The following is a 56,905-nucleotide window of genomic DNA, read 5'->3' as shown; positions in this document are numbered from 1 at the left end:
AGCAGCACGGTGCCGATCACCACCTGCAGCAGGAACAGGAATACGAACGGGTTGGCGATGCCGCCGGACAGATACAGCTGGATGGTCAGCGAGACCACGTCCACCAGCAGACCCACCAGAAGAGCGGCATGCGAGACCTGCGCACGGCGCCGGCACCAGGCCAGGCTGGCCAGGTTGAACAGCACCAGCGCAACCAGGACGGCGAACATGGGTGCCAAGGGAAGCGCGATGCCGATCCCGTACTGCACCACGAGGATCGTCGCCACCTGCCCCACCACCGCGATCCAGCGCAGCTGGATCAGCTGCTGCAGGTTGCGCAGGCCGGCGCGGTCGCGGGAGCCGTCCAGACGCGCGGCGGCGCGGTCGGCGTCTTCTGCAGGATCAGCCTGGCGGAAGTACATGCGGGGTCGAAGGGCGGCCGGGGCGCCGATCATGGCGCAATCGACGCTCCGACGCGACCAGATAGCCGCCCGCCACCAGCGTCAGCAGCGCCATGCCGAACCAGGTCAGCGCATACGAGAGGTGCGAATCGCGGAACTTGACCACCGTCATGCCGCCGCGCGGCCACTCCTGCGATGCGCGATCGCGGTCGGCATCGATGAAGAACGGCGCGACCTGCGCTGCCTGCAGGCCTTGCGCCCGTGCGATGGCGGCGACGTCGCGCGAGTACCAGCGCCCGGCGGCAGGATCGTTGCGGCGCAGGAAGCCGCCTTCCGGTTCGGTCATGCGCAACAGGCCTTGCACGACCACCCTGCCCTCCGGCGCGGGCGATGCCGTGCCGCCGATAGGCACGAAACCACGGTTCACCAGCACCTGGTCGCCGTCATCGGCCTGCAAGGGTTGCAGCAGCCAGAATCCGCCGCCGAGTTCGGTGACGGCCTGCGTGCGCGTGTCCTCGCCCACGAAACGACCGGCGACGGTCACCCGGCGGTAGCTGTCGTTCGCGTCGGTCACGGAAGCCCAGTGCGCGCGCGATGGCGCGGTCACCGGCACCGCATGGATGCGCGCCTCGACGCGGGCGATCAGCTCGTGTTTCCACGCCATCCGCTGCAGTTGCCAGACGCCGAGCGCGATGAAGCCTGCAAAGGCGACGACCAGCAAGCCGGCGAACGCGACCAGCCACCGCCTGCGCGATGCGCGTGGCGGAGCCGTTGCCGCGGGTGCCGATCCAGTCACGGCAGGCTCTGTACCGCTTCCTGCATCCGGTGCATGTCGTGCGTGCCCGGCATCATGTTGGTATTCATGTTGTGCATGACCCACAAGGTACCGCTCAGCACGATCACCAGCAGCACCGCGGTGAAGATCAGCGCGAACAGGTTCCAGCCGCCTTCCGACTTCGGGTTCATGTGCAGGAAGTAGACCATGTGCACGACGACCTGGACCATGGCGAACGCCAGGATCACCAGCGTGGTGATGGTGGGCGTGGGCAACACCTTGGCCATGACCAGCCAGAACGGGATCGCGGTCAGGATGACCGACAGCACGAAGCCCGTCGCGTACTCCCTGAGGTTGGCGTGCGGAATGCCGTCCTCGAGGAAATCGTCGTCGTGGTGCGAATCTGAGGAAGGATTGCTCATCACTGCACGCCCATCAGGTAGACGAAGGTGAAGACGCCGATCCAGACGACGTCCAGGAAGTGCCAGAACATCGACAGGCAGGCGATGCGGCGTGTGGTCGTCCGATTCAGGCCCCACTTGCGCACCTGGAAACACAGCACGACCAGCCAGACCACGCCGAACAGCACGTGCAGGCCGTGCGTGCCGACCAGCGTGAAGAACGCCGACAGGAACGCGCTGCGCTGCGGGCCCGCACCGAGATGGATCAGGTGGTGGAACTCGTAGATCTCGATCGACAGGAACGCCAGGCCCAGTGCACCGGTCACCAGCAGCCAGCCGATGGTCGCGCGGGTGTTGCGCTTGAACATCGCCAGCATGGCGAAGCCGTAGGTGATCGACGACACCAGCAGGATCGCGGTATTGATCGCGATCAGGTGCAGGTTGGGGAAGAACAGGTCGCGGCCGGACGGGCCGGCGGCGTAGCTGCCGGAGAACACGCCGAACGTGGCGAACAGGCTGCCGAAGATCATCAGGTCGCTGAGCAGGTAGATCCAGAAGCCCAGCAGCGTGCCGTTCTCTGGATGGTGCCTGCCCTCGGTGTCCAGGAACACCGGCGAGCCGTCGGGTCGATTGAGGGCGATGGACTCAGACATGGGCGTGATCCGCGAGGCCTTGGTTCAACAGGGCGCGCTCCAGCTGTGCGGTACGCGCCGTTTCGGTGCGGGCGATCTCGTCGGCCGGGATGTAGTAATCGCGGTCGCGGTCAAAGCTGTGCCAGATGGCATAGACGATCGTCGCCAGCAGCGCCACGCCCGCCAGCCACCAGACATGCCAGATCAGCGCGAAGCCGCAGACCGTGCTCAGTGCCGACAGGATGACGCCGGCGCCGGTGTTGCGCGGCATGTGGATCGCCTTGAATCCGTCGCGCGGACGCTGGAAACCGCGTTGCTTCATGTCCGTCCACGCATCCGTGTCGTGCACGACCGGCGTGAACGCGAAATTGTAGTCCGGCGGCGGCGACGACGTGGACCATTCCAGCGTGCGGCCACCCCACGGGTCGCCGGTGTGGTCGCGCATTTGCTCGCGGCGGCGGAAGCTGATGTAGATGCAGTAGAGGAACGCGGCGATGCCGATGGCCACCAGCACCGCGCCGAAGGCGGCGATCTGGAACCAGATCTGCAGCGACGGATCGTCGAAGTGGCTCATGCGGCGCGTCACGCCCATCAGGCCCAGCACGTACAGCGGCGTGAACGCGAACCAGTAGCCGGCCAGCCAGAACCAGAACGAGACCTTGCCCCAGAAGTCGTCGAGCTTGAAGCCGAAGGCCTTCGGGAACCAGTGCGTCATCGCCGCGAACAGGCCGAACACCACGCCGCCGATGATGACGTTGTGGAAGTGGGCGACCAGGAACAGCGAGTTGTGCAGCACGAAGTCCGCCGGCGGCACCGCCAGCAGCACGCCGGTCATGCCGCCGATCACGAAGGTGACCATGAAGCCCATCGTCCACAGCATCGGCACCTCGAAGCGGATGCGGCCGCGGTACATGGTGAACAGCCAGTTGAAGATCTTCGCGCCCGTCGGGATCGAGATGATCATGGTGGTGATGCCGAAGAACGAGTTGACGCTGGCGCCCGAGCCCATGGTGAAGAAGTGGTGCAGCCACACCAGGTAGGACAGCACGGTGATGCAGACCGTCGCATAGACCATTGACGAGTAGCCGAACAGGCGCTTGCCGGAATACGTGGACACGATCTCGGAGAACACGCCGAACAGCGGCAGGATCAGGATGTAGACCTCCGGATGGCCCCAGATCCAGATCAGGTTGACGTACAGCATGGCGTTGCCGCCAAGGTCGGTGGTGAAGAAGTTGGTGCCGACGTAGCGGTCCAGCGTCATCAGCACCAGCACCGCCGTCAGCACGGGGAACGACACCACGATCAGCACGTTGGTGCACAGCGCCGTCCAGGTGAACACCGGCATCTTCATCAGGCCCATGCCGGGCGCGCGCATCTTGAGGATGGTCACCAGCAGGTTGACGCCTGATAACAGTGTTCCGACGCCGGCGATCTGCAGCGCCCAGATGTAGTAGTCCAGTCCCACCCCGGGATCCTGGTTGCCCAGGTTGGACAGCGCCAGCCACCCCGACGTCGAGAACTCGCCGAGGAACAGCGACAGCATGACCAGCACCGCGCCGGCGGTCGTCATCCAGAAGCTGAAGTTGTTGAGGAACGGGAATGCCACGTCGCGCGCGCCGATCTGCAGCGGCACCAGGTAGTTCATCAGGCCGGTGACCAGCGGCATGGCCACGAAGAAGATCATGATCACGCCGTGGGCGGTGAAGATCTGGTCGTAGTGGTGCGGCGGCAGGTAGCCCATGTTGTCGCCGAAGGCCATCGCCTGGTGCAGGCGCATCATGATGGCGTCGGCGAAGCCGCGCAGCAGCATCACCAGGCCCAGCACCATGTACATGATGCCGATCTTCTTGTGGTCGATGCTGGTGAACCATTCGCGCCACAGCCAGCCCCACAGCTTGTACTTGGTGATCACCGCGACCAGCGCGAGGCCACCGAGGCAGGTGCCTATGAAGGTCGCAGCGATGATCGGGTCGTGCAGCATGGGAATCGCATCCCAGGCCAGGCGACCGGTGATCGGGGAATGCGTGACGGTGCTGGTATCAAAAGCCATCGGGCGAATCCGGTGTATCCAGGGGTGTGGCGGCGAAGCGCGTCAGGGCGCTTTCAGGCCGCCAGCGGTGGGAATGGGCGAGATGCGGGCGGCGGCCTGCGCGGTCTCGACCGTACACAGGTCGGCGCGAACGAACGGGCCGCTGGCGAGGTTGCCGCGACGCGGACGCTGCAGCGGATCGGTGCTGTCCAGCCCGCGGCCGCCCATCGCGTCGTAGGCCATCATCTGGTCCATGCACAGGCGGTCGGTGTCGACGCAGCGATTGACCACGGCATCGAACAGCCCCGCGTCGACGGACGCGTAAAGGCGCGATGGCTCGCGCGAACTGGGCACTTCGAGCTGCAGGTACTCGGCGCGGGTCAGCGCCTGGCCACCGGCGCGAGCTTCGGCGATCCAGCGCTCGAAGCCTTCATCGGACAGCGCGTGAAAACGGAAGCGCATGTGCGAGAAGCCTTCGCCGCTGTAGTGCGACGAGAAGCCCTCGTAGTCGCCTGCATTGTTCATCACCGCGTGGAGCTTGGTCTCCATCGCCGGCATCGTGTAGATCATGCCCGCCAGCGCCGGCACGTAGAACGCGTTCATCGTCGACGACGAGGTCAGGCGGAAGGTGATCGGGCGATCCACCGGCGCGGCCATCTGGTTGACCGAGGCGACACCATATTCGGGATAGACGAACAGCCACTTCCAGTCCAGCGCGACGACCTGCACTTCCAGCGGCTTGACCTCGGCCGGCACCGGACGTCCCGCGTCGATGCGGCCCAGCGGACGGTACGGATCCAGCAGGTGCGTGCCGATCCAGGTGACCGCGCCCAGCGCGATGATGATCAGCAGCGGCACGCCCCAGATGACCAGTTCCAGCTGCGTGGAATGGTCCCAGTCGGGCTTGTAGGTGGCCTGCGTGTTCGAGGCGCGGTAACGCCAGGCGAACCAGAACGTCAGCGCGATCACCGGGATGATCACGATCAGCATCAGCGCCGTCGCCACCAGGATCAGGTTGCCCTGGCGGGCGGCGATGTCGCCGGCGGGATTGAGGACCTGCAGGTTGCACCCCGACAGCACGGCGGCGGCGGACATCGCCACGGCGGCCTGCAGGGCTCTGCGCATGAGGGACATGGGCGTGGGGCTTACGGATTGATCCGGATCAATGTAGTCGGCCGGCCCGGCGCGGAGTATTGGACGTTTTGTCCTATCGCGACGGCGGGTGCGGTCTGCGACCCTATGGGCGTACCTTTCCCCTGGTCCGACCCGGCAGCCCCGTTCCCATGGCGTCCATCAGCCCCACGACTTCCACCCACGACCACGGCACCAAGGCGCATGCCGATGTCGCCCCGGGCGAGATCGCCGTCGGCGTGGTGATCGGGCGCGCGTCCGAATACTTCGACTTCTTCGTCTTCGGCATCGCCTCGGCGCTGATCTTCCCGTCGGTGTTCTTCCCGTTCGTGGATCGCCTGGAAGGCACGCTGTGGTCGTTCGCGCTGTTCGCGCTGGCGTTCGTCGCGCGGCCGTTCGGCACCATGCTGTTCATGAAGATCCAGTCGCGCTGGGGCCGCGGCCTCAAGCTGACCGTGTCGCTGTTCCTGCTGGGCACCGCCACCGCCGGCATCGCCTTCCTGCCGGGCTACGGCTCGCTGGGCGCCGCCTCGATCGGATTGCTGGCGTTCCTGCGCGTGCTGCAGGGTCTGGCGCTGGGCGGGTCGTGGGACGGCCTGCCGTCGCTGCTCGCACTCAATGCGCCGAAAGAACGTCGCGGCTGGTACGCGATGCTGGGCCAGCTGGGCGCGCCGGTCGGGTTCATCGTCGCCGCCGGCGTGTTCGCCTTCCTCTACGCCAACCTGGAAGAAGCCGACCTGCTGACCTGGGGCTGGCGCTATCCGTTCTTCGTCGCCTTCGCCATCAACGTGGTGGCGCTGTTCGCGCGCCTGCGCATCGTGGTGGCGGACGAGTACCAGGACAAGATGGGCGAGCTGGAACTGGAACCCACGCCGATCCGCGAGCTGTTCCAGGCCAAGGGCCGCCACGTGGTGATCGGCGCGTTCGCTGCGCTCGCCAGCTATGCGCTCTTCCACATCGTCACCATCTTCCCGCTGTCGTGGATCCTGCTGTACTCGCAGCAGTCCGTGGTCGGCTTCCTGCTGGTGCAGATCCTCGGTGCGTTCATCGCCGCCGGTGCGATCGTGGTCTCGGGCCTGATCGCCGACCGCGTGGGCCGTGCACGCACGCTGGGCGGTCTGGCGGTGGGCATCGCGATGTTCAGCGGCTTCGCGCCGACGCTGATGGAAGGCGGCCCGGTTGGCCAGGGCGCCTTCATCCTGATCGGCTTCGCCCTGCTCGGCCTGTCGTACGGCCAGGCCGCAGGCGCGGTCACCGCCAACTTCGGCCGCCGCTACCGCTACACGGGCGCGGCGCTGACCTCCGATTTGGCCTGGCTGATCGGCGCCGGCTTCGCCCCGCTGGTCGCGTTGGGCCTGTGCGCCAACTTCGGCCTGGCCTGGCTGGGCGCCTACTTGCTGTCCGGTGCGCTGGGCACACTGATCGCGCTCGGCATCAACCGCGCGAAGAACTACAAGACCTGATTTCCAGGCTCCGTCTCCAGGGAGGCGGATACATGCAGGCCGGGCGCACTACAATCGGGGCATCCCGTGCCCTGGAATGCCCATGCGCCGTCTGCCGTTGCTGCTCGCCTGCCTGCTCGTCCTGCCCGCGCTCCACGCGGCCGAACCGCCGAAGCCGCTGACGTCGAAGGAGATCCTCGACGCCTCGCCCGATGCCGACTGGCGCACGCTGGATCCGGCCAACACGCTGTACATGGACGTGCCCGGCGGCCGCGTGGTGATCGAACTGGCGCCCGCGTTCGCGCCCGAACACGTGGCCAACATCCGCACGCTGGCGCACGAAGGCTTCTGGAACGGACTCGGCATCTACCGCTCGCACGACAACTTCGTCGTGCAGTTCGGCGATGCCGACGCGGAAGACACCGCCAAGGCGAAATCGCTGGGCACGGCGAAGACCAAGCTGCCGGCCGAATTCGCGCGCACGTCCGCCGGACTGACATTCACCCGCCTGCCGGACGTGGACGGCTGGGCGCCGCAGGTGGGTTTCGTCGACGGCTTCCCCGCCGCGCGCGACCCGAAAGCAGGCGAAGCCTGGCTGACGCACTGCTACGGCGCGCTCGGCGCCGGTCGCGGCGGTCCGCCCGACAGCAGCAACGGCAGCGAGCTGTATGTCGTCACCGGGCAGTCGCCGCGCCAGCTCGACCGCAACATCACCCTGGTGGGACGCGTGGTAAAGGGCATGGAGCTGCTCAGCGCGATCCCGCGCGGCCCGGAGCCGATGGGCTTCTACGAGAAGGCCGAACAGCGCACGCCGATCGCCGCTGTGCGCCTGGCCCGCGACGTGCCGGAGAACGAACGCGTGCCGCTGCAGGTACTGCGCACGGACTCGAAGACCTTCGCCGCCGCAACCGAAGCCCGCCGCAACCGCCGCGACGACTGGTACGTGCGCACCGCCGGCCACATCGACCTGTGCAACGTGCCGCTGCCGGTGCGCGAGGCCAAGCGCTGAGGCATTGACTGCTTTCTGTAGGAGCGACGTGAGTCGCGACCGCACGATCTCCGCCCGATCCAGTGCACGGTGATTCTGACGGATGATCGAGGCGCGTCTGATCGACGTTGCCTGACTGCGAAGCCGTGCGGTCGCGACTCACGTCGCTCCTACAGGTGGGCAATTCCCACGCTCACGCCGCGCGCTGGCTCACCGCCACGCTGCCCAGGATCAGCGCGCCGGCCGGCGGCGCTTGACACGGACGGCCTGCACTTAGATATTTAGCAAATACGTTAATTATCTAATTGCACATGACGGTCGACCGCATCTTCGACGCCCTCGCGTCCCGCCCGCGGCGCGAAATCCTCGCCTACCTGTCCGCACAGGAACTCACCGCCGGCGAGATCGCCGCACGTTTCGACATGAGCGCACCCGCGATCTCGCGGCATCTGTCGGTGCTGGAGGTGGCCGGCCTGGTCACCAGCGACAAGCGCGGGCAGTTCGTCTTCTACCGGCTGGCGCCCGACAACCTGGTCAACACGCTGACCGGGTTCGCCTTCGAGGTCTGCCCGACCGCCGGTCCGTTGAAGCGCGAAGCCAAGGCACGCGCGCTGGCCAAAACACCCAAGACCCGCTGAGTGCCTTCAGGAGAGCATCCGATGCCTGGCCATGCCGATGTCGTCCCCGGTTTTCCGACCGCCCGCATCCAGTCGTACTCCGGCGGGCTCCCCGTGGAAGTGGTGCTGCTCGCGCAACTGGGACCGGGATCGGGCGATCGCCTCCATGCCGGCGCAGGCGTCCTGCAGCGCGAGCATCCGGGCTTCGTGGATGCGCTGGATGAACCGTCGGTCCGCATTGCCGCACCGGATTTCGACGCCGGCGAACGCAGCGCGCTGTACACCTTCACGGTCGGTCCGAACGGCCATCCCTTCCATCGTCATGCGGGACACCGCGCTTTCACGGCGGTGACCGGCAGTGGCGGCGCGCGCCTGCGCTTCTCGACCGCATCGGACGAACAACTCGCGCGCGATCCGGCGCATTTCGCCGCCGCCCTCCACCACGTCGACCTGCCGGCAGACGCGCTTTTCAGCGTGCGCTTCGGCAGTGGCACCTGGCACCAGTTCGCGCCGTTGCAGGCGGGCAGCCCGCATCCGGTCCTGTTCGCCCTGTCCTGCCACACCGATGAACTCGGCGGCCTGTCGGAGGGTGTCGTGCGCGATCAGGTGCTCGCGGGCGACGCGAACATCCCCACCCTGACCGAAACGCTGCCGGACGACGTGCGCACATGGATGACCGATCATCCGGCACACCTGCAGCGGGTCCCCACCGTGCGCCTGGCCCTGCATGCACCACCGGGCAGTTGGCAGCAGCGCGCCTGTACCACGCTGCGGGCGACCGCCGGGCGTCTGCGCGCGCGCCTGGCCGGCTGGTGCGGCGAGGTCGGCTTCGTCCAGGGCCGCGCCTCGTCGGTGGCGTCATTGCCTTCGCCTCCGGAAGGCTCACTGCTGCTCGAACAGTTGCCCGGCTTCCATCACCAGGACACCTTCAGCCTGCGCCTGCAGGGCATGGCGACCGCGACCGCGCAGGACCTGCTGGCCGATGTGCTGGAGGGATTCCTGCAGTACCGCCCGGCCGGTGTGACCCAGCTCATGCGGCTACGCAACGTGCTGGTCCGCCCGCTGCGGCTGCGCACCTCGCCGCTCGGCTGCCCGGTGTCGTCGCTGCTGTCGACAGCCGAGGGCCCGCTGTTCCTCGGGCGGTATCCGGTCATCGCGCAGAAGATCGATGCGGACGGCAAGCGGGCGCAGGTGATCCTGGGGGCCGATGATCGCCACCTGACCTTCCGTTCCTGTGTCGGCGTCCACGTCACCGAAACAGGTGTCGAGGTGACGCTGGGGACGCGCGTGCAGTGCCGCAACACCTTCGGGCGCGCTTACATGGCCGCGATCAATGGCGTGCACCACGCCTACGTCGCACCCGCCATGCTGCGCAACGCCGTGGAGAGCGTGGCGCAACGGCATGCGCCGCTGTCGCTGACGCAGGGCCTGTTCGCCTGAAGGCGGCTCAGGCCGCGCGCTGGCTCACCGCCACGCTGCCCAGGATCAGCGCGCCGGCCGCCAGCATCGCGGGTGTCACCGGTTCGTTGAGGAATAGCCAGGCGAAGCCCGCACCGAACAGCGGCACCAGGTAGGTCACCGTCGCTGCGCGCGCGGGTCCGATGCGGTGGATCAGGCGGTAATACAGCAGGAAGGCGTAGCCGGTGCAGAGCACGCCGATGGTGATGGCGGCGGCCCACGGCCCCGCGCCGATCGCATGCGCGGGCCAATGCGTCGCCGCGAACGGCAGCACCAGCAGCGCGGCGCAGCTCAACGTGGCGGCGGCAGCGGCGGCCGGCGGAATGCCGGCCAGATGCTTGCGCACCAGATTCACGCCGACACCGTAGAGCAGCGCCGCGGTCGAGCCCGCGATGACGGCACCGCCGACACTCAGGCCGCCGGCCTTGCTGGTCGCCAGCACCACCACGCCGATGAAGCCGACGAGCAGGGCAAGCGAGCGGCGCAGGCCGATCTTCTGGCCGAAGAACAGAAAGCCGACCATCGCGGCGAACAACACCGTCATCGCATTGCAGATCGCGCCGATCGCCGCGGGTGAGCGCTGTGCGGCCCAGGCGAACAGCAGGAAGGGAATCGCCGAATTGATCGCGCCGATGATCGCGAGCTTCGGCCACATGGAGGCGCGGAAATGCGCGCGCTCGCGCCACAGGAACGGCAGCAGGACCAGCGCACCCAATGCGAGCCGCACCTCCACCAGGGCGAACGGACCGAACGGATTGGCCGCGATGCGCATGAAGAGGAACGAGCTGCCCCAGATCGCGCCTAGCACCAGCAGCTCCAGCGGGGTGCGCCAGTCGCGCTCGACCGCCTGCGGTGGGGTCATGGCCATGCTGTCTCCCTGTGCCATCGCGGCAGCCCTCGTTCGTGCCTGTGGCCATTCTGGATCACCCGTGGGCGCCCACAAGCGCGTAGCATGCGGGCAAGCCACAAATCTCGCTTGTGCCTGGAGCGACCATGAGCCTGCGCCCTGCCCTGTTGCCCGCCCTCGGTGTGTTCGCCGCCGCCGCGCGCCACCAGAACTTCGCCCATGCGGCCGACGAACTGCACCTCACCGCCAGCGCGGTCAGCCACCACGTGCGCAAACTGGAAGGTCTGCTCGGTGTGGTGCTGTTCCAGCGCCATGCGCGCGGGGTGAAACTCACTGCCGAAGGCCGGCAACTCGCCGATGCGGCCAACGCGGCGCTCGGCGACATCGATGCGGTCGCCTCGCACCTGCGGCTGGCCGGCAAGACGGCGACCCTGCGCATCACCACGTTGCACTCGCTGGCGTACTGCTGGCTGCTGCCGCGCTTCTGCGCGCGCCATCCGCACGTGCGCCTGCACGTGGACACCGGCATCGCGCTGACGCGCTTCGACGACGACGGCCCCGAGCTCGGCATCCGCCATGGCCCCGGGCAATGGACCGGGCTGACCGCCCATCACCTGATGGACGACGAACTGTTCCCGGTCGCCTCGCCCGCCCTGCCCGGACTCGATGGCGTGCAGGAGCCGCGCGAGATCGCGCAGTTGCCGCTGGTCACCGACCTGGCGCTGCAGGGCTGGCGCGACTGGTTCCGCGCAGCCGGCGTACGCGGCCTGCGGCTGCCGCCGATGCACAGCTTCAACGACAGCACCGATGCGATGCGTGCTGCGGTCTACGGGGTGGGAGCGGCGCTGGCGCGTCGCCATGTGGCGCAGCCCTACCTGCAACGCTACGAACTGGTGCGGCTGCCCGGCCCCGCGCTGAAAGCCCGCTTCGCCTACTACGCCGTGCATCCGGCGCATCGGCCGCCGAGTGCCGCCGCGCAGGTGTTCATCGACTGGCTGAAGGAAGAGGCGCGCGACGAACGCACGCCGCTGCCACCGATGCCGGACGATTTCCTCGGCCGCGCGACAACGCCGACGCAGGCCGCGACCGGTTAGAGGCTCGCGCCGTCGAAGGGCGCCACCTTCAGCGTCGACAGGTCCACGTCCGGCAGGCAACGCACGTTGACCGCGGCCATCTGCACGCCGGTCTTCGGATGCGCCGCTTCACCGAATGGCGCGATGCCGCAGACGGCGCAGAAGTGGTGGCGGATGTGATGCTGGTTGAACGTGTAGGTGGACAGGTCGCCGTCCGGCGTCTTCAGCGTCAGCGCGTCGCGGGGACCGAACCACAGCAGGGCGCCGCGTCGGCGGCACATCGAGCAGTTGCAGTCCACGACCTCCGTGATGTCACCCTCGACATCGAAGGCGATGCGTCCGCAATGACAACTGCCTGCATGCGACATGTTCCGTGCTCCCCGGATGGAGTCGGGAGGATAAGCCAACGGCACGGGCCCGGATGTGCAGGAGCCGCTATCCTTGTCGCCTTCTCCTGCCGCAGTCCGAGGCTCCCATGCGTACCACCCTGCTCGCCGCCGCCCTGCTGGCCTCGCTGTCCGCCTGCCAGAAGAGCGAAGCCCCCACCGTCGCCGCCGATGCCGCCACCCCGGCCGCGGCCACCGATACCGCCCAGGCCGATGCGGCCTTCGCCGACCTGTCCAAGCGCGCCCTGGAAGGCTGGCTGCAGCTGTCGCCGGTCAGCGCCACCCAGATCGGCGAACACAAGTACGACGGCGAACTGGACGACCTGAGCGCCGCCGGCCGCCAGAAGAGCCTCGAGTTCAGCAAGAAGATCCTCGGCGAACTGGATGCGACCGACGTCGCCGCGCTGTCGCGCGAGAACCAGGTGGACGCCGCGATCCTGCGCAACCAGCTGCAGTACGACATCTGGACCGCGGACACGCTGCAGAGCTGGGCCTGGGATCCGCAGGTCTACAACAACGTCGCCGGCGGCGCGATCTACGGGCTGATGGCGCGCGAGTTCGCGCCCCTGCCGGAACGCCTGAAGTCCGCGACCGCGCGCATGCAGAAGATCCCCGCGCTGCTGGCGCAGGCGCGCGAAAACCTCGACCCCGCGCGCGTGCCGAAGGTGCACGCCGAGACCGTCGCCAAGCAGAACGCCGGCATCCTCAGCATCGTCGACACCTTCATCACCCCGAACCTCAAGGACCTGCCGGACGCCCACCGCCAGCAGGCGCAGGCCGCCATCGACGGCCTGAAGAACGCCGTCGCCGAACACCAGGCGTGGCTGGACAAGACGCTGGTGCCGAACGCGAAGGGCGACTTCCGCATCGGCCAGACGCTGTACGACCAGAAGCTGCAGTTCGCCCTGCTGTCGTCGTTGTCGCGCGCCGACATCAAGCAGCGCGCCGAAGGCGAACTCAAGCGCGTGCGCGAGGAGATGTACGGGATCGCACGCACGGTGCTCAAGGACAAGCCGGGCGCGCCGGCGCTGCCGGAAACGCCGACCGCCGACGAGCAGCAGAAGGCGATCGAAGCCGCGCTGGAGCTGGCCTACGCCGAGCGTCCGGCGCGCGACAAGGTGGTGCCGGATGCGGAAGCGGCGCTGGCGCAGGCGACGGAGTTCGTGCGCAAGCACGACCTGGTCACCCTGCCCGACGCGCCGGTGGAAATCATCGAGATGCCGGAATTCCAGCGTGGCGTGGCGGTGGCGTACTGCGATTCGCCGGGCCCGCTCGACAAGCACCTGAAGACGTTCTACGCCGTGTCGCCGATCCCGGAAGGCTGGGACCAGACGCAGGTCGATTCCTTCCTGCGCGAATACAACAGCCGGATGATCCACCTGTTGAGCATCCACGAGGGCACGCCGGGCCACTACCTGGAAGGCTGGCACTCGGCCAAGTTCCCGTCGACGCTGCGCGCCGTGCTGCGCTCGGGCATGTTCGCCGAAGGCTGGGCGGTCTACACCGAGAAGATGATGTCCGACGCCGGTTACCTGGACAACGATCCGCTGTTCCACCTGGTGCAGATGAAGTTCTACCTGCGCACGATCGCCAACGCGATCCTCGACCAGGGCGTGCAGGTGGACGGCTGGACGCGCGAACAGGCGATGGACCTGATGGTGCGCCAGACCTTCCAGCAGGAGCGCGAAGCCGCCGGCAAGTGGACCCGCGCGCAGCTGACCTCGGCGCAGCTGCCCACCTACTTCGTCGGCGTGCAGGAGCACTTCGACCTGCGCAAAGCCGCCGAGGCCAAGCAAGGCGCGCAGTTCAACCTGAAGGCCTACCACGACCAGGTACTGTCCTACGGCGCGCCGCCGGTGCGCTTCGTGCGCCAGCTGATGCTGGACGAACCGATTAAATAAGGTCAGCGGTAAGACCACTTTGTAGGAGCGGGCCATGCCCGCGATGCTCTTGCTTCATCGATCCAAAAGCATCGCGGGCATGGCCCGCTCCTACAAAAGCCGGGCTTTCGCCACGAGCACCCCATTCGCGTCGGCATAGATCCAGTCGCCCGGCGTGACCGCCACGCCGGCGAACGCCACCGGCACATCGATCTCGCCCAGGTCGCGGCGGTCCGTCTTCATCGGATGCGCGGCCAGCGCCAGCACGCCCAGCGGCAGCGTCGCCAGGATCTCCACGTCGCGCACGCAGCCGAAGATCAGGAAGCCGGCCCAGCCGTGCTTCACCGCATTCGCCGCGATCATGTCGCCGAGCAGCGCGCGCCGCAGCGAGCCGCCGCCATCGACCACGATCACCCGGCCCTCGCCCGGCGTCGCCGCCAGTTCGCGCACGCGCGAGTTGTCGTCGAGGCAGTTCACCGTCACCGCCGGTCCGGCGAAGCGCGCCTGTCCGCCGAAGCTGCGGAACACCGGCTCGGCCACGTGCACGTCGGGGAACTGGTCGCAGAGGTCAGGCGTGGTCCAGGTCATGCGGAGTCTCCGGCGTGGGATGGTCCGATGGTAACGCGGGCGCGACACGCGCCGGGCTATGCTGGCACGCATGGCCGACCTCTTCGCTTCCGCACCACCCACCGCGACCGACGGCATCCGCGTCGGCATCGGCGGCTGGACCTTCGCGCCTTGGCGCAGCAACTTCTACCCGGCCGGCCTGGTGCAGCGGCGCGAGCTGGAATTCGCCAGCCGCCAGCTGACCGCCATCGAGATCAACGGCACCTACTACGGCACGCAGAAGCCGGCGACCTACGCCAGCTGGCGCGAACAGACCCCGGACGGTTTCGTGTTCTCGGCCAAGGCGCCCAAGCGCATCATGCAGTCGCGCTCGCTGGCATCGACGCAGGCGCAGGTGGAGGACTTCGTCGGCGGCATCGCCGAACTCGGCGCGCGACTCGGGCCGCTGGTCTGGCAGTTCGAAGCGGGCCGTCGCGTCGACGCCGAGGAACTCGATGCCTTCCTCACCCTGCTGCCGCGCGAGGTCGAGGGACGGCCGCTGCGGCACGCATTGGAAGTCCGCGATCCGGCTGCCGTCGATGCGGACCTCATCGAGATGGCACGCCGCCACCAGGTCGCCACGGTCTTCACCGACTCGACGGACTATCCGTCCTTCGCCGACCTCACCGCCGACTTCGTCTACGCGCGCTTGATGCGGTCGCAGCCGATCGAGACCGGCTATCCGCCGAAGGAACTGGACCTGTGGACCGAGCGTGCCCGCGCCTGGTCGCGCGGCGAGGACATCGCCGCGCTGCCGCACGTGGGTGAAGCCGCACCGGTGTTGCCGCGGCGCGACGTGTTCGTCTACTTCATCAGCAGCGCCAAGGAACGCAATCCGGCCGCGGCGATGGAACTGATCCGCCGCCTGGGCGGCTGACCTCGCCGGTCAGTACCGCAGCGGCCGCTTCAACAGCACGAAGACCGCCACGCCCACCCCCACCAGGCAGGTGAAGGCCACATAGTGCGCGGGCGCCATCGCGCCCCACGACGTCGACAGCCACGCGATCATCGGCGGCGTCAGTCCGCCGAACACCGCGTACGCGACGTTGTACGAGAACGAGAGGCCCGAGAAGCGTACCTCCGGCGGGAACACCGCCACCATCAACGACGGCGTCACCCCGGTCACGCCGCAGCAGAAGCCGGCCAGTGCGTACCACGCGACGAACTGGTCGTGGTGGCCCGACACCAGCGCGCCGTACAGCGCGTACGCAGACACGCCCAGCCCCAGCGAACCGGCCAACAGCGCGCGGCCTACGCCGACGCGGTCCACCGCCCAGCCTGCGACCAAACAGCCGGCGATCAGCGCCAGCGTCGCCACGCTGTTGCCGTGGAATGCAGTGGCGGCGTCGATGCCAAAGCTGGTCTGCACCAGCGTCGGCGTCAGCAGCACGATCACCACGATGGCCGCCGTCAGCTGCCACGACGCCAGCATCGACAGCAGCACGGCCGGACGGTGCGCGGCCAGCACCTGCTTCACCGGGAGCTGGCGCGCCAGCTGCTTGCGCTCGCGCATCTCCACGAACACCGGCGTCTCCTCCAGCCAGCGACGCAGCCACACGGCGATGAAGCCGAACACGCCGCCGAGCACGAACGGCACGCGCCAGACCCAGGCCTGCACCTCGGCGGGCGTGTAGGTCGTGTTGATCCACGCCGCCAGCAGCGAGCCGATCAGGATGCCGGCCGTCAGCCCCGCGGTCAGCGTGGCGCAGGCGATGCCGACGCGTCGACGCGGCACGTGCTCGGCAACGAACACCCACGCGCCCGGCACCTCGCCGCCCACGGCGATGCCCTGCACCAGCCGCATCGCCAGCAACAGCAGCGGCGCCAGCACGCCTACCTGCGCATGCGTCGGCAGCAAACCGATCAGCAGTGTGGGCACGGACATCATGAAGACGCTGAGGGTGAACATGCGCTTGCGCCCCAGCCGGTCGCCGAAGTGCGCCATCACGATGCCGCCCAGCGGGCGCGCCACGTAGCCCGCGGCGAAGATGCCGTACACCTGCAGCTGCGCCAGCCACGGCGCGGTGCCCGGCGGAAAGAACAGCGCGCCCAGCGTCTTGGCGAAAAACACGAACACGACGAAGTCGTAGAACTCCAGCGCCCCGCCGAGCGCCGACAGGCCCAGGGTCTTGGCATCGCGCCGCGCGAACGGGCGTTGCGGCGGATGCGGCGGTTCGACAGCGCTCATTCGGTGGTCCTGAGGATGGATACGACCGTGGCGCGCGACCATCGCATGGCCGGCGACAGGCGTCCAGCGCCGCCCTGTTTTCTGTAGGAGCGACGTAAGTCGCGACCGTAGACCTGCCATCGCCGGTAACGCAGAGCACGCCCAGTGCCACTGGCGATAGGCTCCATCGCCCGGCAAGGGAACAGTCGCGACTCACGTTGCTCCTACAGGGGGAAGCATGGTCGCGATGACCTGATCGCCAGTCCCGGGTGCTTCAGCGACAATACGCGCCATGCCGATGACACCGACCGCCAAGGCCCAGCTGCAGATCCACCTGTGCGTGCTGCTGTGGGGCTTCACTCCGATCCTGGGCAAGCTGATCAGCCTGTCCGCCCTGCCGCTGGTGTGGTGGCGCATGCTGCTCGTGGTGGTCGCCCTCGCCTTCCTGCCGCGCGTGTGGCGCGGACTGCGCGCGATGTCGCCGAAGCTGGTGCTGGCCTACTGCGGCATCGGCGTGATCGTCGCGCTGCACTGGCTGACCTTCTACGGCGCCATCAAACTCTCCAACGCGTCGGTGGCGGTGACCTGCATCGCGCTGGCGCCCGCCTTCACCTCGGTGATCGAGCCGTGGCTGACCCGGCGGCCGTTCTCCTGGCGCGAGCTGCTGTTCGGCGTCGCGGTACTGCCCGGCGTGGCGCTGGTGGTCGGCGGCATTCCCGACGGCATGCGGCTGGGCGTGCTGGTCGGCGCGCTGTCGGCGCTGCTGGTGGCGGTGTTCGGCCCGCTCAACAAGCGCCTGATCGACCATGGCGAACCGCTGACCATCACCGGGCTGGAACTGGGCGCGGGCACGATCCTGCTGACCCTGCTCGCGCCGCTGATGCCGATGCTGTTCCCCGCCTTCGCCGGTGACCTGTTCGTGTTGCCGGGCCTGGAAGACGCGGTGCTGCTGGTGGTGCTGTCGCTGGCCTGCACGCTGCTGCCGTTCGCGCTGTCGCTGGTGGCGCTGAAGCATCTGAGCGCATACGGCGTGCAGCTGGTGACCAACCTGGAGCCGGTCTACGCCATCGTGCTGGCCATCGTGCTGCTGGGCGAACAGCGCGAACTGACGCCGCTGTTCTACCTGGGCGTCGGCATCATCCTCGCCGCCGTGTTCCTGCATCCGCTGGTGCAGCGTCCGAAGCGCATCGAGCATCCGGAGATGCTGGGCACCTCCGAGGCGAAGAACGTCGTCGAATGAAACCACGCCGCTGCCTGTTCCCGACCGCTCTCCTCCTGCTCGCGCTGCCACTGGCGTGCGCCGCGGCCACGCCGGTGTACCGCACGTTCGGCGACTGGGTGGTGGCGTGCGACAACGGTGCGCGGTGCGAGGCGATAGGCATGCAGGACGCCTATCCGCAGCTGGTGCTTCGATTGGTGCTGGAAGGCGGGCCGACGGCCGAACCCGTCCTGACGCTGGAATCCGACGCGCCGGTGGATCCGCTCGACCTGCGCCTGGACGGTGCGCGGTTCGCGGCCGCCGCGCTGGTGCAGCCCGGCGGGGGCACCTGGACGATAGGCCGCGATGGCGCCCAGGTCCGCGCCTTCCTCGATGCCATCCGCAACGGGGCGCACCTGCAGGCCGGCACCGGCGACGACGCGCCCACCGCCTCGCTGTCCGGCCTGTCGGCGGCGTTGCTGCTGATCGACGAAACCCAGGAACGGCTGGACACGGTCACCGCGCTGCGCCGGCGCGGTTCGCTGCCGGCCGCACGCGTGCCTGCGGCGCCCCTGTTGCCGGCACCGGTGCCGCCGGTGCCCGCTCCGCCGCTGGGCGAGGACCAGGCGCAGGCGCTGATCGCGCGCGTCCGCCTGCAGGCGGCGCCCGAGGTGACGCGCGAGGACTGCTTCATCGATCCGGCGGAGGCGTTCGATGCCGCAGGCGCGCTCGACGGTGACGAGGCGCTGGTGATGCTGGAGTGCTGGCGCGGCGCCTACCAGTCGTCCAGCCTGCTGTTCCGTGCGCGCCGCGACGGCAGCGGCACGCCGGTTCGACTGCGCCTGCCGTTGCCCGTGCGGATCGAGGGCGAGCGCCGGATGGTGGACGCCTTCACCAACGTCGATTTCAGTGCCGGCCACCTCTCGCACATGGCGAAGGGGCGCGGCATCGCCGACTGCGGCGAGAGCGCCTCGTGGACGTACGACGGCCGCGATTTCCGGTTGCAGCGCTACCACCTGCTCGACCGCTGCCGAGGCGGCGCGCCCGGCGAATGGCCGGCGCTGTGGCGCACGCGCGGCGATTGAGCCGCATCCGCTTCAGCGCGCGACCAGCACCGGCACCGGGCTCAGTGCGATGACCTTCAAGGCGACCGAGCCAACGAACAGCTGCTTGAGCGCGCCACGGCCATGCGTACCGACGACGATCATGTCGGCCTTCGACGCCTTCGCCTGCTTGACGATGCTCTCGGCGGGTTCGCCGACCACGATCTTCTGCACGAACGGCAGCTGCGCGCGTTTGAGCGCGCTGCGCGCCTTCTTCATCGCATAGGCGCCGTTTTCATCGTGGTAGCGATCCACGCCGTCGCTGCCCAGCTCCAGCGCCACCGAGCGCAGCAATGGGGGATCGACATAGAGCAGGATCACGTCGGGCATCTCCGCCAACGCCTTGCAGAATTCGACCACGTGCCGGACGGCGGCCAAGCCGACCTCGCTTCCATCCACGGCCAACAGGATCTTCATCATCGTGCTCCGCGTGAAGGGCGGCGCACCGTGCGCCGCCGACCCCGTGACGATGCGTCGGCCGGTCGCGGTCCGCATTGATCCCGATCAAATCAGGCGGCGGCGGACACCACGCGGTCGCGGCCGCCACGCTTGGCCTCGTACAGGGCCTGGTCGGCGCGGCGGAACAGGGTCTCCGCGGTGTCCTCCCGCCCGCGCGCCGCCAGCCCGATGCTGACCGATACCGGCAGGCCGATCGGCAGCAGCCCGACGGCCTGGCGCATGAATTCGCACTGCAGCCGCGCCTCTTCCAGCGTGACGCCCGGCATCAGGATGACGAACTCCTCGCCGCCATGGCGTGCCGCCAGGCCACGGCCGGCCGCCTGCGACTTCAGCATGTCCGCCAGCGCGACCAGCACGCGGTCGCCCTCGTCGTGCCCGTGGAGATCGTTGACGGTCTTGAAGTGGTCCACGTCGAGCACCGCCACCGCGAGCGGCTCGCCGCCGTGGGCCGCTTTTTTCAGGGCCGCGTCGAGCGCGGCGGTGAAGGCGCGGCGATTGGGCAGTCCGGTCAGCGGATCGGTCTTCGTCTGTTCGGACAGGTCGGCGTTCTGCAATTCCAACTGGTCCTGGTACCGCTGCATCTGCTGCTCGTACCACGCGCGCTCGTGCAACTGGTGGCGCAGCTGCTTGCTCACGCGGCGCAGTTCCAGCAGCTGCACGATCTGCCGCGACAGCGCATCCAGCGCTTCCCGCTGGAACGGCGCGAGTTCATGCGGCTGGTCGTCCACCACGCACAGCGCGCCCAGGGCGAAGCCGTCCTGCGTCACCAGCGGCGCACCGGCGTAGAAGCGGATGCCGTTGGCGGTGGCCACCAGCGGATTGGTCGCGAAACGATGGTCGAGGGTGGCGTCGGGCACCACGGTGGCGGCAGACGGATCCAGCACCGTATGCGCGCAGAACGAGGTCTCGAGCGACGGGTCCGGACTTTCGATGCCGACCTGCGCCTTGAACCACTGGCGGTCGCGGTCGATCAGGGTGACCGCGGCCATCGGGACGCCGCAGATGCCGGCGGCGATGCGCACCAGGTCGTCGAACGCGCGCTCGGGCTCGCTGTCGAGGATGTCGAAGCTGCGCAGCGCTGCCAGGCGGGCTTCTTCGTTGTCCGGCTTGGGCGGTCGGCTCATGCCATGGTTCTGGAGTCGGGACGGCGGCAGTATGCCCGCGTTCCTCCGGCAGCAAATCCGCGCAACCGCGAACGCCGTCACGCTATCGCGTCACCAGCTTTCCTGCTGCGGCAGCAGGCCGCGCAGTTCCGGGTCGGTCAGGTTGCGCCAGCGCCCTGCCTTCAGGTCGCCGAGCTTGACGTTGTCGATGCGCACGCGCCGCAGCTGGGTGACGCGGTAGTCGAACGCGGCGGCCATCAGGCGGATCTGCCGGTTCAGGCCCTGGGTCAGGGTGATGCGGAAACCGAACTTGGCGATGCGGCTGGTGCGGCACGGCAGCGTCATCTGCCCGTGCACGCGCACGCCGCGCGCCATGCCACGCAGGAACTCGTCGGTCACCGGCTTGTTCACCGCCACCAGGTATTCCTTCTCGTGGCGGTTCTCCGCGCGCAGGATCTGGTTGACGATGTCGCCGTTGCTGGTCAGCAGGATCAACCCTTCCGAATCCTTGTCGAGGCGGCCGATCGGAAAGATGCGCTGCTCGTGGCCGATGAAGTCGACGATGTTGTCCTTCACCGACGACTCGGTGGTGCAGGTCACGCCGACCGGCTTGTTCAGCACGATGTACACGTGCTTGCGCTTGCCGGCCTTGGCGGCGCGCTGCCTGATCGACTGGCCGTCGACGCGCACGTCGTCGCCCTCGCCCACCACCGCGCCCATGCCGGCGGCGATGCCGTTGACGGTGACGCGGCGCTCGGCGATCAGCCGATCGGCCTCGCGGCGGGAACAGAAGCCGGTCTCGGCGATGTGCTTGTTGAGGCGGATGGTCATGCCGCCATTATCCGGGATCGGCCGCCCGGCGTGGGCGTCAGGCAGGCTCGGCGCACGCTGCGCCGGTGCCGGCCCAGGCCTCGGTCAGCTCGGGCAGCGGACAGGGCACGTGCACCGCATAGCCCTGCACGTAGCCGATGCCGACCTCGCGCAGCTGCGCCATCACCGATTCGCACTCCACCCATTCGGCGATGGTGACCTTGCCCAGCGCCTGGCCCATCTGGCTCATCGAACGCACCAGCGCCAGGTCGGCGTCGCCCTGCGACAGGTCGCGGATGAAGGCGCCGTCGATCTTGAGGATGTCCACCGCCAGCCGCTTGAGGTAAGCGAACGAGGAGAGTCCACTGCCGAAGTCGTCCAGCGCGATGCGGCAGCCACGAGCGCGCACCGCTTCTATGAAGCGGCAGGCATCGTCCAGATTGGCGATCACCGCAGTTTCGGTGATCTCGAAGCACAGGCTGCGCGCGGCCTGCGGATGCCGGTCCAGCAGCGCGGTGACGTGGTCCAGGAAGGCCGGCTCGGCGATCGACTGCGCCGACACGTTCACATGGCACAGCTCCAGGCTGGCCAGGTGGTCCGGATGCCGGGCGAAGTGGCGGAACAGCGCGTCCACCACGTAGGCGTCCACCGCCATGCCCTGCCCATAGCGCTCCATCGCCGGCAGGAATGCGCCGGGCGCGTGCACCCGGCCGTCGCGGTCGCGCAGGCGCACCAGCACTTCGTACTGCAGGCGGTCGCTGCCGTCCAGCGCGACGATCCGCTGCGCGTACAGCAGCAGGCGCTGTTCGGCGAGGGCCAGCTGCGTATGCGCCACCCACTCCAGTTCGTGGCGTCGCCGCGACAGGCTGGGATCAGAGTCGCGGTAGCAGCGGATGCGGTTGCGGCCTTCTTCCTTCGCCACGTAGCACGCCGCGTCCGCCGCCCGCAGCAGCCAGTCCACGTCCACCGCCTCGTCGTTGATCTCGGCCACGCCGATGCTGCAGTTCAGGCCGAAGCTTCGCCCCGCCCACACGAAGCTGGTGTCCGCGAGCGCGGCGTGGATGCGCGCCATCGCCGCTTCGGCCTCGTCCAGCGTGGTGTCGTGCAGCAGGATGGCGAACTCGTCGCCGCCCAGCCGCCCCAGCCAGTCGTCGCGGCGCAGCTGAGAGGACACGGTGCCGGCGAACTGGCAAAGGAAGCGGTCGCCCGCTTCGTGGCCGCAGGTGTCGTTGACCAGCTTGAACTGGTCCAGGTCGATGTAGCACAGCGTGTGCCGGCCCTTCGCCTGGCCGAGCGCGCAGCCCAGCCGGCGCGCGATTTCGCGCCGGTTGATCAGCCCGGTCAGTTCGTCGTGGCTGGCCTGGTGCGCGATCTCGCAGGCCAGCTCGTGCGCGTCCGACACGTCCTCCGCCAGCACGAATACGTGGGCGCCGCGACCTGCTCGCGCGTCGACCGGCGAAGCGGTCCAGCGCACCCAGCGCGCCTCACCGTCGGGACGCACGAACCGGCGCTCGCCCGCGTCGCACAGGCGCTCCCAGTCGATACCGCCGTCCGCATCGCGTGGCAGGTCGTCCGCGTGCAGCACGTCCGCCAGGCGCAGCGTGCGCAGCTCCTGCAACGGCCGCGCCAGGATCTGCGCCAAGGCTTCGTTGGCCTGGGTGAACCGGCCCTCGCGGTCCAGCTTGAGCATGCCGACCACCGACTGGTGGAAGGCCATGCGGAATTCGCTTTCGGTCTCGCGCACGCGGCGCAGCGTGCTGCGCACCACGTACAGCGCGTAGGCGCACAGCACGACGAACACCAGCGCACTGAGCCCCAGCAGCACGCGCCGCATGAAGTTGGCGCCGTCGGCCAGCGAGCGCGAGAACGCCAGCTCTTTCGGGCGCACGCGGGCATCGATCGCCATCAGCTGGCGCTGGTAGGCCTCGATGCTGTCGGAGTCGAGCGCGCCGCGCGCCTGCCCCGCTTCCAGGTCGTCGGCGAGCACGACGAGCTGTTGCAGTTCGACCTCGGCTTCGCGCCACAGGCGCACCGAGTCGCGGAAGTAGGGCGCGTCGGCCAGCACGCGGTACATCCAGATCAGCCGCCCGATGTCGTCCGGTGCGTTGTCGCCCTGCAGGAAGCCGGCGCGCGCCGCCGCGAGGTCGACCGGATCGCGCTCCAGCGCACGCCGGCCGTCGCGGTCGCCGAGGGGAATGCGCAGCGCGGCGCGGGCGTCGGCCAGGTCGGCGGGCTGCGCGTGGCTCGCGTAGCGGTACAGGCTGTGCACGGCGCGTTGCTGCGCCTTGGACCAGTGGCTCTCGCCGATGATGTAGGCGGTCGCGCCCGCCTGCGTCTCCAGCACGGCGGCGGTCAGCAGCGCGCCCAGCGCGGACAGCAGGATCAGCGCCGCCACGCGCGCAGGCAGCCGGTGCAGCCCGCGGTCGTCGTCCCGACGGCCGGGTCCGCCCCCTGCGCTGGTCACCCCGTTGTGCACATGCCGCTCCTGTCGATTCGACTGCAGGCCGGCGTCCACGCCTTCCCGCTGTCGTTCATCGGCCCGGCCGCCTCCGGCTTGAGGGGACAGCGCGGGTACGGACGCCGTCCGCCGACCAGTGGTCGTGCCGTGTCAGGGTTCGACGTCGACGGCGGCCTCGGCGTCGACCACGCGGTCGCGCCCGGCGTGCTTGGCGCGGTACATGGCACCGTCCGCCCGCCGCAGCAGCGAGGCGGGATCGGCGTCCTCCGGTGCCAGCGTGGCCAGGCCGATGCTGGCGGTGACGGCCAGGCCGTCGATGCCGAGCCCGGCGCCCGCCGCGCTCACCTGGTGGCGCATGGCCTCCAGCCGCGCACGCGCGGTCGCACCGCCGATACCCGGCAGCAGCACCAGGAATTCCTCGCCGCCCATGCGGATCACGTCCGCCGGATCGCGCACCGCCGCGGTCAGCGTGGCGGCGACCGCGACCAGCACCTGGTCGCCGACCTCGTGCCCGTGCAGGTCGTTGATGCGCTTGAACAGGTCGATGTCCAGGAAGCCCACCGCCAGCGCACCCTCACCGGTGCGCGCATCGCGCATGTGCTGCTCCAGTCGCTTCAGGCCGGCACGACGGTTCGGCAGGCCGGTCAGACCGTCGGTGTCGGCCAGCGCGCGCATCTCGTCGCGCTGGCGGCGCAGCTGTCCCAGGCGCAGGTTCAGCACGTAGGCGCTGACGGTCAGGAACCAGGTGATCGACAGCTGGATCGCTTCGACGCGATATTCGATCAGCAGGCCGCTGTCGGCCAGGTCCATCGCCGCCATCGCCAGGAACGGTGACACCGCGGTGATCGCCGGCACGGCGTCGGCGCGATGGTGGGGCAGCAGGCCCAGCCCCAGCGCGAACACCACCGCGCAGCCGACCAGGAAACCGGCATCCATCGCGGTGGCCAGTTGCGACAGGCCCGTGGTCGGCAGCCACGCTGCCGCCACGGCCAGCGCGCAGAGGCAGGCAGTGAACCACGGCAGCCAGCGCTGCGTGCGCGGCCAGATGCGCGCACCGCCGACCAGCAGCCACATCACGTACAGCAGGATCGGCAGGCCGACGCAGGAGAACGCCACCAGCCAGCGGGTTTCCTGTCCATCGACGGGCAGCCAGGGTTCGGGATAGCCGCTCAGCCCGCTCAACACCGACTGCCCGAGCACGCTCAGGGCGCACAGCAGCGTGTAGCCGAGGAAGACGCGGTCGCGCGTGGTCAGGAAGCCCATCAGCGCCATGAACGCCAGCGCGATGGCGATCGCCACGCAGGCGGTGCGCACCAGCAGGCGCGCGGTGTCGAACTGCTGCACCGGGCTGGGCGCGCCGATGCGGATGGTCGGGATCCAGCCGGGCTTGAGCGGCTTTTCCCACGCGACCTGGATGGGTTCGCGGTTGCCTGCCGGCGGCACCACCACCATGCCGACGCCGGCGCGGAAGCGCGAGTCGCGCGTGCGCGCGTCGTGCATGCGCCCGCAGATCTCGCGGTCGCCGTGGTGCACGCGCACCTCGCCGGCGAAGATGTTGAAGACGTTGACCGCCTGCGGCGCACCGGACCAGCCCTCCGGCGGCGCGGGTAGCTCGACACGTTCGGTCAGTTGCGCCTGCATCGCGGGCGTACAGTGACGCTGCGGGGCCTGTTCGGACGTGGGCATGCCGGTGACCAGGTAGTCGCGGCCCGCCTGCGGAGCCGCCAGCGCCGGGCACGACAGGGCCACGAGCAGCCATAGCCACCCCGCGATTCCGCCAATCCGCCCCCTGCTCCCCGTCACAGACACTCCGCTACGTCGCCGCTCCCGAGGTCCGGTGCGCTGGCTTGCGTCCAGGGAATGCAACATCCGTGCCACGGCCGAGACATCCGCGCAGGTACTCACTGAACGTTCGCCGAGGCGACGCGTGGGAGGTCATTCGTCGCCCGGGGCTTCCCTCCTCCCTGCCCATCGCCCTCAGTCGCGCGGCGGCCCCTTGCGGTGCGGCTTGCCGGTGCCGAACGGCTTGTCGCCGCGCGGCTTGCCCTTGCCCGGTCCGCCGAACTTGCGCGGCGGCGCGGCGCCCGCACCGGCACCACCGCCCTCGCCCGGCTTGTGGATACGGAGCTGCTGGCCCGACACCCAGACCTTCTTCAGGTGCATCAGCACTTCGCGCGGCATGCCTTCGGGCAGGTCCAGCGTGGTGTGGTCGTGCTGGATGTCGATGCGGCCGATGTAGCGGCTCTCCAGCCCCGCCTCGTTGGCGATCGCGCCGACGATGTTGGCCGGCTTCACGCCGTGCGCGTGGCCCACTTCGATGCGGTACGTCTCCATGCCCACCTCCGGCGCACTGCGCGGCGCCTTGTCGGCGCGCGGGCGATCGGTGTCGGGGCGTTCGATCTTCGAGCGTTCCGGCTTGTCGAAGCTGCGCGCCGGGCGCTCGCCCTGGCTGTCGTCGCGGCGCGGACGCTCGTCGCGCTCGCGGCGTGGCGCGTTGCCGTAGGTCTCGCTGCGCACCGGGCGCTGTTCGCGTGGCGTGCGCTCCTGCGACAGCAGCAGCGGCGTGTCGCCCTGCACCAGCTGCGCCAGCGCGGCAGCGATGTCCACCGCCGGCACGTTCTGCTCGCGCTCGTAGCGTTCGATCAGCGCGCGGAACTCGCCGGCCTTGCCGGACGCCAGCGTGTCGGTGATGCGCGCCAGGAACTTCTCCACGCGGCGGTCGTTGACCGCTTCCACGCTGGGCAGCTGCATCTCTTCGATCGGCTGGCGGGTGGCGCGCTCGATCGAGCGCAGCATGCCCTTCTCGCGCGGGGTGACGAACAGGATCGCGTCGCCGGCGCGGCCGGCTCGGCCGGTACGGCCGATGCGGTGCACGTAGCTTTCGGTGTCGTACGGGATGTCGTAGTTCAGCACGTGGCTGATGCGCTCCACGTCCAGGCCGCGCGCGGCCACGTCGGTGGCGACGAGGATGTCGAGCTTGCCGTCCTTGAGCTGCTGGATGGTCTTCTCGCGCGCCGCCTGCTGCATGTCGCCGTTGATGGCGGCGGCGGCCAGGCCGCGCGCCTGCAGCTTGTCGGCGAGTTCCTCGGTGGCCGCCTTGGTGCGGGCGAACACGATCATGCCGTCGAACGGTTCCACTTCCAGGATGCGGGTCAACGCATCCAGCTTGTGCATGCCGCTGACCCACCAATAGCGCTGGCGGATGTTGGCCGAGGTGGTGGTTTTCGAGGCGATGTTCACCTCGACCGGTTCCTTCAGGTAGGTCTGCGCGATGCGGCGGATGGCCGGCGGCATCGTCGCCGAGAACAGCGCCACCTGGCGCGTCTCCGGCGTCTTCTTCAGCACGGTCTCGACGTCGTCGATGAAGCCCATGCGCAGCATTTCGTCGGCTTCGTCCAGCACCAGCGTGGTCAGGCCGGACAGGTCCAGCGAGCCGCGCTCGAGATGGTCGATCACGCGGCCGGGCGTGCCGACCACGACGTGCACGCCGCGCTTCAGCGCCTGCAGCTGCGGGTAATAGCTCTGGCCGCCGTAGATCGGCAGCACGTGGAAGCCGGGGATCTTGCCGGCGTACTTCTGGAACGCCTCGGCCACCTGGATCGCCAGCTCGCGCGTCGGCGCCAGCACCAGCGCCTGCGGGCTGGTGGCGTTGGGCTTGATGTTCGCCAGCACCGGCAGCGCGAACGCGGCGGTCTTGCCGGTACCGGTCTGCGCCGTGCCCAGCACGTCGCGGCCGGCCAGCATGGCGGGGATGGTGGCCGCCTGGATCGGCGACGGGGTCTCGTAGCCCACCTCGGTGACCGCCGCCATGACGGGCGCGGGCAGGCCGAGATCGGCGAACATCAGGGGGGCGGGCGAAGGGGATTCGGTAGACATGCGGACACTCCGGTGGCGTCGCGGAGCCGCACGCCGAGCCGCGTATTGTGCGCCTTCGGGGGCCTCCTGTCGCGCTGCAGCACGAACCGGGCGTCCCGGCCGTGATTTTTCCGCCGCCCCGGCGAATCACTTTCCAGACCGCACAATCCACCGGGTGCCGGGATGGAAACGATCACGATCATGAACCGCCTGACCGACATGGACGCCGCCACGGACTTCCCGCAGCTGCTGCAGCGGCACCGCGGCGTGCTGATGAAGGTGGCCGGCAGCTACGCCTGGCACCCCGACGACCGCGACGACCTGGTGCAGGAGATCGCCACCCAGCTGTGGCGCGCCTGGCCGGACTACGACCCGGCCCGGACGTTCTCCACCTGGATGTACCGGATCGCGCTGAACGTGGCCATCTCGCACGTCCGCAGCCGCACCCGCGGCGTGCAGCCGGAGGCCTGGCACGAGGACCACCACGACGTGGCCGACCCGCGGGCGCACGACCACGAAAGCCGCCAGCAGGTCGACCTGCTGTACCGCTTCATCCAGGCGCAGCCGCCGCTCGACCGCGCCCTGCTGCTGCTCTACCTGGAAGACCACAGCTACCGCGAGATGGCCGACGTGCTCGGCCTGAGCGAAACCAACGTCGCCACCAAGATCGGCCGGCTGAAGCAGCGGCTGCGCGACGAACTCTGACCCACCCCCTCCACGACGGGAGCACACACGATGGAACCGGATGAACTGAAATCCGCCTGGCGCACGCTAGGCGAACGGCTGGAACGGCAGGAAACGATCCAGTGGGAACTGCTGCGCGACCGCAAGCTGGATACGGTGAAGCGCACCGTGCGCCCGCTGTTCTGGGCGCAGGCATTGCAGGCGCTGCTGGGCGCCGGCCTGCTGGTGCTGGGCGTGGCGTGCTGGGGCCGCAACCCCGACGTGCCCGGCCTGTTCGCCAGCGGCATCGCCCTGCATGCGTTCGGCGTGGTCACCATGGTCATGGCCTTCATCACCATGAGCCTGATCGGCACGATGGACTACACCGCGCCGGTGCTGAAGATCCAGAAACGCTTCGGCCTGCTGCAGCGCTTCTACGGCCTCAACGCGATGATCTGCGGCGCGCCGTGGTGGATCATGTGGCTGCTGGTCATCGTCGGCTTCGCCGGCCTCGGCCCGGTCGATCCGGACGCGGGCACGCCGGCCTGGATCACCTGGAGCTTCTTCATCAGTGTCGCCGGCTTCGTCGCCACGGTCGCCGCCGTGTACTGGCACCGCCACCGCCGCCCGCGCGCCGAAGCGACGTGGGAGGAAAGCGTCGGGGTCCGCCGCAGCCGCACGCTGCTGGAGCAGATCGCGCATTTCGAAAAGGAATGACGCTGGCCCTGGCCTACACTGCGCGCATGCCACGCATCGACTTCGACCTTGATCCGCACCACGACTTCGTGGAACTCAACCAGTTGCTGAAGCTGGTCGGCATCGCCGACAGCGGCGGCCAGGGCAAGGCGATCGTGGCCAGCGGCGACGTATCGGTGGACGGTGCGGTGGAACTGCGCAAGACCGCGAAGATCCGCGCCGGCCAGGTCGTCACGATCGACGACGTCGAGATCCGGGTCGCCGCCGCCCACGGCTGAGGCCGACGCCGCGACGCGCGATCCACGTCGCGCCACCCGGGAGCGGGAAAAACCCTCTCCCGAGCGGGAAAAAGCCGCTCCCGCCAAACGCCAGGCCGCTCCATAGCGGGAAAAAGCGTCTCTCTCCACGCTCGAAGCCGCATTGCCCGACGGTAAACGTCAGTTTCCTCACACTACGAGCGTCATCGATGACGCTGGGCGCCGCTCTCTCCACCCTCCAGGCGCCTTCCGGTCGGCGGAAAGCGGCTCTGCTCACACTCGAAACCGCTTTGGAGAGGGATGCACGCCGCTCCGGGTTCACTTCAACCCGCTCCGGAGCGGCGGGAAGCCGCTCTCCACGCTCGCCACCGCTCGCATGCGGCGCAAAGCCGCTCTCGCCACGCTCGGAACCGCCCTTGTCACACGGAAAGCGTCGCGCTGCGTACGGCAGGTCCCGTTCGGGACGACGCGATGCGCTCGCGTTACGGTACCGCGCCGGCGCTGTCGGGCAGCACCACGGGGGCGTCGTCGCTATCGGCCATGCGGTCGAACTCGGACAGCGGGCTGTCGGCCGGGCATGTGGTATCCGGGAAGCCGAACTCCGTGCGCAGCGCCAGGCCGCAGGCCTGCATGTCGTCCAGGCCCGCGTCCGCGCGCTTGCACTTGCTGTCGAAGCTGCGCATGAAGGCATCGCGGCGCATGACGAAGTCATCGCCGCAGCGGCGCATCAGCTGCAGGCGGTCGAGGTCGTCCTGCGCGGCATTGGTACCGTCCAGGCCGTATTCCTGCAGTTCGTCCTTGCTGAGCAGGCGCAGGCGGCGGTTGGGCACGGTCATCATCAGGTCGGCCACCGCGACGGCCACGCCGTTGCGCGACAGGTAGTCCTTCACCCGGTCGTAGACGCCGCGCAGTTCCTCGTTGAGTTCGGCGCGCGTGGTCGCGGTGGAACTCATGCGGATGATGCGGTGCACGCCCACCTTGCCGGAGATCATCCGGTTGTCGCCCGCGCCCAGCACGAATACGCAGGCGCTGTGGCAGACCGAGCCTTCGCGCACCCAGATGGTCCAGCCGCCGGCACCGATGACGTCGCCCGCCTTGATCGCGTCCTCGACCTGGCCGCCGGCGGAATCGAGGTCGAGGATGCGCTTGTGGATGCCCATGCGACCGGCGATGTCGGCCACGCGCGCCACCAGGTCGGTGAAGTCGGCGGCGATCTTGCCCTGGTAGCGCAGGCGCAGCACGCCGCCCTTCTGGCACGGCGACAGCGCGTCGACCACGCTGAAGAAGGCCAGCGATTCCAGCGCCGCGCCATCGCCCTCGTCGGTGTTGTATTCGGCCTGGCAGCTGACCCAGGCCTGGCCGGAGCTCACTTTCGACGCCGGCCAGTCGGTCGGCATGCCCTCGGACGGGGCGCTTTCTGCCGGCGCGGCCGGCGGCACGCCCACGAGCGGCCCGCTCGACACCGCCCCGTCGCCGCGCTCGGCCTGCTTGGCCGGCGTATCCGTCGTGGTGGCGGGTGAGGCTTCGGCCACGGCATCGGACGCTCCTTCCGGAGCGACCGGGCCACAGGCGGCCAGCAGGACGGCGATCAGCAGCGCAGCGGGGGCGAAATAGGAGGTGCGGGACAGCATCCGGTCGATCACGGCACGACGCCAGGCCGCAGCGGCCGGGCATGGAGGGGGTCGGCCTAGTCTAGGGTGAAATCCAGCGCGGGGTCCCACCGTGCGATGAACCCGGGGCGCGCGCCGCTGTCACAGCAGGGCCCACAGCAGCTGTAGCAGCCCCCACAGCGACACTGCCCAGATCACCGTGCGCAGGTAGGGAATGCCCGCCGCATACACCGGCACGTAGGCGAGCCGTGCCCAAAAATAGCACTGCGCACCCAGCGCGGTGGTGGCATCGCCGCGCTCCAGCACGGCCACGGCGAGTGCGGCGGCGGCGAAGAACGGGAACGTCTCCAGGAAGTTGCGCAATGCGCGGTCCATGCGCGCCGCCACGCCGGTCAACGGCGGCAAGGCGGCATCGCGCGCGCCGACGTTCCACTTCAACCCACGCTGGTGGGTGGTCAGCGCGGCCCCCAGCAGCACGTGCGCCAGGCCCAGTGCGACGGACCAGGCCAGCATCTTCAGTTCGATCGGCATGACGGCGTTTCCCCGTGGACGGTGCCGGGCACTCTAGCGCAGCCGACGCGGGGCCTGCGTGGCGTGGACATCGCGAGCACGGTTGATCGATCCGGGAGACTACGTCGGTCTCGCGACCCGGCACACCAACCCGAACCTTGACGCGGTTCACAGACCTGTGCGAAGCGACGGTGCATCGCGTTCCTGCTGACACGGCACGGGTACACGCATTTCGTCATGCCGCTGACGTTCTGCCCAGGCGCGGGACGCTGCGCTCCCTGAACGGCTGAGGACGTGCTTGCGGCTTTCGGGTGATTTGGGTATCACAGTGCTACGGAGTGTCGGCTCCGCAGGGGAATGCATTGGCAATACACCAGGACCTTTGGCGGCCCGTCCAGTGGGCGCAGCGCTTTGCGGCCGCGTTCGCCTGGCTGCTGGCCGCCACGCTCACCCTGGTGGATGTCGGCAGCGACCATTTCCTCGACGACAGCGTGCCCGTGGTCGGCGTGCTGGTGGCCATCGCCACCTGGCGCAGCGCGCAGCGGCCGGTGCGCCTGGCAGTGGCCGGCCTGCTGAGCGCACTGTTCCTGATGCACCTGTGGCAGTTCCATGCGCTGGGCACCTGCCTGGTGCTCGCCGCGGCGACGGTCATCGCCTGGATGCGGGTCTGGCGCGGGTTCTGGCCGGAGTTCGTCATGCGCGTGTTCGCCGCCGCGCTGTTGCTGCTGGCCGTGCAGCCCCTGCTGGGCGCGCTGCAGGCCGGCGACCTCGTTCCCGAGATCGGCTGGGCGCTGTCGCTGTCGGCGCTGGCGATGTTCCTGCTGGTCTACACGCCCACGCTGCGCGACGGGCGCGCGCTGGACACCAGCACCGAGCTGGTCGCCTTCGTGCTGGCGTTCGCGGTGATTGCCCTGGTCGGCTGGCACGCGCCCGGCAGCCTGATCGGCAGGATGGGCGTGGACTTCCCGCCGATGCGACCGATCTCGACGCTGTGCGTCGCGCTGGTGGCGCTGGCCTTGCTGCTGCGCCAGCGCGATCACGAGCGGGCCGCCTGGATCGTGCTGGCCCTGGTCATCGCGCCGCTGCTGTTCACCCTGCTGCAAACGCTGGGCGGCATCACCACGCCCGCCAACGCGCTGCTGCACCGGATCGGCTGGTTGCCGCGCCCCACCACGCCACTGATCGGCGGCTATACCGACTACGGCGTACTGACCGCGTGGCTGGCAGTGGCCCTGCTGCCGCAGTCGCTGCAGCGATGGGAAAGCGTGCGCTGGGGCATCACCCGCGGCCTCGGCATCGCGATGGCCTCGGTCGCCGGCATGGCGACGCTGGGCCTGCTGATCCAGCTGCCCTACCACCGCGAAGGCATGTCGATCTACCAGATCTCGCTGACCGCGTCGGCGCAGCTGGTGGCATTGGGCCTGGCGCTGGCGGTGGCCGGCGAGAACTCGCTGCGCGAGCGCATGTTCGGCGTGCTGCCGATGGCGGCGGCACTGATGCTGGGCGGGCTGTACTGGGGCGCGGCGTCGGGCGACCGCGATGCGATGGCGCGCAACGTGATGAAGACGCAGGCCGCCTCCACCACGCCGACCTTCCTGCGGGGCATCGAGCTGCGCCGCGGTGCGCTGCGCCAGCTGTCCGCGGCGTTGAGCGCGGCGGTGCCCGAATCCGCCGAAGACCTGTTCGACCACTATGTCGACGACATGGTCGGTGCCTTCGCCGGCTTCCGCGTGGTGCGCAGCGTGGGCGACGACGGCCGCGAGTTCCGCTGGGTGCAGCCCGGCTTCGAAGCGCCGGTCGCGCCCTCGCCACCCGTGCCCGTGGCCGACGCGGGTCACCTGCTACCGGTCGCCGGTGGCTGGTGGCTCACCGTCGACACCGCGGGACGCCGCACGCAGGGCTTCATCGCGCTGGACGATTTCATCCGCACGCTGAGCAAGGCAGTGCTGTCGGACCGGCCGGTGCGCGCCACCGCCGTGGGCATGCCGGCGCTGGAACAGGGGCAGCCGCAGGGCGCGCCGCTTTCGGTGGAACGCGTTTCGCTGCCGGGCCACGACGTGCAGCTGGAACTGTGGGCGCCGCCGTCGCTGACCTCGTTCACGCTGCCGCGCGCCCTGGTGGTCGGCGGCCTCAGCAGCGGCCTGCTGATCGCGTTCGTGCTGTTCCTGCTCGACATCTCGCGGCGACGCTCGTCGGAAGCGGCGGAGACCGCGCGCTCTCTGTTGCTGGAAACCGAGCGCCGGCTGGATGCGCAGCGCCGGCTCAACGACGCCGCCGCGATGGACAGCGCGACCGGTTTGCCGCGGTTCTCGGCGCAGGCCAACCTGATCACCGAACGGATCGCGGCGCCGTCGGCGCACGGCCATGCGCTGGCGATCGTCGACCTGGACGGCTTCGGCATGGTCAACGATTCGTTCGGCCACGACGGCGGCGACGAAGTGCTGCGGCGCATGGGCCAGCGCATCCTCGCGGCCTGCGACGGACAGGGCAGCGTGTACCGCTATGGCGGCGAAGGCTTCCTGGCGCATTTCGCCGACGTCGACATCGACCGGCTCACCCGCTTTGCCGAGGACATCCGCCGCGCGGTGGGCCAGCCGATCGCGCTGTACTCGACGCATCCCTCGTTCACCGTCACCGCCAGCATCGGCCTGGCGCATGCGCCGGAGCACGGCGCCGACCTGCAGACCCTGCTGCGCAGCGCCGACGACGCGCGCCACCTGGCCAAGCGCGCCGGCCGCAACCAGGTGCGCCTGCCGTCGGCCAGCGCGCAGCAGGAAGCCAACGATCGCCTGAGCCGCGTCACCGCGCTGCGCGAAGCGGTCGCGCGCGGCCAGCTGCGGCTCGCCTACCAGCCCGTCGTCGCCGGCGATACCTCGCAGTTGATCGGCTTCGAAGCGCTGGCGCGCTGGCGCCATCCGGCCTGGGGCGAAGTGCCGCCGTCGGTGTTCATCCCGCTGGCGGAAAGCGCCGGCCTGATGGAGGACATCGGCCACTTCGTGCTGGAGCAGGCCTGCCAGCAGCTGGCGCGCTGGCGCACGATGGGGCTGCGCACGCTGGGCATGGCGGTGAACCTGTCCCCCAGCCAGCTCGGCCAGCCCACGCTGGCGCCGTGGATCGCCGACTGCCTGCAGCGCCACGAGCTGCCGGCCGACGCGCTGACGCTGGAACTGACCGAAAGCGTGCTGGTGGAAGACATGGGCGCCGCGCAGCAGATGCTGCAGACCCTGCACGCGCTGGGCGTGAAGCTGGCGCTGGATGATTTCGGCACCGGCTACTCCAGCATGGCCTACCTGCAGCGGTTGCCGCTGGACATCCTCAAGATCGACCGCAGCTTCGTCGACGGCATCGCGACGGAAAGCACCGACCGCGCCATCGCCCGCACCATCCTCGTGCTGGCGCACGAGATGGGCATGCGCACGGTCGCCGAAGGCGTGGAGACGTCCGAACAGATGCACGCGCTGCAGCAGATGGGCTGCGACGAGATGCAGGGCTACTTCTTCGGCCGCCCGATGGAAGTCGACGAAGCCACCACGCTGGCGCGCGGCGAACTGCGCCACGCCGCGGGCTGACGCTCAGCCGCGCAGCAGGCCTTTGATCGCGGCCGTACTGCCGCTGTCCGGGAACACCCGTGCATCCAGCGTCACGCGGGCGATGCCGAGGTGATCGCCGACCACGCCCTTGAACACGCTGCGCAGGTCGGTGGTCGCGCGCAGGTCGCGACCTTCGTTGAGCTGCGCCGGCGACAGGCCGGGCCACTCGCCCGCGACGCGTCCACCGGCGATGGCGCCACCGGCCAGCATCGCCAGCGTGCCGGTGCCATGGTCGGTGCCGCCGGTGCCGTTCACCGCCGCGGTACGGCCGAACTCCGTGGCCACCACCACCACCGTGCGCGACCACGCCTCGCCGATGCCGTCGTGGAACTGGCGCAGGCCCTGGTCGAGTTCGGCCAGCTTGCGTGCCAGCACCGGCCCCTGCTGCGCGTGCGTGTCCCAGCCGGTGTTCTCGACGAAGCCGACGCGCGGCCCGTCGTTCGCCGCCATGAAGCGCGCCGCCGCGGCCATCGCCTGCGGCAGGCGCGCGACGTTGCCGCCCGCCTGCATGCCCTGCGCGGCGACCGCCTGTTCGAACGGATGCGCCAGCGTGGCATCGGCGGCGTACAGCGTCTGCAGGCGCTGCAGCAGGATCGGGTTGACGTCGTCGGGCAAGGGCGGCGACCAGGTCGTCGCGTCGGCCGGACCACGCAGGATCAGCGGCATCACCGTGCTGACCGACAGCGCGCGCGATGACGGCAGCGCGGCCACGCAACGGTTGAGCCAGCCGCCGGTCGCACCGCCGGTGGCGGCCGTGCCGCTCTCCAGGTTGTCCTGCGCTTCGAAATGCGAGCGCTGCCGGTAGGGCGGCGCCACCGCGAGCACGGGCATCCATTCGCGACGCGCGTACAGCTCATGGCTGAAGGCCAGCGCCGGATGCAGGGCGAAATCCGCATCCAGCCGCCGCGCGTCGGCTACGGCCAAGCGACCGCGCAAGCTCGCGTGCTGCGGATCGCCGGTGGGGACGACCGCATGCAGGCCGTCCAGTCCACCGCGCAGCAGCACGACCAGCAGGCGTGTATCGCTGCGTCCGCTCGCCTGCGCGAAACGCGGCCACAGGCTGAGCGTGGTGGCGGCCGCACCGGCGGCGAGGAAGTGGCGTCGGGTGATCGGCATGGTCAGGTCCTCCACTGGAAGGCGGGACTGGCGAACAGCAGCGCGAGCCCTTCGCGTGGCGATTCCGCCCGCCGCAGCGCGGTCAGCGTGTCGGCATCGGGCGCATCGCCGAACACGACCGTGGCGGTACGCAGCGGATCGGGATCGTCGCCTGCGGCGGTTTCCGCCAGCGACTGCGCGGCCTGGATGCGCTTCCACACGGCATCGGCGCCGCTCCAGTCGGCGGCCGCATCGGCGAAGCCTTCCGGCGAGCGCGGCGTGAACGGCGGCTGCCCGAGCCGCCCCAGCAGACCGGCCAGCACGCGCGGCTGCGCGACCGTCGTCGTGCCGGTGCTGCGCAGCGTCGACACGACGAAGTCGTCCGGCGTCTTCAGTTTACGCGCATCGGCGGACCACGCCTCGTCGCTGTCGATCAGCGCGGCGTACACCGGCCGCAAGGCACCGCCGTGCCGTTGCCACGCGGCGGCCATGCGCTCGATCACCGCCGGCGGTGGCGTGTCGCTGATGAAATGCCGCGCCAGCTTGCCGCAGACGTGGCGCGCGGTCGCCGGATGCACCGCGAGGTCGCGCAGGATCGCGCGGCCCTGCGCTTCGCCGTCGGCGGCGTAGCGGCGACCGAGCACCTGGCGCGTGCCGGCCTCATGCGCATTGGGACGGAACTGGAAACTCGCAGTGCCATCGCCGGCCTGGCGTCCGCGCGCCGCCGGCACGCTCCAGCCGGTGATGGCGCGGGCGAGTTCGCGCACGTCGTCCTGCGCGTAGCCACCGTCGACGCCAAGCGTGTGCAGTTCCAGGATCTCGCGCGCGAGGTTCTCGTTGAGGCCGGCGCGCGGCGCCGCGTCGTCCTGCGCGCGCCGCCGCTGCCGCTCGGCCAGCCGCGACTGCTCGCCGACCGAGCGCACGTTGTCGAGGTAGCGCAGCATCGCCGGATGCCGCTCGACCGCCAACAGCAGGTCGGCGAAATCGCCGGTCACCTGGGGACGGATCGCTTCGCGCTCCATCGGCGCCGCGTAGAGCGTGGCCGTGCGCTTGTCGACGGAAACGGCGAAATGGTTCGACCAGAACCGCACCAGCCGTTCGACGAAATCCTGTTCGGTCACCACCGCCTGGCGATAGCGCCAGCCGAGTTCCGCCTGCTGCTGCCTGCCGAAGCGCTCGCGGAATCCCATGACCGCGTCGCCGGGCTTGTCCGCCTGGCGCGCCTCGCGACGCTGGCGCAGGTAGTCGTACTCCGCAGCGAGATAGTCGGCGCTCGACGGCAATGCCGTAGGCGCGATCGCAGGCGGCGCGCCCAGTTGCGACTGCAACCAGCCACGTGGATCGTCGATGCGGTCGAGCGTGCCCGGGCGCGCACCGAGTCCGAACCGGTTGGCGGCGCTGACGGCTTCACGTCGGGTCATGGGCGGCTCCGTGGGAACGACAGAGGTTCCAACGCCCCGCGTGCGCAGGCGTTGACAGCTCGTCGAATGCCTTCAGCGATGTCGTCGCATTTTCACGCGCATGAATGCGCCTGCGGACTACTCGCGTCCGTCGCGCAACTGTGCCAGGAAGGCGCGACCCGCCGGCCCGGGCGGCGCATCCTTGCGCCACACCGCGCGCATCGGCATCTGCGCGTAACGCGGATCGGCGTCGGCGATGCGCAGCCGTTTCAGTCGGCCTGCAGCGATATCCTCTTCGACCATCGGCAGCGGCATATGGCCCCAGCCGAGGCCGGCGCGCAGGAAGGCATGCTTGGCGCCGAGATCCGCCAGCCGCCAGGTCAGCGGCGACTGCACGGCGAAATCGCGCCCGGCGGTCAGCGGCGTGCGGTCGGTGAGCACCAGCTGCACGTGCTTCACCAGCGTCTTCGTCGGCACGGTGCCGCGCACGCCGGCCATGGCATGCGCGGGCGAAACGACAGTGACGAAGGGCACCGGCTGCAGCGGTTCCACCTCGAGTTCGTCGGGCAGGTCGGGCAACGAACCGACCACGCCGATCCGGCAGGTGCCGTCCAGCACCGGCTGGACGACACCGCCCAGCACTTCCACGTACAGCCGCAACGGCGTGTGCGGGAAAGCGGTGCCGCTGTGGGCGGCGGCGCGCGTCAGCGCCTGCATCGGGAACATCACGTCCACCACCACCGACAGTTCAGGCTCGAGGCCTTCGGCGACGCTGCGCGCGCGGGCCTTGAAGGTGTCCATGTGCTCGGCGACCGCGCGCGCTTCCACCAGCAGCGCGCGGCCGGCATCGGTGAGTTGCGGATAGCGGGCGCTGCGGTCGAACAGGGTGACGCCGAGCTGCAGCTCCAGGTTGGCCAGCGTCTGGCTGACCACCGACTGCGCGCGGCGCAGCTTGCGTCCGGCCGCGGAGAAACTGCCCTGCTCCGCCGCCGCGATGAAGGTGCGCAGCTGGTCGAGCGTGACGGCGTCGAGCATGTATCGCTCCAGACGATGGATTTCATCGAAATATATAGGCTTCCGGGATGCATGGCGACGGCCTAACCTGCGCTCCGTTCCCGCTGCACCCACCTCATTCCCCGGAGTCCACCATGTCCACCGTTACCGCCCCGCTCACCCGTACCCCTGCCCTCCACGGCGCCGCCAACCTGGCCGGCCGCACCCTGATCGCCTCGCTGTTCGTCATCTCCGGCCTCGGCAAGCTGGCCGCCTACGCCGGTACCGCCGGCTACATGGAGTCGGTCGGCGTCCCCGGTGCCCTGTTGCCGCTGGTCATCGCACTGGAAGTGGTGGGTGGCCTGGCCATTGTCGCCGGCTACCGCACGCGCATCGTCGCCAGCCTGCTCGCCGCGTTCTCCATCGCCAGCGCCGTGCTGTTCCACAGCAACCTCGGCGACCAGATCCAGCAGATCATGTTCCTCAAGAACATCGCCATCGCCGGCGGCTTCATCACCCTGGCCGCACGCGGCGCCGGCGGCTGGAGCCTCGACAACCGCTGATCCGTCACGCTCCGCGACAGGACGAACGCCGGCCCCGTGCTGGCGTTCGCCGTTGCGGGCCACCGCGACCGCACGCCGGTACAAGCACCAGACGCGACCGCCATGCGAGCGTGCAGGCTGCCTCGCCGTGGACTCCCGCATGCCTGGTCGCCTCCTCCCGCTGCTGTGCCTGGCAGGCCTGTTCGCAGGCACATCCGCGCATGCCACAGAGATGGCGCGCCTGCCGGTGGCACCGTTCGCCGTGCTGCCCGACAACGTGCGCCATCCGGAAAGCCTGGCCACCGATCCCGCCAGCGGCGAAGTCTATGTGGGCACCTTCGACGCGCGGGAGCCGGCGTCGTTACGCAACAACCAACTGCTGCGGTTCTCGGCCGACGGACGCCTGCTGGCACAGCGCAGCTTCGGCGCGACACCGCTCACCGGCATCGCACTCTTCAAGGGCGACCTGTACGTGCTCAACTTCGGCGCATCGAAGCTGCAGCGGCTCGATGCACGCTTCAGTGCCGATACGCGGGTCGAGGACGTGGTGACGTTCACTGCGCTCGCGCCGACGACGCCACCGCCACGGCATGTCGCGAATCCCGATGGCAGCCAGGACGTGATCGCCTACGGGTCGCAGGGATTCCCCGCGATCAACGGGCTGGTCTTCGACCGCGCGGGCGACCTCTACGTGTCGGATTCCTTCCAGGGCGCGGTCTACCGCATCGCCGACGCCACGACGTGCCACCCGTGCAAGGTCGAGATGTTCGCTCGCGATCCGCTGCTGGCGACTACCGGTGCTTTGCCCTTCGGCGCAAACGGACTGGCGTTCAACGCGGACGAATCCATCCTCTACCTCAACAACGCCGGCGACGGCCGGGTGCTGCGCAAGCGCATGCCGGATGGCGCCATCGACGTGCTCGCCGACGGCGTGTACGGCGCCGACGGCCTGCTGCTCCACCACGGCCTGCTGTGGGTGGCGGCGAACCAGATCGACACCATCGTGGCGCTGGACGAGCGCGGCCGCGTGCGCCACCGCGCCGGCGATTTCCTCGGCGTGGCGACCGATGGCGCGCCGCGCGGCCTGCTGTTTCCTGCCGCGACCGCGGTGCAGGGCCGCCGCATGATCGTCGCCAACCTCGCCCTGCCGCTCACGCCCGCCGCCGGCGACGAATGGGAGGAGGACGTCACCCGCTGGAACCTCATGCAATTCGATCTCCCCGATCCGCCGCCGCTCGATCACTGAGGAATTCCCATGCTCAACATCACCCCGTTCGGCTGGTTCCACACCGCCATCAGCCTGGTCTCGCTGTTCGGCGGCCTGTACACGCTGCTGCGCTACCACGACATCCGCTATGCGACGGCGTTGGGAAAGACCTATATATGGTTCACCGTCGCCACCTGCCTGACCAGCTTCTTCCTGATGCGCACCGGCAAGCTCAGCGAAGCGCACGGCCTGACCGTGCTGACGCTGGTCGTGCTCGCCATCGCGGTGCTGCTGGGGCGCAACGCGGTGCTGGGCTCGTGGCGGCACGTCGCGTCGTCGCTGGCGTTCACGCTGACGGTGTACTTCCACTTCATTCCCGGCTTCACCGAAACGCTGACGCGAGTGCCGATCGGCGCGCCGCTGGTGTCGGGCCCGCAGGATCCGCTGCTGCAGAAGCTGGTGGGCGCGACCTTCCTGGTGTTCTTGGCCGGCATGGCGCTGCAGGTACGCGTGCTGCGCCGCGGCCGCATCCAGCTGCGTCCTGCGACCTGATCCTGCGCAGGCGGCGATGCTGACCGCGCTGCCGACGCTGGATGCGCTGCTCGACGCGCATGCCGCGCAGCTGGGAGACGACGCCGTGGGGTATCGCCACCATGCCTACCGGGTGGCTAACTTCTACTGGCAGCTGTTGCCCGGCGATGCGGAGATGCTGGAGAAGCTGAGCATCGCCGTCGCCTTCCACGACCTCGGCATCTGGACCTCCAAGACGTTCGACTATCTACCACCTTCTCGGGCCCTGGCGCGGGACCACCTGCATGCGATCGGCCGGCCCGAATGGCGGACGGACGTGGACGCCATGATCGATCACCACCACCGGATCCGCCGGATGCCAGCGGCGACGCATGCAAGCGTGGAGACGTTCCGACGCGCGGACTGGATCGATATCAGCAACGGCGTGGTGCGCTTCGGCCTGCCCCGCGACGTCGTGCGCGAGGTGCGGACGACGTTCCCCGATGCCGGCTTCCATCGCCGCCTGCTGCAGCTCACCCTGCGGCGCCTCCGGCGACACCCGCTCTCACCGCTGCCGATGATGCGATGGTGACCCTGCACGCTGCCCTCGCCCCTGCCGACGGACGGTCATTGACTTATATAGTTAGGACTCCTAACTTATTGGCCATGATCGATACCCCCTTCCAGCGCAGGCAGGCCACCCGCGGACTCGAGCAGCTCGCCTCGCTGGTGCGCGCGCAGTCGTGGCGGCAGGATGGCACGCCCTCGCTGCCGCCGACCCAGGCCGCCGTGCTGCGCATGCTGCAGGGTGTGCAGGACGGCCTGCGTGCACGCCAGATCGCCGAGCGCCTGGGCGTGTCGGCGGCGAGCCTCAGCGATTCGCTGAAGGCGCTGGAAGGCAAGCAATGGATCCGACGCACGCCCGATCCCGACGACGCCCGCGCCGCGCGCGTGAAGCTGACGTCGGCCGGCTCGCGCATGGCCACGCAGCTGCAACGCCCCGACCAGGGCATGGGCTCGCTGGTGGAAGCGCTGGGCGAAGCCGATCTGGGCGCGCTGCTGCGCGTGACCCAGCTGCTGGTCAACGAGGCGCAGGAACAAGGCCTGGCCACGGGCCTGCGCACCTGCCTGGGCTGCGCGTGCTTCCGCCCGTTCGCCTCGGGCCGACGCGACGCGCCGCATGTCTGCGCGTTCCTGGACAAGGCGTTCGGCGATGCGGAACTGCGCGTGGACTGCGCGGAGCAGCAACCCGCCGACGGCGATCAACGCGAGGGAAGCGTCCTGCGCTTCCGGCAACCGACTCCGCCCTAGGCGGAAAAAGATGGGCGGCGCCCGACTGCAATCGGACGCCGCCCGGTACCTCCCACCCACCCTACGAGAGCAAGCAAGAGGAATTCGATTATGCGCCAGAACACCATCCGACGTTTCGCGTTGGCCGCCGCACTCGCGCTGGCCATCGGCGGCGCGCACGCCCACGACGGCAAGGCCCACACCGGCGGCATCGCGTCCGCCGCCAACCAGGCCGTCACCGCCGATTTCGACATCGTGCACACCAAGATCACCACCGAGAAGAACATCGCCACCTTCCACATGGCCGTGTCCGGCAAGGCCGGCAAGAGCACGCCGGCCGCGACCGGCAAGCTGGCCGGCAGCGACGTGTTCTCCTACGTGTGGCCGACCACCATCGATCCGTACGAGGTCGGGTTCGAGAAGGGCGCCGGCATCCTGGCGATGGCGGTCACTGCGCATCCGGACTTCGACGACACCCCGCTGTACGACGAGAACGGCGACGGCAAGCTCGACAACGACGGCAACCTCTGGCACAGCCACTGGGTCGTGCTGAAGCCGAACGAGGCCTGCGGCCCCGGCGCGCTGGCCGTGATCGACATTCCGGAAGGCAGCAAGCCGCGCCTGCCGAAGACCTGGCCGGGCTTCCCGATCCTGATCGACAGCCCCGGCTGGAGCCCGACGCTCAATGCCGAGACGGTGGAAGTGAAGGTGCCGTTCGACGACATCGGCGTGGTCACCGCCGGCAGCTTCGACGGTGTCACCGCCGGCCTGCGCGTCAACGCCAGCGTGCATGCACCGCTGCTGTGCGTGGTGGACGTGTTCAAGGTCGCCTCCGGCAACCTCGGCCTGCCGGGCAAGCCGAACAAGTAATTCCCCTCCCTCGCGCCGGCCTGCACCGGGCCGGTCGCGAACCCACGAGATATCCCCATGAACGCCATCGATCGCCCGGCGCCACCGTTGCAGGTGGACCGCTGGTTCAACACACCCCATGCCATCGCCCTCGAATCGCTGCGCGGCAAGGTCATCGTGCTGGAAGCCTTCCAGATGCTCTGCCCTGGCTGCGTCTCGCACGGCTTGCCGCAGGCCTCCCGCTTGCACGCGACCTTCCCCGCAGACCAGGTCGCCGTCATCGGCCTGCACACCGTGTTCGAGCACCACGCCGCGATGACGCCGGTCGCACTTGAAGCCTTCCTGCATGAGTACCGCATCGGCTTTCCCGTCGGTGTCGATCGCGCTGGCACGCCCGGACCGATCCCGCAGACGATGCACGCCTATGCGATGTGCGGCACGCCGACGCTGGTATTGATCGACGCACAGGGCCGGATCCGCCACCAGCACGTCGGCCAGGTCAGCGACCTGGTGCTGGGCGCGCAGATCGCGGCGCTGGTGCACGAGGCCCAGGCCATCGCAGCCTCCGAAGAGACGCAGTCCGGGACTGGGGCAAGCGCAGGCTGCGACCTGAACGGCTGCGCCATTCCGGCCTGACGCCCGCTGTCCGGTCATCCGCGGTCGCCGCGTTCAACAGGCACAGGGGCTTCACGGCGCGTTCGCGCCGCTCAGGATTGGATTGCACCATGCACCGCGCGCCCGCCCCTTTTTCGCTGCTGCACCGCCTGGCCTTCCTGGGCCTCGGCATGACGCTCGCGGCGCTCAGTGGGGCGCTGCTCCACTGAGGAGTCTCCCCCTGAGCAATCAGGGCGCCGGCATCTCCGGCACCAGTTCCGCCGCCCACGCCAACGCAATGGCGCGCTCCTCCGGCGCGAACGTGCGAACGTCGGTCTGGGGCAGGATCCGGTCGGCCATCGACGTGACCGACACCAGCCAGCGCTTGTCACTGACCACGGCGGCGCGCGCGAAGCGGTCGTATTCGCCGCGCTTCGACAATGCGTAGCGCAGGTCCTTGCCGATCACCTCCAGCGACAGGCCGTGCAGGTCGCTGATGTCGCTGACCACGGCGATGCGCGTGTAGCGCGCCAGCCGGGATTCGAGATCGGCGATGCAAGTGTCGTAGTCCGCGCGGGTCAGTTCGTCGGTGAAGCGGTACGCGGCGACGTGTGGCGGGCTGGTCAGTATCTCGAGCATGCACGCGCTCCAGGGAAGCCAGCGGCGACCTTAGCCGCGTCGCCAATGGCGTGCGTCAAATCCGCTTCACGAAGCTGCACCGCAGCGGCGTGCGCGTTTACGGTTGTTCGCGCTTCAGCGACCAGAACCCGATATCGCGACGCACCCGGTAGCCGAGCTGCTCGTAGAGCGTCTTCGCGCGCGGATTCTCGTGGCTGACATGCAGGAACGGCCGCACGCCGCGCGCCAGCGTCTCGTTGGTCAGCCAGGTGGTGAGCTGGCGCGCGTAACCGCGGCCATTGAAATCCGGATGCGTGCAGATCGCGCTCATTTCGCGGCTGTCGTCGCTGCCGAGGCGTTCGCCGATCATCGCCGCCAGCCTTTCGCCTTCGTAGATGCCGAAGTAGCGGCCGAGCTCCATCGTGCGGGCGCGGAAGTAATGCGGGTACACCAGCGCCGTCAGTGCAAGCACGTCGTCGCGCTGCGCGGCGTCCAACGGGACGATCTCCGGCCCGTCGGGCACGGACAACGGTGCATCGCAGACCATCTGCGCCAGCGGCTGGAACGCGTGCAGCGCCCAGCCCGCCGGCACGCGGTCGGGCGCGATGCCGAGCAGATAGACCGCTTCGTCGGCCGCCACCAGTGACGGCAACGCCTCCTCCATGCGCACCTCGCGCGAAGCGATGCCGAGGAACGGTGCATAGTCCGCCGGATAGCGGGCGAGCTGCCCGCTTCCGTCCACCTGCGCGATGCCGCGATGCAAGGTGGTCAGCGCGGACCAGAACGGATTGTCGAGGGGCATGGCGTCATCTCAGGGTGGTAGCACGCGGGAGCACGGCCGGCCGGCTTCGCACATACTAGCCGCGCGCCCCGCAGGAGACCGTGCATGCACCGTTCGTTGCGCCCCCTCGCCCTCGCCGTGTTGACGATGGCCGCACTGCCCTCGCTCGCCGCCGAACCGGATCCGGAACGCACGCGTGCCTACATCACCGAGGCATGGACGACGCTGACGCGCTCAATGGAGGACTGCTCCTCGTTCGGCGACGAGAAGATCCACGACCGTCCGGTGCTGTACCTGCCGGCCGACCTGCACGACCCGCGCGTCGAAGCGATCGGCAAGCGCTGCAACGTCGAAGTCCGCCACCTGCCCGCACGCGTAGAGCACATCGGCAGCCTGGACCCGACCGCGCTGGCGCGGCAGGGCCTGCTGTACCTGCCCCGCCCGTACGTGGTGCCCGGCGGTTTCTTCAACGAGATGTACGGCTGGGACAGCTACTTCATCGTGCTCGGCCTGCTGGCCGACGGCCGCGCCCGCCTGGCGCGCGACATGGTGGACAACATGCTGTTCGAGGTGGAGCACTACGGCGGCGTGCTCAATGCCAACCGCACCTACTACCTCACCCGCTCGCAACCGCCGTTCCTCGGCGAGATGGTGCGCGCGGTGCTGGATGAACCGACCAGCTTCGACACCCCGGCGGAGGCCAGCGCCTGGCTCGCCAAGGCCTATCCGCTGGCCGTGCGCGACCATGCGGTCTGGTTGCGGCCCGAGCATCGTGCCGGCGATACCGGACTGGCGCGCTACTTCGACTACGGCCAGGGACCGGTGCTGGAAATGCGCGATGCCGACTACCTGCGCGGGGTGATCGCGTGGCTGCTGGCGCATCCCGACCGCGACCCCGGCTACCTGGTGCAGGCCTCCGAGCATCCCGACGCCGCCGAGGCCGCGCTCCTGCGCGAGACCAGCTGCGATGTGGCCGCCTCCAAGGTCTGCGCGCAGGCCTGGGCGCAGGGCCATCGCCTGACCAGGGACTTCTACCTCGGTGATCGCGCGATGCGCGAATCCGGGTTCGACGTGAACTTCCACTTCGGCCCGTTCGCCGGCTCCACCCATCACTACGCGCCGGTCTGCCTCAACAGCCTGCTGTACCGCTACGAGACCACGCTGCAGGACCTTGCCGAGCGGCTGGACCAGCGCAGGGATGCACACGACTTCGCCCGCACCGCCGCTGAGCGCAAGGCCGCGATGGACCGCTACCTGTGGGACGCGCAGGCCGGCCAGTACCGCGACTACGATGTCGTTGCCGGCACGTCGGCGCGCGTGCCGTACATCACCACGTTCTATCCGCTGTGGGCGGGCGCCGCGTCGCCGGAACAGGCGCGTGCGCTCCAGCGCCATGTCGCCGCGTTCGAACTCAAGGGCGGCCTGGCGATGAGCCTGGACGACAGCGGTGCGCAGTGGGATGCGCCGTTCGGCTGGGCGCCGACGAACTGGCTGGCCGTGGCCGGCCTGGACGCCTACGGCTTCGACGAGGACGCAGCCCGCATCGCCCGCAAGTTCACCGCCACCATCGACCGCAGCCTCGCCCACGACGGCACCATCCGCGAGAAATACAACATGGCCAGCGGCGATGCCGAGGTGAAGGTCACCGCCGGCTACAGCGAGAACGTCATCGGCTTCGGCTGGAGCAATGGCGCCTACCTGAAGATGCAGGCCCTGCTGGCGCGCACGCCGTGAGGATCGCCATGCAGCGTGGCAGCCTGGTCGCCGGCCTGGTGATGATCGCCCTGCTCGCCGGCTGCGCATCCGCACCGCCCGCACCGACGCGGCCACCGACGGATACGCGCAGCGAGATCGTGCGGCGCCTGCCCACGCACGTGACCGACCGCGCAGGCTGGGCCGCGGACATCGAGGCCGCATTCGCGGCGCAGCGCATCGAGCCCAACAGCGAGAACATTTGCGCGGTGCTGGCCATCACCGAACAGGAATCCGGCTACGTCGCCAACCCCGCGGTGGCGAACCTGCCCAAGATCGCGCGCGGCGAGATCGACCGTCGCGCCGCGGGCATGCACGTGCCGAAATTCATGGTGGACGCCGCCCTCGCGCTGCGTTCGCCGGATGGGCGCACGTACGCGGAACGCCTGGGCACGGTGCGCACCGAGCGCGACCTCAGCGGGATCTACGAGGACATGATCGGCAGCGTGCCGCTGGGCAAGCGCCTGTTCGCCGATTACAACCCGGTGCAGACCGGCGGGCCGATGCAGGTGGGGATTCCCTTCGCCGAATCGAAGACGGCGGGCTATCCCTACCCGATGCCCGACGGCGTGCGGGGCGAGGTGTTCACGCGCCGCGGCGGCCTGTACTTCGGCATCGCCCACCTGCTCGGCTACGAGACGCCGTACACGCGCAAGGTGCATCGTTTCGCTGACTACAATGCCGGCTGGTACGCCAGCCGCAACGCCGCCTTCCAGCGCGCCGTCGCCACCGCGACGCGCACGACGCTCGCCCTCGATGGCGACCTGCTGAATCCCGGCGCACCGCTGGACAAACCGGGCCAGACCGAACGCGCGGTGCGCTCGCTCGCGGCCGACCTGCGCATGGACGACCGCGCGATCCGCAGCGCACTGGAGCGCGGCAACCGCCTCGACTTCGGCGATACCGACCTGTATGCGCGCGTCTACGCCCTGGCCGACGCGCGCGCGGGCACGCCGTTGCCGCGCGCGGTGATTCCCGGCATCACGCTCGAGAGCCCGAAGATCACCCGCGAACTCACCACGGCCTGGTTCGCCACGCGCGTGGACGAGCGCTACCGACGCTGCATGCAGCGGTAGGGTGCGCCGGTTACGGCAGGCTCAGCCGGGTCCTGCCGGCCGGGATCTCGCGCTCCACCGCCGCGTCGCCTGTGCCGACGCCGCGCGCCCAGCGCAGGCGGAACGGTGCGCCACGGTTGTCGATCTCCAGTGCGTCGCCCTGCGCGGCGCGGCGCCACGTCAGGTCCACCTGGTCCGCGCCGATGCGCAAGCGTTCCACCTTCAGCGACGTCCAGTGCGCCGGCGGTTGCGGCACGAAGTGCAGTTCGCGCCTGGCCGCGTCCACATCCAGGCCGAGCAGGCCTTCCAGCGCCGCCGACAGGAACGAGGCCGACGACCACGTCTGCTCCGGTACCGATTCGCGCTGCGGCAGGAACGCATCACCCGCCATCACTTCGTGCATGTGGCCGAGCGAATCGTGTTCGGCCCACGGCACCAGGCTCAGCCACAACCGGTTGGCGAGCGCGTCTTCGCCGACGCCCCACAACGCGCCGGCCGCGGACGCGGTGCCCAGCCCCCACACGCTGCCCTTGGCGTAGGCCTGCGGATCGTAGTCGGACGCGGAGGCGGGCGTGCTGCGCAATCCCCACGCGGTCAGGTAGTCCTCGCTCGACAGGCGCGCGAGCGTGGCGCGCGCCTCGTCCTGCGTGGCCGCACCGGACGTGATCGCCGCCATGTCGGCGGCCGAGGTGCTTTCGCCCGGATGTCCCTGGCGGCTGAAGCCGCTGATCCAGCGCTGCCCGGCGGTATCGCGGTAACGGGCGCGCAGGCTGGCGCGTGCGCGCGTGCTGGCATCGGTGGCGGACGTCGCGAGCGCGTGGTCGCCATGCAACGCGGCCAGCGAGGCCATCGCATGCGAGGCCTCCACCCAGGCCGCGGACAGGGTCAGTTCGTCGCCGAGGTCGTCCTGCTCGTTGGCGCTCATCATCTCGGCCGGCACGCGCGGCAGGCCGTCGCGTGCATCCAGCGTGGACAGGCAGTAACGGTAGGCCTTGTCGAGGGCCGACCAGTGGCGCTCGAGGAAGGCGGTGTCGCCGCTGGCGCGCAGGTACTCCGCCGCCGTGGCGATCAGGTCGAACGCGATGTCCACGTGCACGTACATGTAGTGGTAGTCGCGCGCCCAGTCGAGGAAGCCGGCGCTCTGCGACATCTCGTGCCAGATCATGCCGTTGTCCGGATGCTGGTAGCGCAGGATGAAGGCGAGCTGTTCGGCGGCGCGCTCGTAGCGGCCCTGGTGGATCAGCGAGCGCGTGGTCAGCAGTCCGTCGCCGGCGAAGTACCAGGCGTACTGTGGGCGCCGCGCACCATGCGAGGGACCATAGCCGGCCACCATGCCGCAGCCGAGGCGCGCATTGCAGGTCCAGGCCTGTTCAACTGCGATCTGCGCCCACTGCAGCGCGCGGTTGACGTCGGCATCCGGCGTGGTGATGCGGACCCAGTCCTGCAGCGCGAAGCGCGCGGCATCGTCGGCCGCGTCCGCGGACGCCGCCTGCAGCAGCGCGCCCGCGGTGGCGTGGACCTCCTCACCGGTTTCGCTCTGACCCGCCATGGCCAGCGTCGCGCAGCGCGCGGTGCCGCACTGCACCGGCGTCAGTTCCATGAAGACCGGACGACCGAACTCGCTGCCGCGACGGTCGTTGTTCGGCAATGTGTGCTCGCCGGCCTGCGGCGATGCGACCATCGCGCGGAACCGTCCGCTGGGCTCGTTGAGCAGGAAGCCGCGCGCCTGCGCATCCCAGCCGAACTCCTGCCCGCCGATGCCCGCCGGCCACATCAGGTTGAGCGAGGGCCGCAGGTGCACGCGTACGCGCACGTCGTCGTGTCCCTCGACGCGCAGCGACACGCCGGCACCGGGCAATCGCCCGTGCGCTTGGATGCGTTCGACGACGCGGAATCCGTCGCCCCGGTAGCGCCGGGTGACGCCCAGCGGATCCACGTCCACGCCTTCCAGCACGTCCAGCCCGCGCACGGCGCGCCCGTCGGCAAGGAATTCGAGGTGGTATCCCGACACGATCTGCAGCGGGAACGCCCAGAACTCGAGACCGTCCTCGGCGTAGCCGCCGGCGAATCCACGCAGCCCATGGGCCGCGACATAGCGGTCCTGGCGCGCCTGGTCGGTCGACCAGACCGGCAGGCCGTGCACGCGCTTTTCACCCGCCACGCCATCGCGCGCGTGCGCGATGCCTGCCGCGCCGCAACAGACCAGCACGACCCACAAGCCCCAGCCTCGATGCATCGGTAGCCCTCGCCATCGTCCCGTCCGGCATCGTAGCAATCCCGGCCGCCGACCTTCGGCAGGACGCCGCATTAACACCGGGCGGCGCAAGGTCCGCATTCCGTCGATGCGGCTGTCGAATTCCGCCAACGCGGTTCGTCGCATCCACGAAGGCGCCATCCCGGCGCCGCATCCCCCGGAGGTTTCCATGCCGTACATCGATGGTTTCGTGGCCGCCGTGCCCACCGCCAACAAGCAGACGTTCATCGACCACGCGAACATGGGCGATCCCGTGTTCATCGAACAGGGCGCCACCCGCGTGGTCGAGTGCTGGGAAGACGACGTGCCCGACGGCAAGGTCACCGACTTCCGCAGGACCGTGCAGGCGAAGGCGGACGAAAGCGTGGTGTTCTCGTGGATCGAGTGGCCCGACAAGGCCACGCGCGACGCCGGCATGAAGAAGATGATGGACGATCCGCGCATGTCGCCCGAGAACAATCCGATGCCGTTCGACGGCAAGCGCCTGATCTACGGTGGCTTCGTCCCCACGGTGACGCTGGGGCCGGAAGGCGCGCCGTCGTCGTACGTGGACGGCTTCATCCTCGCAGCGCCCGCGGACGGCAAGGAGGCGTTCACCGAGTTCGCTGCCACCTTCGACGCGATTTTCATGGAGTACGGCGCCGCCCGCATCATCGAGGCCTGGGGCGACGACGTACCGCACGGCACGCAGACCGACTTCTTCCGCGCGGTGCAGGCCAAGGAAAGCGAGAACGTCGCCTTCTCGTGGATCGAATGGCCCGACAAGGCGTCACGCGATGCCGGCACCAAGAAGGTGATGGAAGACCCGCGCATGGATCCCGCCAGCCAGGGCGACACGCCGATGCCGTTCGACGGCCAGCGCATGGTCTATGGTGGCTTCACGCCCGTGGTCGAACTGCGCGCCTGATCGTCAGGCATGCCGGGGCGGAACCTCCGCCCCGGGCTTCCGGCCGAAGCCGTCGGCACGAGCACGCATGGCGGCTTCATGCCTTGCACTCGCGTGCGCCATTGCGGACACGATCACTGCACACGTTTGCATACAACTGTGTTCATGCGTTTCGCAGCGCTCGCACGATGCTGGCGCATCGCGCACCACGCCAGTGCGTGCCGTAAAAACCGTATGGAAACAGCGGTATTCAGGACATAACGAAGATTACCTTCGTGTCATCGCGCGTCACCCTGTGATCGCCGCCTCACTTCACGAACTTCGCCGACGCCTAAGGTGGTCGCGGTAACGCGACGCTGTTGCACGGCAGTGTTACGCCGGTTACCGATGTGCTTGGGACGCCACGCTATTCATTGCGGCCCGCACACGAGAGAGACCCACCACTTCCGACGCACTATTTAGGGGCGCAACGCATGGGCAAGAGAGAGAAGCCGTACGCACGTGTTTCCAGGACGCCGCTGGCGTCCGCAGTGAGATGGGCCCTGGTCGCCGCCACCCTGGCCGGCAGCAGTACCGTTCTCGCGCAGACCGCGGAACCGGCCGCCGCACCGGCCACCGCGCAAACCAGTGAAGAGGCCACGACGCTCGACACCGTGTCCGTGCTCGGCAGCCGCGGGCAACCGCGTACCGTGTCCACGTCGGCCGTGCCGATCGACATCATCAGCGCCGAGGAATTCCGCAACCAGGGCGCCACCGACGCGCTCGACCAGCTGCGCGTGCTGGTGCCGTCGTTCAACGTCAGCACCATCCCGATCGACGACGCCGCCAGCCTGGTGCGTCCCGCCAACCTGCGCGGCCTGCCGCCGGACAACACGCTGGTGCTGGTCAACGGCAAGCGCTTCCACCGCTCGGCCGTCATCACCTTCCTCGGCCACGGCCTGTCCGATGGCTCGCAGGGTCCCGACCTGTCGGTGTTCCCGTCGATGGCGCTGGAACAGGTGGAAGTGCTGCGCGACGGCGCGGCGGCGCAATACGGTTCCGACGCCATCGCCGGCGTCATCAACTTCGGCCTGAAGAAGATCAGCGAAGGCGGCGCGTTCGAGGCCTTCGCCGGCCAGTACTACGAAGGCGACGGCTTCACCACCCAGTACACCGCGCAGATCGGCCTGCCGCTGACCTCGCGTGGCTACGCGACACTGACCGCGGAATGGCGCAATGCGGACGCGACCTCGCGCAGCGTGCAGCGCGACGACGCGGCGGCCGCCATCGCCGCCGGCTATCCGGGCGTGCCGGAACCGGCGCAGATCTGGGGCTCGCCGGAAGTGAACGACGACATCAAGTTCGTCGCCAACCTCGGCATCAGCGGCGACAGCGTCGATGTCTACCTGTTCGGCAACTACGCGCAGCGCGACGTCGACGGTGGTTTCTATTTCCGCGACCCGACGGCGCGTTCGGGTGTGTATTCCAACGACGGCGGCGACACGCTGCTGATCGGCAATACCACCGGCGTCGGCACCTGCCCGACCATCGCGCTGCGCGACGGCGCGGGCAACCTGATCCCGTACAGCACGGTCAGCGCAGCGGTGGCGGCGTTGCCTTCCAACTGCTTCACCTTCCTGTCGTCGCTGCCGGGCGGCTTCACGCCGCGCTTCGGCGGCTCGCTGGAGGACGTGTCGGTGGTCGGCGGCGTCAAGGGCACCTGGGGCAATGCGTGGCACTGGGATGCCAGCGTGACCTACGGCCGCAACGACATCGACTTCACCATCTACAACACGGTCAATGCCTCGCTCGGCGCGGCGCAGCCCGATGGCCTGCGCTTCCATCCCGGCGGCAATACGCAGACCGAGAAGGGCGTGAACTTCGACGTCGGCACCGACTTCGAAACCAGCTTCACCGTGCAGCCGGTGCGTTTGTCGGCCGGTGCGGAGTGGCGCGAGGAAAGCTTCGAGGTCAAATCCGGCGACGGCCCGTCGACCGCCATCGGCCCGCTGACCCAGCAGGGCTTCGCGCTGGGTTCGAACGGTTTCAACGGCTTCAGCCCGCGCACGGCCGGCGAATGGGATCGCCGGAACTGGGCGGTCTACCTGGACATGGAGGCGCAGTTCACCGAGCAGTTCATGCTGGCCGCTGCGGTGCGTCGCGAGGATTTCGACGATTTCGGCAGCACCACCAACGGCAAGCTGACCGCGCGCTTCGACGTCAGCGATACGTTCGCCCTGCGTGGCGCCGTCAACACCGGCTTCCGCGCGCCCACGCCGGGCCAGGCCAACGTCAGCCAGATCACCACCGCCTTCGAAGGCAGCGCGCTGATCGACATCGCCACGCTGCCGCCGACCAATCCCATCGCCCAGCTGAAGGGGTCCCGCGCGCTCACGCCGGAAGAATCCAAGAGCGCGTCGCTGGGCCTGGTATGGAACAGCGGCGACTGGCTGGTCACCGTGGACGGCTACCACATCGAAGTGGAAGACCGCATCGCGCTGAGCACCAGCTTCGAACTGACCGACGCGGAGCGCGCGGCGCTGGTGGCCTCGGGCAATCCGGAGGCGGCCTCGCTCAACTCGGTGACCTACTTCGGCAACGCCTTCGACACCACCACCACCGGCGTCGACGTGGTGACCAGCGTCGAGACCGAGCATTTCGGCGGCAAGACGACGTACTCGCTGGCGGCGAACTGGAACAAGAGCGAGGTGGACCGCTACGACGCCAACTTCATCAACGAAGCCCGTGTCTACAAGATCGAGGAATCGCTGCCGAAGACCAAGGGCTACTTCAGCATCAACCACCAGCGCGAGGTTTTCCACGCCAACCTGCGCCTCAGCTACTACGGCTCGTGGTACGAGGACCACTTGGACAGCGGCGCCATCCTGGTCGAAGACGGCGGCCTGCCGATCTACGAAGACAGCAAGGTGATCGTCGACGCCGAGGTGGGCTGGACGTTCCCGTCGGGCCTGTACGTCAACGTCGGTGCGCAGAACCTGTTCGACGAAACCCCGGACGACAATCCGTGGGGTGCGGCGGTCGCCGGTGCGGCGTATCCGGTGCATTCGCCGTACGGCTTCAACGGCGGCTTCTACTACGCCCGCGTGGGCTGGAAGTTCTGATAGCGCAGTAGACCGGAGCCGGTGTCCCGTGCGGGCACCGGCGTCCGCATCAGCCAGGCGTCGCCCCTCGGGCGACGTCCTTCGCCACCTCCGCGACCAGCGCGCGCAGCCACTGGTGCGCCGGATCGTGGCGGTAGCGCACATGCCACGCCATCTCCAGCGGGAACGTCCCCAGGTCCACCGGTGCACGCAGCACCTTCAGCCGCGGATCGCGCGCCAGCCGCGCGCAGATCAGTTTCGGCAGCGTGGCGCAGTAATCGGTGGCCGCCACCAGCTCGGGAATCGACAGGAAGTGCGTCACCGAGACGACGACGTCGCGCCGCAGCCCCTGCTTCTCCAGCGCCTGGAACACGCCGGCGCGCAGCTTGCCCGGCGGCACCACGTTGACGTGCCGCAACTGCTCGTACTGCACCCTGGACAGGCGCTTGTTAACGACGGGATGGTCGGCGCGCACGACGCAGGCCAAACCATCGTCGGCCAGGTGCTGCACCACCAGATTGTCCGGCGGCTCGACGAACCGGCCCAGCACCATCGCGGTCTCGCCCGAGATGGCGCCCGTCTCAGCGAGGTCGGTGCCGAACGGGACCAGCCGCAGCCGGATGCCCGGGGCGCGCTCGCGCAGCCGCGCCGCGATGGCCGGCACCAGCACGAACTCGAAGTAGCTGTTCGGCGCCAGCGTGAACAGTCGCTCCTCCTTCGCCGGGTCGAACTGCCGCTGGCCCAGGACCAGCGCATCGACCTGCGACAGCGCCGCGGCGATGCCCGGCGCCAGCTCCATCGCCTTCTGTGTGGGCTGCATGCCGTAGCGTTCGCGGATGAACAACGGGTCCTGCAGCATGTCGCGCAGCCGCGCGAGCGCATTGGACAGGGCCGGCTGGGTGATGCCCAGCCGCTCGGCCGCGCGGGTGACGTTACGCTCGTCCATCAGCGCCAGGAAAACGGGCAACAGGTTGAGGTCGTAGCGCATCCAGTCATATTGGATTTCTTATATCTGGAATTCAACAGATAAATTGGATGAATGCCTAGCCGGCGCGCATGCTGCGTCCATCCCGGCGAGGCCCTCACCCGAAGGCGCCTCGCTCCCACCCCACGCTGGAGCCGCCGCATGTCCACCGACGTCCTGTTCTCCCCCACCCGCCTCGGCTCCATCGAGGTCCGCAACCGCATCGCCATGGCGCCGCTCACCCGTTCGCGCGCCGGCATGGACGGCGTACAGACGCCGCTGGCCGTCGACTACTACGGCCAACGTGCGTCGGCCGGCCTGATCATCACCGAAGCCACCAACGTCTCCCGCCAGGGCCGCGGCTACGCCTACACGCCCGGCCTGTACACGGACGCGCACGTCGCCGCGTGGAAACCGGTCACCGACGCCGTGCACGCCGCAGGCGGCCGTATCGTGGTGCAGCTGTGGCACGTGGGCCGCATGTCGCACAGCAGCCTGCAGGCCGATGGCGCGGCGCCGGTGGCGCCGTCCGCGATCCAGGCCGGCGGCAGCGTGTTCACCGAAGCCGGCCACGTGCCGCCGTCGATGCCGCGCGCCCTGACCACCGACGAGATCGCCGGCATCGTCCAGGACTACCGTAGTGCGGCGAAGCGCGCGAAGGATGCTGGCTTCGATGGCGTGGAAGTGCACGCCGCCAATGGCTATCTGCTGGAGCAGTTCCTGCGCGACAGCACCAACCACCGCGACGACCGCTACGGTGGTTCGATCGAGAACCGCGCCCGCCTGCTGCTGGAAGTGACCGCGGCCGTAGCCGAGGTCTGGGGCGCCGAGCGCGTCGGCCTGCGTCTGTCGCCGCTGTCCACCGCCGTGGGCGACACCCCGCTGGACAGCCGCACGATGGAGACGCACCTCTACGTCGCGCGCCGCCTCGGCGACATGGGCCTGGCCTACCTGCACGTGGTCGAAGGCCAGCTGCACGCCGGCAATGGCGCGGACGACTTCGATGTCGACGCGCTGCGATCGGCGTTCGGCGGCGCCTACCTCGCCAACAACGGCTACGACCGCCGGCGCGCGCTCGAGGCCACCTCCAACGGCCACGCCGACATGATCGCCTTCGGCAAGGCCTTCATCGGCAATCCCGATCTGGTCGAACGGCTGCGCGACGACGTCCCGCTGTTCGACGCGCCGACAGCCGGCTACTTCGGCGGTGGCGCGGAAGGCTATACGCAGTTCACACCGCCGCAGGCCGCTGCGGCCTGATCGCCGCGCTTCTCCCCCTCTCTCCGCACCCCATCCTTCAGGAGTCCACCATGTCCCTCCACGACCTGCTTCCCGGCAAACTCGGCTTCGGCACCGCGCCGCTCGGCAACATGTTCCGCGACATTCCGGAAGCGGAAGCGCGCGCCACCGTCGACGCCGCCTGGCACGACGGCATCCGCTATTTCGACAACGCGCCCTTCTATGGCGCCGGCCTGGCCGAGCTGCGCATGGGCGAAGCGCTGGCCGAAAAGCCGCGCGACGAGTACGTCATCAGCACCAAGGTCGGCCGGCTGATCCTGGACGAAGTGGAGGACGTCAGCGCACGCGATCTTGGCGAGAAGGGCGAGGTGTTCAAGCACGGCCGCCCCAACCGCATCGTCAACGACTATTCCTACGACGCCACGCTGCGCTCCATCGACGACAGCCTGAAACGGCTGAAGACGGACCGCATCGAGATCGCTTGGGTGCACGACGTGGCGCAGGACTTCTACGGCGACGCCTGGCTGTCGATGTTCGAGCAGGCGCGCACGGGCGCGTTCAGGGCGCTGGACAAACTTCGCGACGAAGGCGTCATCCAGGCCTGGGGGCTGGGCGTGAACCGGGTCGAGCCGATCGAGCTGCTGCTGGAGCTGGAAGGGCCGCGTCCGG

General features: G+C 69.2%; 51 protein-coding genes and 1 pseudogene (2 of these 52 only partly in view). 27 read left to right on the top strand and 25 right to left on the bottom strand.

Going from position 1 to position 56,905, the window contains the following annotated elements; all coding sequences use genetic code 11:
• The 6 genes in view from AC04MD_RS00820 to cyoA are tightly spaced (at most 42 nt apart) and all read right to left on the bottom strand, a layout consistent with a single transcriptional unit that may run on beyond the window.
• On the bottom strand, positions 1-434 hold the start of the coding sequence (locus AC04MD_RS00820) for an ATP-binding protein (protein WP_475495447.1). It extends 949 nt beyond the left edge of the window; 434 of the gene's 1,383 nt are visible here — the first part of the coding sequence; it begins with the start codon at positions 432-434; its stop codon lies beyond the left edge, outside the window.
• The gene (locus AC04MD_RS00815; protein ID WP_475495446.1) at positions 382-1,176 is read right to left on the bottom strand and encodes an SURF1 family protein; all 795 of its coding nucleotides are present in this window, start codon (positions 1,174-1,176) and stop codon (positions 382-384) included. Before AC04MD_RS00815 ends, AC04MD_RS00820 begins: the two co-directional genes overlap by 53 nt.
• Complete coding sequence (cyoD, locus tag AC04MD_RS00810; RefSeq protein WP_475495445.1) at positions 1,173-1,577, bottom strand: cytochrome o ubiquinol oxidase subunit IV; 405 nt, start codon at positions 1,575-1,577, stop codon at positions 1,173-1,175. Before cyoD ends, AC04MD_RS00815 begins: the two co-directional genes overlap by 4 nt.
• The gene (gene cyoC / locus AC04MD_RS00805) at positions 1,577-2,209 is read right to left on the bottom strand and encodes a cytochrome o ubiquinol oxidase subunit III (protein WP_475495444.1); all 633 of its coding nucleotides are present in this window, start codon (positions 2,207-2,209) and stop codon (positions 1,577-1,579) included. The genes cyoD and cyoC overlap by 1 nt, the downstream gene beginning before the upstream one ends.
• The gene (gene cyoB / locus AC04MD_RS00800) at positions 2,202-4,241 is read right to left on the bottom strand and encodes a cytochrome o ubiquinol oxidase subunit I (RefSeq protein ID WP_475495443.1); all 2,040 of its coding nucleotides are present in this window, start codon (positions 4,239-4,241) and stop codon (positions 2,202-2,204) included. Before cyoB ends, cyoC begins: the two co-directional genes overlap by 8 nt.
• 42 nt (positions 4,242-4,283) lie before the next feature.
• The gene (gene cyoA, locus AC04MD_RS00795) at positions 4,284-5,345 is read right to left on the bottom strand and encodes a ubiquinol oxidase subunit II (protein WP_475495442.1); all 1,062 of its coding nucleotides are present in this window, start codon (positions 5,343-5,345) and stop codon (positions 4,284-4,286) included.
• Positions 5,346-5,503: 158 nt separating this feature from the next.
• Between cyoA and AC04MD_RS00790 the strand changes: the two genes are divergently transcribed.
• The 4 genes from AC04MD_RS00790 (at position 5,504) to AC04MD_RS00775 (ending at position 9,838) form a co-directional block, all read left to right on the top strand.
• Entirely contained in the window at positions 5,504-6,814 is a 1,311-nt protein-coding gene (locus AC04MD_RS00790; protein WP_475495441.1) for an MFS transporter, read from the top strand.
• A 76-nt stretch (positions 6,815-6,890) separates the two neighbouring features.
• The gene (locus AC04MD_RS00785; RefSeq protein WP_475495440.1) at positions 6,891-7,802 is read left to right on the top strand and encodes a peptidylprolyl isomerase; all 912 of its coding nucleotides are present in this window, start codon (positions 6,891-6,893) and stop codon (positions 7,800-7,802) included.
• Between the two features lie 290 nt (positions 7,803-8,092).
• Positions 8,093-8,419 (top strand): metalloregulator ArsR/SmtB family transcription factor, encoded by a 327-nt coding sequence (locus tag AC04MD_RS00780; protein ID WP_475495439.1) that lies wholly within the window; start codon positions 8,093-8,095, stop codon positions 8,417-8,419.
• Between the two features lie 21 nt (positions 8,420-8,440).
• Positions 8,441-9,838, top strand: coding sequence for a DUF2867 domain-containing protein (locus AC04MD_RS00775; RefSeq protein WP_475495438.1), 1,398 nt, complete (start codon positions 8,441-8,443; stop codon positions 9,836-9,838).
• Between the two features lie 7 nt (positions 9,839-9,845).
• Here AC04MD_RS00775 and AC04MD_RS00770 read toward each other — a convergent pair whose 3' ends face one another.
• Positions 9,846-10,724 (bottom strand): DMT family transporter, encoded by an 879-nt coding sequence (locus AC04MD_RS00770; protein WP_475495437.1) that lies wholly within the window; start codon positions 10,722-10,724, stop codon positions 9,846-9,848.
• 125 nt (positions 10,725-10,849) lie between these two features.
• Between AC04MD_RS00770 and AC04MD_RS00765 the strand changes: the two genes are divergently transcribed.
• Complete coding sequence (locus tag AC04MD_RS00765; RefSeq protein ID WP_475495436.1) at positions 10,850-11,797, top strand: LysR substrate-binding domain-containing protein; 948 nt, start codon at positions 10,850-10,852, stop codon at positions 11,795-11,797.
• Here AC04MD_RS00765 and AC04MD_RS00760 read toward each other — a convergent pair.
• Positions 11,794-12,144 (bottom strand): GFA family protein, encoded by a 351-nt coding sequence (locus AC04MD_RS00760; RefSeq protein ID WP_475495435.1) that lies wholly within the window; start codon positions 12,142-12,144, stop codon positions 11,794-11,796. The two genes, AC04MD_RS00765 and AC04MD_RS00760, sit on opposite strands and share 4 nt — an antisense overlap.
• Before the next feature lie 107 nt (positions 12,145-12,251).
• On the opposite strand from AC04MD_RS00760, the gene AC04MD_RS00755 reads away from it, so the two are divergent.
• On the top strand, positions 12,252-14,063 hold the full coding sequence (locus AC04MD_RS00755) for a DUF885 domain-containing protein (RefSeq protein WP_475495434.1): 1,812 nt from the start codon (positions 12,252-12,254) through the stop codon (positions 14,061-14,063).
• A gap of 90 nt (positions 14,064-14,153) precedes the next feature.
• Here the strand turns inward: AC04MD_RS00755 and rraA are convergent, their stop codons facing one another.
• Positions 14,154-14,630 (bottom strand): ribonuclease E activity regulator RraA, encoded by a 477-nt coding sequence (gene rraA / locus AC04MD_RS00750; protein WP_475495433.1) that lies wholly within the window; start codon positions 14,628-14,630, stop codon positions 14,154-14,156.
• A gap of 70 nt (positions 14,631-14,700) precedes the next feature.
• Between rraA and AC04MD_RS00745 the strand changes: the two genes are divergently transcribed.
• Positions 14,701-15,525 carry a DUF72 domain-containing protein gene (locus tag AC04MD_RS00745; RefSeq protein ID WP_475495432.1) on the top strand — a complete coding sequence of 275 codons (825 nt, stop codon included), beginning with the start codon at positions 14,701-14,703 and terminating at the stop codon, positions 15,523-15,525.
• 9 nt (positions 15,526-15,534) lie between these two features.
• On the opposite strand, the gene AC04MD_RS00740 is transcribed toward AC04MD_RS00745, so the two are convergent.
• Entirely contained in the window at positions 15,535-16,836 is a 1,302-nt protein-coding gene (locus tag AC04MD_RS00740; RefSeq protein ID WP_475495431.1) for an MFS transporter, read from the bottom strand.
• 271 nt (positions 16,837-17,107) lie between these two features.
• Between AC04MD_RS00740 and AC04MD_RS00735 the strand changes: the two genes are divergently transcribed.
• Entirely contained in the window at positions 17,108-18,055 is a 948-nt protein-coding gene (locus tag AC04MD_RS00735; protein ID WP_475495430.1) for a DMT family transporter, read from the top strand.
• A complete protein-coding gene (locus tag AC04MD_RS00730; RefSeq protein WP_475495429.1) occupies positions 18,052-19,098 on the top strand; it encodes a DUF1176 domain-containing protein in 1,047 nt (348 codons plus the stop codon). Before AC04MD_RS00735 ends, AC04MD_RS00730 begins: the two co-directional genes overlap by 4 nt.
• A 12-nt stretch (positions 19,099-19,110) precedes the next feature.
• Here the strand turns inward: AC04MD_RS00730 and AC04MD_RS00725 are convergent, their stop codons facing one another.
• From AC04MD_RS00725 to AC04MD_RS00700, 6 genes are all read right to left on the bottom strand, one after another.
• A complete protein-coding gene (locus AC04MD_RS00725) occupies positions 19,111-19,533 on the bottom strand; it encodes a universal stress protein (RefSeq protein WP_475495428.1) in 423 nt (140 codons plus the stop codon).
• A 92-nt stretch (positions 19,534-19,625) separates the two neighbouring features.
• Positions 19,626-20,699, bottom strand: a complete 1,074-nt coding sequence (locus AC04MD_RS00720) for a GGDEF domain-containing protein (RefSeq protein WP_475495427.1) — start codon at positions 20,697-20,699, stop codon at positions 19,626-19,628.
• Between the two features lie 90 nt (positions 20,700-20,789).
• Positions 20,790-21,509 (bottom strand): pseudouridine synthase, encoded by a 720-nt coding sequence (locus AC04MD_RS00715; RefSeq protein ID WP_475495426.1) that lies wholly within the window; start codon positions 21,507-21,509, stop codon positions 20,790-20,792.
• Between the two features lie 37 nt (positions 21,510-21,546).
• Entirely contained in the window at positions 21,547-23,964 is a 2,418-nt protein-coding gene (locus AC04MD_RS00710; RefSeq protein ID WP_475495425.1) for a putative bifunctional diguanylate cyclase/phosphodiesterase, read from the bottom strand.
• A gap of 132 nt (positions 23,965-24,096) precedes the next feature.
• Positions 24,097-25,695: a sensor domain-containing diguanylate cyclase gene (locus tag AC04MD_RS00705; protein ID WP_475495424.1), complete on the bottom strand. Its 1,599-nt coding sequence runs from the start codon at positions 25,693-25,695 to the stop codon at positions 24,097-24,099.
• 228 nt (positions 25,696-25,923) lie between these two features.
• Positions 25,924-27,822 carry a DEAD/DEAH box helicase gene (locus AC04MD_RS00700; RefSeq protein WP_475495423.1) on the bottom strand — a complete coding sequence of 633 codons (1,899 nt, stop codon included), beginning with the start codon at positions 27,820-27,822 and terminating at the stop codon, positions 25,924-25,926.
• A 180-nt stretch (positions 27,823-28,002) separates the two neighbouring features.
• On the opposite strand from AC04MD_RS00700, the gene AC04MD_RS00695 reads away from it, so the two are divergent.
• Genes AC04MD_RS00695 through AC04MD_RS00685 form a run of 3 tightly spaced genes read left to right on the top strand, consistent with a single transcriptional unit; the run spans position 28,003 to position 29,438 of the window.
• Positions 28,003-28,506 (top strand): RNA polymerase sigma factor, encoded by a 504-nt coding sequence (locus AC04MD_RS00695; RefSeq protein ID WP_475495422.1) that lies wholly within the window; start codon positions 28,003-28,005, stop codon positions 28,504-28,506.
• 30 nt (positions 28,507-28,536) lie between these two features.
• The gene (locus AC04MD_RS00690; RefSeq protein ID WP_475495421.1) at positions 28,537-29,181 is read left to right on the top strand and encodes a hypothetical protein; all 645 of its coding nucleotides are present in this window, start codon (positions 28,537-28,539) and stop codon (positions 29,179-29,181) included.
• Between the two features lie 26 nt (positions 29,182-29,207).
• A complete protein-coding gene (locus AC04MD_RS00685) occupies positions 29,208-29,438 on the top strand; it encodes an RNA-binding S4 domain-containing protein (RefSeq protein WP_475496143.1) in 231 nt (76 codons plus the stop codon).
• Positions 29,439-29,899: 461 nt separating this feature from the next.
• Here AC04MD_RS00685 and AC04MD_RS00680 read toward each other — a convergent pair whose 3' ends face one another.
• Both AC04MD_RS00680 and AC04MD_RS00675 read right to left on the bottom strand, forming a co-directional pair.
• On the bottom strand, positions 29,900-31,048 hold the full coding sequence (locus tag AC04MD_RS00680; RefSeq protein WP_475495420.1) for a COG3904 family protein: 1,149 nt from the start codon (positions 31,046-31,048) through the stop codon (positions 29,900-29,902).
• A gap of 120 nt (positions 31,049-31,168) precedes the next feature.
• Positions 31,169-31,558, bottom strand: a complete 390-nt coding sequence (locus AC04MD_RS00675) for an MAPEG family protein (RefSeq protein WP_475495419.1) — start codon at positions 31,556-31,558, stop codon at positions 31,169-31,171.
• A gap of 341 nt (positions 31,559-31,899) precedes the next feature.
• Here AC04MD_RS00675 and AC04MD_RS00670 point away from each other — a divergent pair, with 341 nt between their 5' ends.
• Complete coding sequence (locus tag AC04MD_RS00670; protein WP_475495418.1) at positions 31,900-35,106, top strand: putative bifunctional diguanylate cyclase/phosphodiesterase; 3,207 nt, start codon at positions 31,900-31,902, stop codon at positions 35,104-35,106.
• A gap of 3 nt (positions 35,107-35,109) precedes the next feature.
• Here the strand turns inward: AC04MD_RS00670 and AC04MD_RS00665 are convergent, their stop codons facing one another.
• The 3 genes from AC04MD_RS00665 to AC04MD_RS00655 all read right to left on the bottom strand — a co-directional run bounded on the left by AC04MD_RS00665 (position 35,110) and on the right by AC04MD_RS00655 (position 38,657).
• Positions 35,110-36,243 carry a DUF1501 domain-containing protein gene (locus AC04MD_RS00665; RefSeq protein WP_475495417.1) on the bottom strand — a complete coding sequence of 378 codons (1,134 nt, stop codon included), beginning with the start codon at positions 36,241-36,243 and terminating at the stop codon, positions 35,110-35,112.
• A 2-nt stretch (positions 36,244-36,245) separates the two neighbouring features.
• Positions 36,246-37,643: a DUF1800 domain-containing protein gene (locus AC04MD_RS00660; RefSeq protein ID WP_475495416.1), complete on the bottom strand. Its 1,398-nt coding sequence runs from the start codon at positions 37,641-37,643 to the stop codon at positions 36,246-36,248.
• Between the two features lie 117 nt (positions 37,644-37,760).
• Positions 37,761-38,657, bottom strand: coding sequence for a LysR family transcriptional regulator (locus tag AC04MD_RS00655; protein ID WP_475495415.1), 897 nt, complete (start codon positions 38,655-38,657; stop codon positions 37,761-37,763).
• Positions 38,658-38,770: 113 nt separating this feature from the next.
• Here AC04MD_RS00655 and AC04MD_RS00650 point away from each other — a divergent pair, with 113 nt between their 5' ends.
• The 7 genes from AC04MD_RS00650 (at position 38,771) to AC04MD_RS00620 (ending at position 43,649) form a co-directional block, all read left to right on the top strand.
• Positions 38,771-39,178, top strand: coding sequence for a DoxX family protein (locus AC04MD_RS00650; RefSeq protein WP_475495414.1), 408 nt, complete (start codon positions 38,771-38,773; stop codon positions 39,176-39,178).
• Positions 39,179-39,317: 139 nt separating this feature from the next.
• The gene (locus AC04MD_RS00645) at positions 39,318-40,403 is read left to right on the top strand and encodes an SMP-30/gluconolactonase/LRE family protein (RefSeq protein WP_475495413.1); all 1,086 of its coding nucleotides are present in this window, start codon (positions 39,318-39,320) and stop codon (positions 40,401-40,403) included.
• Between the two features lie 9 nt (positions 40,404-40,412).
• A complete protein-coding gene (locus AC04MD_RS00640) occupies positions 40,413-40,916 on the top strand; it encodes a hypothetical protein (protein ID WP_475495412.1) in 504 nt (167 codons plus the stop codon).
• Between the two features lie 16 nt (positions 40,917-40,932).
• Positions 40,933-41,466: a hypothetical protein gene (locus AC04MD_RS00635; RefSeq protein ID WP_475495411.1), complete on the top strand. Its 534-nt coding sequence runs from the start codon at positions 40,933-40,935 to the stop codon at positions 41,464-41,466.
• Between the two features lie 74 nt (positions 41,467-41,540).
• A complete protein-coding gene (locus AC04MD_RS00630) occupies positions 41,541-42,185 on the top strand; it encodes a MarR family winged helix-turn-helix transcriptional regulator (protein ID WP_475495410.1) in 645 nt (214 codons plus the stop codon).
• Between the two features lie 90 nt (positions 42,186-42,275).
• Positions 42,276-43,034, top strand: coding sequence for a hypothetical protein (locus AC04MD_RS00625; protein ID WP_475495409.1), 759 nt, complete (start codon positions 42,276-42,278; stop codon positions 43,032-43,034).
• Between the two features lie 57 nt (positions 43,035-43,091).
• A complete protein-coding gene (locus AC04MD_RS00620; protein ID WP_475495408.1) occupies positions 43,092-43,649 on the top strand; it encodes a redoxin domain-containing protein in 558 nt (185 codons plus the stop codon).
• A gap of 207 nt (positions 43,650-43,856) precedes the next feature.
• On the opposite strand, the gene AC04MD_RS00615 is transcribed toward AC04MD_RS00620, so the two are convergent.
• Together AC04MD_RS00615 and AC04MD_RS00610 are read right to left on the bottom strand one after the other, a co-directional pair.
• The gene (locus tag AC04MD_RS00615; protein ID WP_475495407.1) at positions 43,857-44,246 is read right to left on the bottom strand and encodes a SpoIIAA family protein; all 390 of its coding nucleotides are present in this window, start codon (positions 44,244-44,246) and stop codon (positions 43,857-43,859) included.
• A gap of 97 nt (positions 44,247-44,343) precedes the next feature.
• On the bottom strand, positions 44,344-45,027 hold the full coding sequence (locus AC04MD_RS00610) for a GNAT family N-acetyltransferase (protein ID WP_475495406.1): 684 nt from the start codon (positions 45,025-45,027) through the stop codon (positions 44,344-44,346).
• An 84-nt stretch (positions 45,028-45,111) separates the two neighbouring features.
• Between AC04MD_RS00610 and AC04MD_RS00605 the strand changes: the two genes are divergently transcribed.
• Both AC04MD_RS00605 and AC04MD_RS00600 read left to right on the top strand, forming a co-directional pair.
• A complete protein-coding gene (locus tag AC04MD_RS00605; RefSeq protein WP_475495405.1) occupies positions 45,112-46,740 on the top strand; it encodes a trehalase family glycosidase in 1,629 nt (542 codons plus the stop codon).
• A gap of 8 nt (positions 46,741-46,748) precedes the next feature.
• Complete coding sequence (locus AC04MD_RS00600) at positions 46,749-47,834, top strand: DUF1615 domain-containing protein (RefSeq protein WP_475495404.1); 1,086 nt, start codon at positions 46,749-46,751, stop codon at positions 47,832-47,834.
• Positions 47,835-47,844: 10 nt separating this feature from the next.
• Here the strand turns inward: AC04MD_RS00600 and AC04MD_RS00595 are convergent, their stop codons facing one another.
• Positions 47,845-50,049, bottom strand: a complete 2,205-nt coding sequence (locus AC04MD_RS00595) for an amylo-alpha-1,6-glucosidase (RefSeq protein ID WP_475495403.1) — start codon at positions 50,047-50,049, stop codon at positions 47,845-47,847.
• Positions 50,050-50,236: 187 nt separating this feature from the next.
• Here AC04MD_RS00595 and AC04MD_RS00590 point away from each other — a divergent pair.
• The 3 genes and pseudogenes from AC04MD_RS00590 to AC04MD_RS00580 form a co-directional block, all read left to right on the top strand.
• Positions 50,237-50,590 (top strand): annotated as a pseudogene (locus AC04MD_RS00590) (DUF1428 domain-containing protein); the annotation flags it as partial.
• A complete protein-coding gene (locus AC04MD_RS00585; protein WP_475496142.1) occupies positions 50,585-50,974 on the top strand; it encodes a DUF1428 domain-containing protein in 390 nt (129 codons plus the stop codon). The pseudogene AC04MD_RS00590 and the gene AC04MD_RS00585, both read left to right, overlap by 6 nt.
• A 509-nt stretch (positions 50,975-51,483) precedes the next feature.
• Positions 51,484-54,054, top strand: a complete 2,571-nt coding sequence (locus AC04MD_RS00580; protein WP_475495402.1) for a TonB-dependent receptor plug domain-containing protein — start codon at positions 51,484-51,486, stop codon at positions 54,052-54,054.
• A 49-nt stretch (positions 54,055-54,103) separates the two neighbouring features.
• Here the strand turns inward: AC04MD_RS00580 and AC04MD_RS00575 are convergent, their stop codons facing one another.
• Complete coding sequence (locus tag AC04MD_RS00575) at positions 54,104-55,021, bottom strand: LysR family transcriptional regulator (RefSeq protein WP_475495401.1); 918 nt, start codon at positions 55,019-55,021, stop codon at positions 54,104-54,106.
• 138 nt (positions 55,022-55,159) lie between these two features.
• Here AC04MD_RS00575 and AC04MD_RS00570 point away from each other — a divergent pair, with 138 nt between their 5' ends.
• On the top strand, positions 55,160-56,257 hold the full coding sequence (locus AC04MD_RS00570) for an alkene reductase (protein ID WP_475495400.1): 1,098 nt from the start codon (positions 55,160-55,162) through the stop codon (positions 56,255-56,257).
• Between the two features lie 50 nt (positions 56,258-56,307).
• Positions 56,308-56,905, top strand: partial view of an aldo/keto reductase gene (locus AC04MD_RS00565; RefSeq protein WP_475495399.1) — the 5' portion only. 416 nt of this gene lie beyond the right edge of the window; only the first 598 of its 1,014 coding nucleotides appear in the window; the start codon lies at positions 56,308-56,310; its stop codon lies off the right edge, out of view.

It is taken from the genome of Pseudoxanthomonas sp. LjRoot206, assembly GCF_056175725.1.
The sequence above is the reverse complement of the archived record's forward strand: the minus strand, read 5'-3'. Positions and strand labels throughout refer to the sequence as shown.

Coding starts and splice junctions, on each gene's coding strand:
- cyoD (WP_475495445.1), bottom strand. CDS start 1,577: ATGAGCAATCCTTCCTCAGATTCGCACCACGACGACGATTTCCTCGAG.
- cyoC (WP_475495444.1), bottom strand. CDS start 2,209: ATGTCTGAGTCCATCGCCCTCAATCGACCCGACGGCTCGCCGGTGTTC.
- cyoB (WP_475495443.1), bottom strand. CDS start 4,241: ATGGCTTTTGATACCAGCACCGTCACGCATTCCCCGATCACCGGTCGC.
- cyoA (WP_475495442.1), bottom strand. CDS start 5,345: ATGCGCAGAGCCCTGCAGGCCGCCGTGGCGATGTCCGCCGCCGCCGTG.
- AC04MD_RS00790 (WP_475495441.1), top strand. CDS start 5,504: ATGGCGTCCATCAGCCCCACGACTTCCACCCACGACCACGGCACCAAG.
- AC04MD_RS00785 (WP_475495440.1), top strand. CDS start 6,891: ATGCCCATGCGCCGTCTGCCGTTGCTGCTCGCCTGCCTGCTCGTCCTG.
- AC04MD_RS00780 (WP_475495439.1), top strand. CDS start 8,093: ATGACGGTCGACCGCATCTTCGACGCCCTCGCGTCCCGCCCGCGGCGC.
- AC04MD_RS00775 (WP_475495438.1), top strand. CDS start 8,441: ATGCCTGGCCATGCCGATGTCGTCCCCGGTTTTCCGACCGCCCGCATC.
- AC04MD_RS00770 (WP_475495437.1), bottom strand. CDS start 10,724: ATGGCCATGACCCCACCGCAGGCGGTCGAGCGCGACTGGCGCACCCCG.
- AC04MD_RS00765 (WP_475495436.1), top strand. CDS start 10,850: ATGAGCCTGCGCCCTGCCCTGTTGCCCGCCCTCGGTGTGTTCGCCGCC.
- AC04MD_RS00760 (WP_475495435.1), bottom strand. CDS start 12,144: ATGTCGCATGCAGGCAGTTGTCATTGCGGACGCATCGCCTTCGATGTC.
- AC04MD_RS00755 (WP_475495434.1), top strand. CDS start 12,252: ATGCGTACCACCCTGCTCGCCGCCGCCCTGCTGGCCTCGCTGTCCGCC.
- rraA (WP_475495433.1), bottom strand. CDS start 14,630: ATGACCTGGACCACGCCTGACCTCTGCGACCAGTTCCCCGACGTGCAC.
- AC04MD_RS00745 (WP_475495432.1), top strand. CDS start 14,701: ATGGCCGACCTCTTCGCTTCCGCACCACCCACCGCGACCGACGGCATC.
- AC04MD_RS00740 (WP_475495431.1), bottom strand. CDS start 16,836: ATGAGCGCTGTCGAACCGCCGCATCCGCCGCAACGCCCGTTCGCGCGG.
- AC04MD_RS00735 (WP_475495430.1), top strand. CDS start 17,108: ATGCCGATGACACCGACCGCCAAGGCCCAGCTGCAGATCCACCTGTGC.
- AC04MD_RS00730 (WP_475495429.1), top strand. CDS start 18,052: ATGAAACCACGCCGCTGCCTGTTCCCGACCGCTCTCCTCCTGCTCGCG.
- AC04MD_RS00725 (WP_475495428.1), bottom strand. CDS start 19,533: ATGAAGATCCTGTTGGCCGTGGATGGAAGCGAGGTCGGCTTGGCCGCC.
- AC04MD_RS00720 (WP_475495427.1), bottom strand. CDS start 20,699: ATGAGCCGACCGCCCAAGCCGGACAACGAAGAAGCCCGCCTGGCAGCG.
- AC04MD_RS00715 (WP_475495426.1), bottom strand. CDS start 21,509: ATGACCATCCGCCTCAACAAGCACATCGCCGAGACCGGCTTCTGTTCC.
- AC04MD_RS00700 (WP_475495423.1), bottom strand. CDS start 27,822: ATGTCTACCGAATCCCCTTCGCCCGCCCCCCTGATGTTCGCCGATCTC.
- AC04MD_RS00695 (WP_475495422.1), top strand. CDS start 28,003: ATGAACCGCCTGACCGACATGGACGCCGCCACGGACTTCCCGCAGCTG.
- AC04MD_RS00690 (WP_475495421.1), top strand. CDS start 28,537: ATGGAACCGGATGAACTGAAATCCGCCTGGCGCACGCTAGGCGAACGG.
- AC04MD_RS00685 (WP_475496143.1), top strand. CDS start 29,208: ATGCCACGCATCGACTTCGACCTTGATCCGCACCACGACTTCGTGGAA.
- AC04MD_RS00680 (WP_475495420.1), bottom strand. CDS start 31,048: ATGCTGTCCCGCACCTCCTATTTCGCCCCCGCTGCGCTGCTGATCGCC.
- AC04MD_RS00675 (WP_475495419.1), bottom strand. CDS start 31,558: ATGCCGATCGAACTGAAGATGCTGGCCTGGTCCGTCGCACTGGGCCTG.
- AC04MD_RS00665 (WP_475495417.1), bottom strand. CDS start 36,243: ATGCCGATCACCCGACGCCACTTCCTCGCCGCCGGTGCGGCCGCCACC.
- AC04MD_RS00660 (WP_475495416.1), bottom strand. CDS start 37,643: ATGACCCGACGTGAAGCCGTCAGCGCCGCCAACCGGTTCGGACTCGGT.
- AC04MD_RS00655 (WP_475495415.1), bottom strand. CDS start 38,657: ATGCTCGACGCCGTCACGCTCGACCAGCTGCGCACCTTCATCGCGGCG.
- AC04MD_RS00650 (WP_475495414.1), top strand. CDS start 38,771: ATGTCCACCGTTACCGCCCCGCTCACCCGTACCCCTGCCCTCCACGGC.
- AC04MD_RS00645 (WP_475495413.1), top strand. CDS start 39,318: ATGCCTGGTCGCCTCCTCCCGCTGCTGTGCCTGGCAGGCCTGTTCGCA.
- AC04MD_RS00640 (WP_475495412.1), top strand. CDS start 40,413: ATGCTCAACATCACCCCGTTCGGCTGGTTCCACACCGCCATCAGCCTG.
- AC04MD_RS00635 (WP_475495411.1), top strand. CDS start 40,933: ATGCTGACCGCGCTGCCGACGCTGGATGCGCTGCTCGACGCGCATGCC.
- AC04MD_RS00630 (WP_475495410.1), top strand. CDS start 41,541: ATGATCGATACCCCCTTCCAGCGCAGGCAGGCCACCCGCGGACTCGAG.
- AC04MD_RS00625 (WP_475495409.1), top strand. CDS start 42,276: ATGCGCCAGAACACCATCCGACGTTTCGCGTTGGCCGCCGCACTCGCG.
- AC04MD_RS00620 (WP_475495408.1), top strand. CDS start 43,092: ATGAACGCCATCGATCGCCCGGCGCCACCGTTGCAGGTGGACCGCTGG.
- AC04MD_RS00615 (WP_475495407.1), bottom strand. CDS start 44,246: ATGCTCGAGATACTGACCAGCCCGCCACACGTCGCCGCGTACCGCTTC.
- AC04MD_RS00610 (WP_475495406.1), bottom strand. CDS start 45,027: ATGCCCCTCGACAATCCGTTCTGGTCCGCGCTGACCACCTTGCATCGC.
- AC04MD_RS00605 (WP_475495405.1), top strand. CDS start 45,112: ATGCACCGTTCGTTGCGCCCCCTCGCCCTCGCCGTGTTGACGATGGCC.
- AC04MD_RS00600 (WP_475495404.1), top strand. CDS start 46,749: ATGCAGCGTGGCAGCCTGGTCGCCGGCCTGGTGATGATCGCCCTGCTC.
- AC04MD_RS00595 (WP_475495403.1), bottom strand. CDS start 50,049: ATGCATCGAGGCTGGGGCTTGTGGGTCGTGCTGGTCTGTTGCGGCGCG.
- AC04MD_RS00575 (WP_475495401.1), bottom strand. CDS start 55,021: ATGCGCTACGACCTCAACCTGTTGCCCGTTTTCCTGGCGCTGATGGAC.
- AC04MD_RS00570 (WP_475495400.1), top strand. CDS start 55,160: ATGTCCACCGACGTCCTGTTCTCCCCCACCCGCCTCGGCTCCATCGAG.